43 protein-coding genes and 1 tRNA gene (2 of these 44 only partly in view) are annotated in these 57,671 nt (G+C 42.6%); 19 read left to right on the top strand and 25 right to left on the bottom strand.

The window, feature by feature from the left end; genetic code table 11:
- The 3 genes from P2W71_RS28090 to P2W71_RS28080 form a co-directional block, all read right to left on the bottom strand.
- Positions 1-1,315 carry the 5' end (the start) of an Ig-like domain-containing protein gene (locus P2W71_RS28090; RefSeq protein WP_276374884.1) on the bottom strand. 7,256 nt of this gene lie to the left of the window's left edge, so the window shows 1,315 of its 8,571 coding nt (coding positions 1-1,315); its start codon is at positions 1,313-1,315; its stop codon lies beyond the left edge, outside the window.
- A gap of 54 nt (positions 1,316-1,369) precedes the next feature.
- Positions 1,370-4,558: an RHS repeat domain-containing protein gene (locus P2W71_RS28085; protein ID WP_276374883.1), complete on the bottom strand. Its 3,189-nt coding sequence runs from the start codon at positions 4,556-4,558 to the stop codon at positions 1,370-1,372.
- An 898-nt stretch (positions 4,559-5,456) separates the two neighbouring features.
- Complete coding sequence (locus tag P2W71_RS28080) at positions 5,457-6,014, bottom strand: hypothetical protein (protein ID WP_276374882.1); 558 nt, start codon at positions 6,012-6,014, stop codon at positions 5,457-5,459.
- A gap of 650 nt (positions 6,015-6,664) precedes the next feature.
- Here P2W71_RS28080 and P2W71_RS28075 point away from each other — a divergent pair.
- The 12 genes from P2W71_RS28075 (at position 6,665) to P2W71_RS28020 (ending at position 24,188) form a co-directional block, all read left to right on the top strand.
- Positions 6,665-7,249 (top strand): hypothetical protein, encoded by a 585-nt coding sequence (locus tag P2W71_RS28075; RefSeq protein WP_276374881.1) that lies wholly within the window; start codon positions 6,665-6,667, stop codon positions 7,247-7,249.
- Between the two features lie 536 nt (positions 7,250-7,785).
- The gene (locus P2W71_RS28070) at positions 7,786-15,093 is read left to right on the top strand and encodes a gliding motility-associated C-terminal domain-containing protein (protein WP_276374880.1); all 7,308 of its coding nucleotides are present in this window, start codon (positions 7,786-7,788) and stop codon (positions 15,091-15,093) included.
- Positions 15,094-15,104: 11 nt separating this feature from the next.
- Entirely contained in the window at positions 15,105-16,049 is a 945-nt protein-coding gene (locus P2W71_RS28065) for a type IX secretion system membrane protein PorP/SprF (RefSeq protein ID WP_276374879.1), read from the top strand.
- Between the two features lie 325 nt (positions 16,050-16,374).
- Positions 16,375-19,266 (top strand): PVC-type heme-binding CxxCH protein, encoded by a 2,892-nt coding sequence (locus P2W71_RS28060; protein WP_276374878.1) that lies wholly within the window; start codon positions 16,375-16,377, stop codon positions 19,264-19,266.
- A 724-nt stretch (positions 19,267-19,990) separates the two neighbouring features.
- Entirely contained in the window at positions 19,991-21,328 is a 1,338-nt protein-coding gene (locus tag P2W71_RS28055) for a site-specific integrase (RefSeq protein ID WP_276374877.1), read from the top strand.
- Complete coding sequence (locus P2W71_RS28050; RefSeq protein WP_276374876.1) at positions 21,325-21,888, top strand: hypothetical protein; 564 nt, start codon at positions 21,325-21,327, stop codon at positions 21,886-21,888. The genes P2W71_RS28055 and P2W71_RS28050 overlap by 4 nt, the downstream gene beginning before the upstream one ends.
- 81 nt (positions 21,889-21,969) lie before the next feature.
- Positions 21,970-22,257, top strand: a complete 288-nt coding sequence (locus tag P2W71_RS28045; RefSeq protein ID WP_276374875.1) for a helix-turn-helix domain-containing protein — start codon at positions 21,970-21,972, stop codon at positions 22,255-22,257.
- Positions 22,258-22,277: 20 nt separating this feature from the next.
- The gene (locus P2W71_RS28040; protein ID WP_276374874.1) at positions 22,278-22,538 is read left to right on the top strand and encodes a hypothetical protein; all 261 of its coding nucleotides are present in this window, start codon (positions 22,278-22,280) and stop codon (positions 22,536-22,538) included.
- Positions 22,535-23,224 (top strand): hypothetical protein, encoded by a 690-nt coding sequence (locus P2W71_RS28035; protein ID WP_276374873.1) that lies wholly within the window; start codon positions 22,535-22,537, stop codon positions 23,222-23,224. Before P2W71_RS28040 ends, P2W71_RS28035 begins: the two co-directional genes overlap by 4 nt.
- Entirely contained in the window at positions 23,224-23,628 is a 405-nt protein-coding gene (locus P2W71_RS28030) for a hypothetical protein (RefSeq protein ID WP_276374872.1), read from the top strand. The genes P2W71_RS28035 and P2W71_RS28030 overlap by 1 nt, the downstream gene beginning before the upstream one ends.
- A gap of 16 nt (positions 23,629-23,644) precedes the next feature.
- Positions 23,645-23,983 carry a hypothetical protein gene (locus P2W71_RS28025; protein WP_276374871.1) on the top strand — a complete coding sequence of 113 codons (339 nt, stop codon included), beginning with the start codon at positions 23,645-23,647 and terminating at the stop codon, positions 23,981-23,983.
- On the top strand, positions 23,961-24,188 hold the full coding sequence (locus P2W71_RS28020; protein ID WP_276374870.1) for a hypothetical protein: 228 nt from the start codon (positions 23,961-23,963) through the stop codon (positions 24,186-24,188). The genes P2W71_RS28025 and P2W71_RS28020 overlap by 23 nt, the downstream gene beginning before the upstream one ends.
- 316 nt (positions 24,189-24,504) lie before the next feature.
- On the opposite strand, the gene P2W71_RS28015 is transcribed toward P2W71_RS28020, so the two are convergent.
- The 4 genes from P2W71_RS28015 to P2W71_RS28000 form a co-directional block, all read right to left on the bottom strand.
- Complete coding sequence (locus P2W71_RS28015) at positions 24,505-25,632, bottom strand: hypothetical protein (protein WP_276374869.1); 1,128 nt, start codon at positions 25,630-25,632, stop codon at positions 24,505-24,507.
- Between the two features lie 301 nt (positions 25,633-25,933).
- Positions 25,934-26,006 (bottom strand) — tRNA-Thr (locus tag P2W71_RS28010).
- 154 nt (positions 26,007-26,160) lie between these two features.
- Positions 26,161-28,014, bottom strand: a complete 1,854-nt coding sequence (locus tag P2W71_RS28005) for a DUF349 domain-containing protein (protein ID WP_276374868.1) — start codon at positions 28,012-28,014, stop codon at positions 26,161-26,163.
- A gap of 56 nt (positions 28,015-28,070) precedes the next feature.
- Positions 28,071-28,646: a YqgE/AlgH family protein gene (locus P2W71_RS28000; RefSeq protein ID WP_276374867.1), complete on the bottom strand. Its 576-nt coding sequence runs from the start codon at positions 28,644-28,646 to the stop codon at positions 28,071-28,073.
- Between the two features lie 126 nt (positions 28,647-28,772).
- Here P2W71_RS28000 and pdxH point away from each other — a divergent pair, with 126 nt between their 5' ends.
- Positions 28,773-29,414 carry a pyridoxamine 5'-phosphate oxidase gene (gene pdxH / locus P2W71_RS27995; RefSeq protein WP_276374866.1) on the top strand — a complete coding sequence of 214 codons (642 nt, stop codon included), beginning with the start codon at positions 28,773-28,775 and terminating at the stop codon, positions 29,412-29,414.
- Positions 29,415-30,343: 929 nt separating this feature from the next.
- Here the strand turns inward: pdxH and bshB1 are convergent.
- The 7 genes from bshB1 to P2W71_RS27960 form a co-directional block, all read right to left on the bottom strand.
- Positions 30,344-31,063: a bacillithiol biosynthesis deacetylase BshB1 gene (bshB1, locus tag P2W71_RS27990; protein ID WP_276374865.1), complete on the bottom strand. Its 720-nt coding sequence runs from the start codon at positions 31,061-31,063 to the stop codon at positions 30,344-30,346.
- Between the two features lie 163 nt (positions 31,064-31,226).
- Positions 31,227-32,195, bottom strand: coding sequence for a thioredoxin-disulfide reductase (gene trxB / locus P2W71_RS27985; protein WP_276374864.1), 969 nt, complete (start codon positions 32,193-32,195; stop codon positions 31,227-31,229).
- 92 nt (positions 32,196-32,287) lie between these two features.
- Positions 32,288-33,151, bottom strand: a complete 864-nt coding sequence (locus P2W71_RS27980) for an RNA polymerase sigma factor RpoD/SigA (protein WP_276374863.1) — start codon at positions 33,149-33,151, stop codon at positions 32,288-32,290.
- Positions 33,152-33,232: 81 nt separating this feature from the next.
- The gene (pnp, locus tag P2W71_RS27975; protein ID WP_276374862.1) at positions 33,233-35,380 is read right to left on the bottom strand and encodes a polyribonucleotide nucleotidyltransferase; all 2,148 of its coding nucleotides are present in this window, start codon (positions 35,378-35,380) and stop codon (positions 33,233-33,235) included.
- Positions 35,381-35,478: 98 nt separating this feature from the next.
- Positions 35,479-35,754, bottom strand: a complete 276-nt coding sequence (gene rpsO / locus P2W71_RS27970; RefSeq protein WP_276374861.1) for a 30S ribosomal protein S15 — start codon at positions 35,752-35,754, stop codon at positions 35,479-35,481.
- Positions 35,755-35,850: 96 nt separating this feature from the next.
- Complete coding sequence (locus P2W71_RS27965; protein WP_276374860.1) at positions 35,851-37,572, bottom strand: LptF/LptG family permease; 1,722 nt, start codon at positions 37,570-37,572, stop codon at positions 35,851-35,853.
- A gap of 158 nt (positions 37,573-37,730) precedes the next feature.
- Complete coding sequence (locus P2W71_RS27960) at positions 37,731-38,147, bottom strand: START-like domain-containing protein (protein WP_276374859.1); 417 nt, start codon at positions 38,145-38,147, stop codon at positions 37,731-37,733.
- 213 nt (positions 38,148-38,360) lie between these two features.
- On the opposite strand from P2W71_RS27960, the gene P2W71_RS27955 reads away from it, so the two are divergent.
- Both P2W71_RS27955 and P2W71_RS27950 read left to right on the top strand, forming a co-directional pair.
- Complete coding sequence (locus P2W71_RS27955) at positions 38,361-39,452, top strand: Gfo/Idh/MocA family oxidoreductase (RefSeq protein ID WP_276374858.1); 1,092 nt, start codon at positions 38,361-38,363, stop codon at positions 39,450-39,452.
- 36 nt (positions 39,453-39,488) lie between these two features.
- Complete coding sequence (locus tag P2W71_RS27950) at positions 39,489-39,866, top strand: VOC family protein (RefSeq protein WP_276374857.1); 378 nt, start codon at positions 39,489-39,491, stop codon at positions 39,864-39,866.
- Between the two features lie 84 nt (positions 39,867-39,950).
- On the opposite strand, the gene P2W71_RS27945 is transcribed toward P2W71_RS27950, so the two are convergent.
- The 3 genes from P2W71_RS27945 to P2W71_RS27935 form a co-directional block, all read right to left on the bottom strand.
- Complete coding sequence (locus P2W71_RS27945) at positions 39,951-40,370, bottom strand: response regulator (protein ID WP_276374856.1); 420 nt, start codon at positions 40,368-40,370, stop codon at positions 39,951-39,953.
- Positions 40,371-40,620: 250 nt separating this feature from the next.
- The gene (locus tag P2W71_RS27940) at positions 40,621-41,541 is read right to left on the bottom strand and encodes a hypothetical protein (RefSeq protein WP_276374855.1); all 921 of its coding nucleotides are present in this window, start codon (positions 41,539-41,541) and stop codon (positions 40,621-40,623) included.
- A 225-nt stretch (positions 41,542-41,766) separates the two neighbouring features.
- Positions 41,767-45,279: a two-component regulator propeller domain-containing protein gene (locus P2W71_RS27935; RefSeq protein WP_276374854.1), complete on the bottom strand. Its 3,513-nt coding sequence runs from the start codon at positions 45,277-45,279 to the stop codon at positions 41,767-41,769.
- A gap of 216 nt (positions 45,280-45,495) precedes the next feature.
- Here P2W71_RS27935 and P2W71_RS27930 point away from each other — a divergent pair, with 216 nt between their 5' ends.
- Positions 45,496-46,521: an NAD-dependent epimerase/dehydratase family protein gene (locus P2W71_RS27930; RefSeq protein ID WP_276374853.1), complete on the top strand. Its 1,026-nt coding sequence runs from the start codon at positions 45,496-45,498 to the stop codon at positions 46,519-46,521.
- Here P2W71_RS27930 and P2W71_RS27925 read toward each other — a convergent pair.
- Both P2W71_RS27925 and P2W71_RS27920 read right to left on the bottom strand, forming a co-directional pair.
- Positions 46,488-48,047, bottom strand: coding sequence for a beta-N-acetylhexosaminidase (locus P2W71_RS27925; protein WP_276374852.1), 1,560 nt, complete (start codon positions 48,045-48,047; stop codon positions 46,488-46,490). The genes P2W71_RS27930 and P2W71_RS27925 overlap by 34 nt on opposite strands.
- Before the next feature lie 147 nt (positions 48,048-48,194).
- Complete coding sequence (locus P2W71_RS27920; protein WP_276374851.1) at positions 48,195-49,055, bottom strand: arylamine N-acetyltransferase; 861 nt, start codon at positions 49,053-49,055, stop codon at positions 48,195-48,197.
- A gap of 142 nt (positions 49,056-49,197) precedes the next feature.
- On the opposite strand from P2W71_RS27920, the gene P2W71_RS27915 reads away from it, so the two are divergent.
- Positions 49,198-49,416, top strand: a complete 219-nt coding sequence (locus tag P2W71_RS27915; protein ID WP_276374850.1) for a hypothetical protein — start codon at positions 49,198-49,200, stop codon at positions 49,414-49,416.
- A gap of 17 nt (positions 49,417-49,433) precedes the next feature.
- On the top strand, positions 49,434-50,072 hold the full coding sequence (wrbA, locus tag P2W71_RS27910) for an NAD(P)H:quinone oxidoreductase (RefSeq protein ID WP_276374849.1): 639 nt from the start codon (positions 49,434-49,436) through the stop codon (positions 50,070-50,072).
- A 53-nt stretch (positions 50,073-50,125) separates the two neighbouring features.
- On the opposite strand, the gene P2W71_RS27905 is transcribed toward wrbA, so the two are convergent.
- The 3 genes from P2W71_RS27905 to P2W71_RS27895 form a co-directional block, all read right to left on the bottom strand.
- Positions 50,126-51,208, bottom strand: a complete 1,083-nt coding sequence (locus tag P2W71_RS27905) for a winged helix DNA-binding domain-containing protein (protein WP_276374848.1) — start codon at positions 51,206-51,208, stop codon at positions 50,126-50,128.
- 150 nt (positions 51,209-51,358) lie between these two features.
- Positions 51,359-54,064, bottom strand: coding sequence for an ABC transporter permease (locus P2W71_RS27900; protein WP_276374847.1), 2,706 nt, complete (start codon positions 54,062-54,064; stop codon positions 51,359-51,361).
- A 2-nt stretch (positions 54,065-54,066) separates the two neighbouring features.
- Positions 54,067-54,399 (bottom strand): PadR family transcriptional regulator, encoded by a 333-nt coding sequence (locus P2W71_RS27895; protein WP_276374846.1) that lies wholly within the window; start codon positions 54,397-54,399, stop codon positions 54,067-54,069.
- 156 nt (positions 54,400-54,555) lie between these two features.
- On the opposite strand from P2W71_RS27895, the gene P2W71_RS27890 reads away from it, so the two are divergent.
- Positions 54,556-55,452 (top strand): hypothetical protein, encoded by an 897-nt coding sequence (locus tag P2W71_RS27890; protein WP_276374845.1) that lies wholly within the window; start codon positions 54,556-54,558, stop codon positions 55,450-55,452.
- Positions 55,453-55,530: 78 nt separating this feature from the next.
- Here P2W71_RS27890 and P2W71_RS27885 read toward each other — a convergent pair whose 3' ends face one another.
- The 3 genes from P2W71_RS27885 to P2W71_RS27875 form a co-directional block, all read right to left on the bottom strand.
- Complete coding sequence (locus P2W71_RS27885) at positions 55,531-56,661, bottom strand: alpha/beta hydrolase (protein WP_276374844.1); 1,131 nt, start codon at positions 56,659-56,661, stop codon at positions 55,531-55,533.
- A 96-nt stretch (positions 56,662-56,757) separates the two neighbouring features.
- On the bottom strand, positions 56,758-57,516 hold the full coding sequence (locus P2W71_RS27880) for a sterol desaturase family protein (RefSeq protein WP_276374843.1): 759 nt from the start codon (positions 57,514-57,516) through the stop codon (positions 56,758-56,760).
- 62 nt (positions 57,517-57,578) lie between these two features.
- Positions 57,579-57,671, bottom strand: the 3' portion of a protein-coding gene (locus P2W71_RS27875) for a hypothetical protein (RefSeq protein WP_276374842.1). The gene runs 1,665 nt beyond the window's last position; the window shows 93 of its 1,758 coding nt (coding positions 1,666-1,758); its start codon lies off the right edge, out of view — the gene reads right to left on this strand; the stop codon is at positions 57,579-57,581.

Genomic DNA, 57,671 nt, shown 5'->3' with positions numbered 1-57,671 from the left:
CATATACGCCGTTCTTTTTCCACTGATAAATGTAGTTAGTCCCAGTGGATGCACTGATATTTTGGACGCCAAAATAGGAAATTTTAGCAGAACCGGTCGGGCTAATGGTTGCCGTTGGAAATGGGTAAACATTTAATCCTATTCCTGCGGTACTGGCCGATGCGGTATTGGTTGTGTAACAAATACCACTTAATCCGGACACTTCCAGTGTGACAACATCATCGGCAGGATTGAAAGTATTGGGGTCATTTTGAGCCGAACTTATCGGCAACGAGCAGGAACTCTGCGTGGATATTTGATTGCCATTCAATCGCCACGTATAGCCCGGCGCCAATAGCGAAGACGAAAAGGTTATATTTTCACCGGTGCAATAATTAAGTTTAGGCACTTGAATGGCCACTACGGGAGTCACACTGGAAGTGAGTGTAACGGTATAGGTACTGGTTTGAACAGGCGAATTGACGCACCAGTAATCCGACATCACTTTGCAATAGATTGTGCTCCCATTGCTTAGCGACGAAAACGTGTAATATGGTGAACTTGAGACGCTACCCACCGCATTGCCATTGAGATGCCATTGGTACGTCATGTTTCCAATTTCATTGCCAACCGTTACATAAAATGAGCCGCTCGGATTATAGGTACAAATTGTTCCCGGCCCATTGAGTTGAGCAGTGTAGGACGATTTCGCCTTCACCTCAAAATTTTTTGTTGAAGACGTCGCTGTTGAAGGAACGGCGCAATTAGCATTGCTATACATACTTACGTATGCCGAATGCCAGCCAATAGATAGGCCGTTGGTATTGTAGTTGTAGGAACTAAGATTCCCATTGTAAACAGGATTCCCATCTACATAGTAAGTATAACTTGGAGAAGTTCCTCCATTGGTAGGTGTTGCAGCGAGTATGACGCTACCGCTTTGATAACACGTTTCTGAAATATTCGCAAGTGTTACGGACGGCGTTACAGATGAGCCTATATTCAAAGTCAACTGTGGCGTTTGATCCGGCGACCCATTATACGGACACGCATAAGAGGCGCGGACGGTGGCCGTGACAGGGCTATTCCAAGTTACCTGGATGGAAGGATAGTTATTTGCACTTTGTTCATAATATGTAATTTGTGACGGCGTTGGGCTAATCGTCCAGGAACTGGTGGATGTAATTACAGGCCCAGAACACGTCGACCCGCCCTGGATATAGATATTAATGCTGCTCCCGGCACATAATTGTCCACCATAGCTAAGTGACTGCGCATACGATTTACATATGAATAATGCCTGCAGTACGAAAATTGTCAGCAACAATTTTTTCATAAGGGTTTAGGCTAGTTTAAAGGCTGGTTGGTTAATTGGTAAAGGGAAACGGGCTCAGTTCATTACTTTGTACAAGTAGTCATACGTTTTCACGATATGGTCGCTATTGTCCTTGATCGCCTTCAGACGTCCAAAGGAATCATAGTTATAATATGTGGTGCTGCCGTTCGCATCGGTCATGGAGGTGATGCCGAGCAAAGGATCGTACGTATAGGTTTTGAGTTGAGCTGATTTTGGATAGAAGCGAATTTCATCGTACTGCGCCGCAGGCAAATTGATAGTGTACAACCCGTTGGAAGGAACGATTACTTCAGTTTCTGAGTATTGCCAGACCGGGTTCACCCATTTGTAATAGGCAAGGATGTAGGTACCTGGATCGAGCAGCGATAGCGGTTTACTGTAGACAGCATTAGCACTACTTTTTTTACCGGTCTTACCGCCATAAGAGAAGCCCACCTGCACCTCTTCAAAGCCCTCATAGAAAACATTCTTTTGCAAAGCATTTGTAATTTCTGCTATCGGTAAACTGTTTCCATACCCCCATTTATAGGAAACCAGCACGTCGTTCGATTTGGAGACGGTCTGGATATTGCCGTAGTTGTCATATTCCTGAAGGGAAACGCGGGGCTTTTGATTTGTATTGAAGGTAACGCCGTTATTAGCCCCGTTGATTGCTATTGGTGTGTATACCAATACCCGATTTGCCGATTCCCACACATAGATTTGGTCCGCTACAACGTACTTGCTATTGCCTGGATGTTGTTTGAACGTAGTGACTTGTCCGGAAACAATTCTGCGGTTAGTATTATCAGGTTTCTGTAAATACGAATAAGTCTCTAAAGGGGAGGTAAGAATGTTTTTTGTGGTAAGCAAATAGACTCCCCTAGCAGCCCCTGTAGAAGACGAATTTGCTGACAGTTGAAAAGGATATGTGTTTACGGTAACCAATTGTTCCATACTATTGCTTGACATGGACTTGGCGGTGATCAACTGGAGTTTATCCAAATGATAAGTTTTCTCAATCGTAGTGATTGTAAATTTCCCTGGCTGACCGCGCTGAAATACAGAGTCAATTGTTTTAGACTCCAGCAATACGCCGCTATTCTGTGTGTAGCTAGCTGTTTTAAAAGTTTGCGGGTTTACCCATTCCCCGGAACCAGCCGCCTGACAGGATGGACCGAAACAAGTGTTGACTCCCCCCATGAACAGATAAGAGCCAATGCCTACAAGCTTGCTATCTTCCTTATAAGTGTCATATTCTATAGTGGATGACGAAAGCTTATTTCCAACGTTATCATAAACAGTTTTTCTAGTAAGCTTGCCGCGCCTCCAGGCATTCATGTTTGTATAATATTTGGTAGAAGCAGGTAAAATGTGATTGACATCAGCTCCACCAACCTCATAATTGTATATTATTTTGCCATTGTTAGCACCTGCTGGATTACCGAAATATTCCGTAACCATGGGGTAAACAACTGGAGAGGCTGATTCGATTACATAGGAAGCGTATGAGTGATAGGTACGAATTTGATAACTGAGAGAGAAATCATGAACCTCGCAGCCGGCACTATACAACTGTGTAGAAGAGTTATTAAAGAAATTCGACATGAAGAGGGCAGTTCCCGTACCAGCTACTCCGCTCCCATATTTGTATTGTTTTACAACAGGAATTCCAGAGGCGCTTTCTAAGCTGGTAATTTTCTTTACGCGAAGACCTCCCGCAAAAGTGACTATTGGTGTTCCATTGTCATCCTTGATGTATTTGTTCTGTTCATAGTCGAACTGGGTATAGCCACCGGTTGGAAAATCTATTCTTTGTAAGACACCTTCCTTAGAATATGTCGTGTCAACGCTCCGGTTATACGCCCCGCCGATGGTAACATTTTGTGGCGGCGAATTATATAACTGCTGATAATTAACCGTTTTCGGCATCATCAAATCAGAATTTTGTAGGGCGCCGTTATAATACCCCCAAAGGTCGCGGGCGTTTAAAAAATTAGACTCACTTGGCTTCCATGAAAATGAATTCGTGAGGTAGGTAAACTTATATTTTTGAACAGGCAATTTAACATTGTCCAAAAAATGGATCGCATCCAATTTAAGAGCAGCTTTTTCGGCATCGGCATTTGTAAAATAAGAATATATGAATTGAATTGTCTTTAACGGTATTGCTGAATCGTTGCTGTAGATTTCAATTCGGTCTAAGTAATTCAGGTTCTTTTCATCGGCCCGTGGTGACGATCCCAGAAAAAACTTTATTTTACCAGTTTCAAAGATAATTTCTTGAAACCCCTCCTGGTTTATATCATTTACATGATCTATTTTTTTCGGAATCAAGTGTTCAGGCCCGGGACACGCTGGTGCGTTTTGATTATCGCCCCCTGTTTGACGATCGCATTGATCATAAAATAAATAGGTATAAGAGATATCTTTTCTTCGGACTACGCCGACGTGCTGATATTTAAACGAAATACTGTCAGCAGCATTGGGTGCGACTATATCCATTAAATTCCATACCGTAGTTGCATTTACTGAAGAAGACGTGCCATTTGTCGAGCTACTCGATTCGGTCGATGTAGTTCCCTGATAGTTTGTGCCAAAGCGATACAAAACTCCATTTTCGTCCGTAATGTGATATTTATAATGACCTAGTCGCTTCACTACAATTGGCGCATAGGGAACTAAATATGCTCCACCATTTACGTCAGTGCCTCCAGGGTTCACATAAGTGCCTCCATTTGGTAAAAGAAATTTGCCGCTTTTTCCAGGAAATGAATAACCAAATACATCCGGCTCCGTGTCGTAGGTGCCGTCTGCTGCTGACCTTAAGTATTGGAGATCGCTACAAACATCAGGCGATGGATTCAAAGGAGCGTCCAGGTAAAAATCCTCGTCTGGTTTTCCGTTTACCTGTCTCGTAATCTGGCCTCCCGCGGAAAGAGACCATCCCATCCCGACCCAACTGGCTATATCTGTTGGCCGAAATCCTGAAGCATGATAAGTCAATACAATTGGTACACTCAGGCTACCACTTTTTGCCTCAAATATGGGTATTGAAATATCTGGAATACCGGTAAAATGGCTCACTTGATAATCTCCGAACTTCCCTAGACCCGCTGCATTTGGAGACGATAAGACTGGCTTAGGGATCATCTTGTTAATTTGTTCCGTCCCTTGGGCTCGGCATACAAAGGGTAACGCAACAGCTGCCGCTATTGCAATAGCAATAAGATTCCGCCTCATAGAAAATTTATATAATCGTTAGTATTTTTCTACTATGACATTATGCGATTACCTAACGATAGGGCTAGAGTAAGACACAAATACACACGCACACGAATAACTCACAATCCATTACACACAACCGGCGTATGATCAAACTTATAAAAAATCCTCATGGAAGAAAACGTTTGTCGGATTATTTTTTCAATTCGACGCCCGCTTATGTCACTTTAACGATAAAATAACGCAACGAAATTTTATGCATTCACCCCTGATAATTCAAAACAGACTTTTTTGTGGACAGGTTTTTCGTTGAGGAAGACCTAAGCCTTCCTATTGGTGAGGCGTTTCAGCTTCGTGCTAGCGAGCAAACATCCTGCGAAGCTTTCCCCTCAATCAAAGTAAGAGCGTTCGCCTCCAATATTCTTGCTGTTAATAGGTACCGATGCTGATATTGCTTGCTAAACATAGCATCCTGCCTCGGGACTTTTCGCCGCAAATGATAAACCTCCGATCAAGAGCGTAGTACAATATATCGGAACTTCAGCGAACCGAACGCTTGGTTTGATATACCCTAGTCGTTGGTGCAAGTCTGCGTATGCCGTAGGCGTTATAATCAACAATCACATGAAGATATGCTCTCTAGCCTCCCGCGAGGAAAAGCAGCTTTCCCGATTGTTGAGGCGTTCAGCTTTGTAGTCTTCGACCATCTCCGGGTTAGAAGGAGGAGCCTCCGAGTATCATCCATTTATTATTTTGTAAGCCACCGCTACTGCAATGCGTTCGTCTATGCTGCTTAATCTAACAATTCTAAATGTCTCACAGCATAACACGATGGCGTCGAGCAAAGCCCAGGCTCAACATATCGACTTCGGAAATCGATTCGTAACAAAATCCATGAAGGTGTTTTTGGAAAAGACTACGTCATCGTATTTCGAACGAGTTCAACAGGCTTGTCAAACCGAAGAAACTCTGGCCAGTCGGTGCCTTCCCGGTAGTCTAGCGGTGGGTGAATTGGATACGACTTCATATCCCAATCATCCGGGCGTTTGAAGAAGTAGTAAGATAAACGGTTGGCAGTCCATTCCGTCCAGGTGTGTTGATGAACGAAAGAAGGATCGTGATTGGCGCGTCTAACGCTGTTAAGACTCTCCCAGGCTATATAGCGGTAAAAGAAAATCTTTCCCCATTTCTTTGCCTGAAGCATGTGGCCAAACTCATGTCGAAGCAAGGCAATGTTGTTGGCATCCTTGGGGTGTACAAAAATCCCGATACCCGGTATAGCAATGGCTGCGCGATTTTTTAGCTCGCAGAGCGTGCTGGCAAAGCATGACACGCCGAAAAAATTTCCTATATACCGGCCAATCCCCAATAATGGAACGGCGGTCTGAATAATTGATTTAACTTTTAATTTTGTGATTGACTCCTTTGGGTAGGGCTTTAAAGAACTGATGCTGCGGAATTTTAAGCCTTTCACGTCTAAAATGAGTTTACAGGATGGTAGAATCTTTTTTAAGTTTTTCCGTCCCCTCACGGTCCATCAAATTATTTTTGTGTAAAAATTCCCCAATGTCGGTGATGCAATTTCCTACAGTTTTCATCACGTGAAACAATGTAAATGGGGAAACCGAAAAGCGCTGGCTCCAATATTTGATATCTGAAGGGCCTTTTATCAAAACGATATCTTGTGACGCGGTTGAAAGGATTTTTTGGCTGCTCATCGAATAAATGAGTACAAAAACTATTCCTGTAGCTACAAATGTATGGATCCGTCGCTACTATTAGGCCAGAGGGTCGGCCGTTTAGGTCGCCCCTGGGTTAACTCATCCTGAATTATTGGTCAGCTGACTAGGCTACAGAAAATTCCTTCAGGCAGTTTTATCTCAAAAAAAATCTTAAACGATTTTCCTTCTCGACACTTGGACTTTGACATAGGCTAGTCCTAGGTCATAAGCCTTCGTGTGTGCAGATAGTGTGGAGAAAGAGTGGAGCGATAGTGGAACCAAGCTATCGATTTTGAATATATTTTAAGAACGTTAAATTACTAACATTCAACGTCTTACAAGATAGAAAAAAGCATTGACACAACCTGTCAAAAGACCCCTCTACTTTCAAGGAAAAAAACGTATGGGAATCGTTAAAACTAATCCACTTTTAAAAGGGCTGAGCGGCAGGCATGAGAACATGATTCTCCGCACCTTTAACAACAAAACCTTCTTCTCTAGGTTGCCATCCAAGCCATTAAAACAAAGTGCACATCAGAAGTTAAACCGTAGCAAGTTTAAAATGGCAGCGGATTTCTCTAAAGAAATGATGAAAAATCCCGAGAGGAAAGAATACTACAGGAAGAAAGCCAAGAAGCTAAAATTACCAAACGCTTATACCGCGGCGATTGCTGATTACATGCGGATGATGGAGATGACGATTGAAGTCGCAAAAGAATCTGGAAGTGACATCGACTACATCATACGTATTCATGTAACAAAGAAACACTTCGATATCACTGCAGTCGAAATAATAATTCAAGACGCCGACAGAAATATAATAGAAAAAGGCGCTGCCTATATCGCAGTCCGAGGTCTCTGGATCTATAACCCAACGGACAAACTACTCGCAACACCTGGGTTGTACTGCGTGATAGCCACGGCGGCGGATGCCACAGGCAAGACGATAGAAAAGGAGATTTCATGGAGCCACCCGCTGCCCCATTAAGGCTGCTAAGATTGGCCGTCACTCAGTAAAAAAAGATGGTATAGGTAAATTTTGATGAGTGTTGCAGGTTAACGTAATGTTTTAAAAGTGTGCTGTTCCCAGGGTACTCTTCGAAGCCGCAGACCGTTCAATATGTAAGAGAAAGTGCAAAAGGCGCTAAATTTTTCTTCTAATCACCATATCGCCCGTAGAGAAATTGTGATTTGGCACGCCTAATGCGTTCTTTAATTAACCGGTATGCTGCACTTACGTAATTTATCATTGGTTTAAACATTTTTTTGTGTTCTACGAAAGCTGACGCGGTTTCCAACGACCAAGTCATGAGCAACAACTACATCGCTATAGGTAATAGCCTGCGTTGGCCTGTACAGATTAACACTTATACAATCACTGCCATTTCAGGGTATCCCCTGTCAGAGAAAAACGTAAATCAAAATAACAATCACAGCAGGCGACATTGGTTAGATTTTATATGAAAAGTAAAAACTCAAACGGATAGCATTGGGGACTTTTACGACTCAAAAAATTCCTTAATCATGGGACCTGCACCCTATCCGTTATTAAATCGAATCTGGTTATCCGTAATAGTTCTCATTGCTTTTTTTGCGCAAATAAAACCCGCAAGGGCTTCTGTGAATGTCGGCGATATCGCTGTTATCGGATGGAATTCGGATCCTGCGTCGTCAACCAAAACGTTCAGCGTTGTCTTTCTGGCAAATATTTTTTCCGGGGAAACACTATTTTTTACAGACAAGGGCATTTCGTCAGGAACCTGGCAAGCTGATTTGGCGACAGAAGGGATATTCTCACTCACGACTACCAGTTCCATCGCGGCCGGCACCGTTATTCAATTTTCAGTTACCTCTGGAATAACACCAATGGTTTCCAGCTCACCTTCGGTGGGTACATTAACTGTTACAAATGGTTGGATAAGTACAAGCACCGCATCACCCTTTGGTAATAACGGCGACCAGATCATCATCTATCAGGGAAGCGCTGCCTCGCCCACATTCATTTTCGGGTTTAACGCAGGTATCAACACCATAGGCTTAACAAATGGATGGAATACAGGGGGTAGTACTGGAAATAACTATAGTGAAATTCCCGCAGGCCTTACCAACGGCTCAAACGCAGTGTCGCACGGGGGCGCAAGTGCTTTGGATAACTATGTATACACTGGAACAAAATCGGGTTCAAAACTGAGTTTACTCACAGCGATCAGCACGGCTTCGAATTGGTCATCGGATGATACAACGCCATTTGATAATTCTCCAGGAGGAACATCATTTCCTGGTACCAATCCAATCTTTACTATTTCCAGCGGAAACAGTGCTCCGACAAACCTCGTATTGTCAGCCACCTCGGCCAATGAAAACGTTGCGGCTAACGCTACCGTTGGGACCTTCACCGCAACAGATCCGGATGTCGGTAACACATTCACGTACACCTTAGTAGCAGGAACTGGTGATACCGACAATGCATCCTTCAACATCAACGGATCAAGTTTGAGAATCACAAACAGTCCGGATTTTGAAACAAAGAGCAGCTACAGCGTGCGCGTCAGAACAACCGATCAAGGCAGCTTGACTTTTGAAAAAGCTTTCACCATTACAATCAACAATGTTAACGAAACACCTTCTGACATCGCACTTTCAGCAAGTTCAGTGAATGAAAATGTCGCGGCAAATTCCACCGTTGGAACATTAAGCTCAACAGATGTCGATGCAGCCAACACGTTTACGTATACTTTAGTCGCCGGAACAGGCGACACCGACAACGCTTCCTTCAACATCAGCGGGTCAAATTTAAGAATTACAAACAGTCCGGATTTTGAAACGAAGAGCAGTTTCAGTGTCAGGATAAGAACTTCCGATCAAGGCAACTTAACATACGAAGAAGCATTCACGATTACAATTAATGATGTTGCCGAAGGAGTGTTACTGAGTTCATCTCCGACATTAACGTTTACAAGCAACAATGCAAGTATTACAGGAGACGATATTGCCAGCGATGGTGAAGGTGGATCGCAGGCCATTTCAGATATTGACATTCAGGTTTATAACATTTCCAACACCGGTGGAACATTATTAAATGCGTTGTCGTGGCAAAATAATGGATTTCTAGGAAGCAACAACGGTAGCTATACCGGCTTGACAAACGAAAATAATAATGGTTCAAAAGGAATTGCCATTAAGTCGGCCAATGGAAGTGAATTTCGATTGAATCAATTTTCCTATTACAATTGGGGCGAATCGACTCCTTTTACCAATACAGTCAAAGGTTATAGGGACAATACTGAAGTGGCATCTATGTCCTTTCAAGGATTTGATGCGGAATATGACCCGTTAACTATTTCGTTGGATGCGACATTCGGCAACGTTGACGAGGTAAGGCTTTACATCAGCGCGGGCGGTTATATGGGAGATCAATCCGCAAGCAACCATAGCATCAATGCAATTCAGGTAACTTCGCCTGTTACAAATACAAATAATTCTCCAACAGATATTACGTTATCAGCTTCGGCAGTAAATGAAAACGTAGCAGCAAATTCCACCGTTGGAACATTGAGCTCTACAGATGCCGATGCAGCCAACACTTTTACGTATACTTTGGTCGCCGGAACTGGTGATACCGATAACGCTTCCTTCAACATCAGCGGATCAACTTTAAGAATTACAAACAGCCCGGATTTTGAAACGAAGAGCAGCTACAGCATAAGAATAAGAACTACGGATCAAGGCAGTTTAACATACGAAGAAGCTTTCACCATCACCATCAACAATGTTAACGAAACACCGTCTGACATTACGCTTTCCGCAAGTTCAGTGAATGAAAACATCGCAGCAAATTCCACTGTCGGAACATTAAGCTCTACGGATGCGGATGCAGCCAACACTTTTACTTATACTTTAGTGGCCGGAACTGGTGATACCGATAACGCTTCCTTCAACATCAGCGGATCAAATTTAAGAATTACAAACAGTCCGGATTTTGAAACGAAGAGCAGTTACAGCATAAGAATAAGAACTACGGATCAAGGCAGTTTAACGTACGAAGAAGCATTCACCATCACCATCAACAATGTTAATGAAACACCTGCTGACATTGCACTTTCAGCAAGTTCAGTGAATGAAAACGTAGCAGCAAATTCCACCGTTGGAACATTGAGTTCTACAGATGTCGATGCAGCCAACACGTTTACTTATACTTTGGTCTCTGGAACTGGTGATACCGATAACGCTTCCTTCAACATCAGCGGATCAAATTTAAGAATTACAAACAGTCCGGATTTTGAAACGAAGAGCAGTTACAGCATAAGAATAAGAACTACGGATCAAGGCAGTTTAACATACGAAGAAGCATTCACCATCACCATCAACAATGTTAATGAAACACCTGCTGACATTGCACTTTCAGCAAGCTCAGTGAATGAAAACGTAGCAGCAAATACCACTGTTGGAACATTAAGCTCTACAGATGTCGATGCAGCCAACACATTTACTTATACTTTGGTCTCTGGAACTGGTGATACCGACAACGCATCCTTCAACATCAGCGGATCAAATTTAAGAATTACAAACAGCCCGGATTTTGAAACGAAGAACAGTTACAGTGTAAGAATAAGAACTACCGATCAAGGCAGTTTAACATACGAAGAAGCATTCACCATCACCATCAGCAATGTTAATGAAACACCTTCTGACATTGCACTTTCAGCAAGCTCAGTGAATGAAAATGTTGCGGCAAATACCACTGTTGGAACATTGAGCTCTACAGATGTCGATGCAGCCAACACTTTTACTTATACTTTGGTCTCTGGAACTGGTGATACCGACAACGCATCCTTCAACATCAGCGGGTCAACTTTAAGAATTACAAACAGCCCTGATTTTGAAACGAAGAACAGTTACAGCATAAGAATACGAACTACCGATCAAGGCAGTTTAACATACGAAGAAGCATTCACCATCACCATCAGCAATGTTAATGAAACACCTTCTGACATTGCACTTTCAGCAAGCTCAGTGAATGAAAATGTTGCGGCAAATACCACTGTTGGAACATTGAGCTCTACAGATGTCGATGCAGCCAACACGTTTACTTATACTTTGGTCTCTGGAGCTGGTGATACCGACAACGCTTCCTTCAACATCAGCGGATCAAATTTAAGAGTTACAAACAGTCCGGATTTTGAAACGAAGAACAGTTACAGCATAAGAATACGAACTACCGATCAAGGCAGTTTAACATACGAAGAAGCATTCACCATCACCATCAGCAATGTTAATGAAACACCTTCTGACATTGCACTTTCAGCAAGCTCAGTGAATGAAAATGTTGCGGCAAATACCACTGTTGGAACATTAAGCTCTACAGATGTCGATGCAGCCAACACGTTTACTTATACTTTGGTCTCTGGAGCTGGTGATACCGACAACGCTTCCTTCAACATCAGCGGATCAAATTTAAGAATTACAAACAGCCCCGATTTTGAAACGAAGTCCAGCTACAGTGTAAGACTAAGAACTACCGATCAAGGCAGCTTAACATACGAAGAAGCATTTACCATCACCATCAACGACGTCGATGAATTTCCCACCGACATTGATCTTTCAAGTTCATCTATCAATGAAGGATCTCCTGCGAACTCGACAATAGGCCTCCTAACAACAACGCCAAATGTATCCAACACCTATTCATTGGTTGCTGGTACGGGCGATGCGGACAATGCTTCGTTTTCAATCAGTGGCAGCAGCCTTCGAATCACGAGCACGCCTGACTTCGAATCGAAAAATAGTTACACCGTTAGAATACGTACCACAGACCCCAACAGTCTTACCTACGAGGAGGCATTTATCATCACCATTAACAACGTTAACGAGTCACCATCAGACATAGCCTTGTCAGCGAATGCCGTAAACGAAAACGTCGCAGCAAATACAACCGTCGGAACGTTGAATTCAACAGATACAGATGCTGGTAACACTTTTACATTTACATTAGTGGCAGGCGCGGGAGATACAGACAACGCATCGTTCAACATCAGCGGTTCAAGTTTGAGAATCACTAACAGCCCTGACTTTGAAACGAAGAGCAGTTACAATGTAAGAATAAGAACTACCGATCAAGGCAGTTTAACATACGAAGAAGCGTTTACCATTACCATCACGGATATTAACGAAGCGCCTTCCGATATCGCTCTTTCAGCGAGTTCAGTGAACGAAAACGTTGCGGCAAATACAACCGTTGGAACACTAAGCTCTACAGATGTGGATGCGGCCAACACTTTTACTTATACTTTGGTCGCCGGGACCGGTGATACCGATAACGCATCCTTCAACATCAGCGGGTCAAATTTAAGAATTACAAGCAGTCCGGATTTTGAAGGGAAGAGCAATTACACCGTCCGCGTAAGAACTACCGATCAAGGCAGCCTAACATACGAAGAAGCATTCACCATCAACATCAGCAATGTAAACGAAGTGCCTTCCGATATTTCACTGTCAGCAAATGCCGTGAATGAAAATGTCGCAGCAAATACAACCATTGGAACGTTAGGCTCAACAGATGTGGATGCAGCCAACACTTTTACTTATACTTTAGTCTCTGGAACGGGTGATACCGACAACGGTTCCTTCAACATCAGCGGATCAAATTTAAGGATTACTAACAGTCCGGATTTTGAAACCAAGAGCAGCTACAGTATACGAATAAGAACTACCGATCAAGGCAGTTTAACATATGAAGAAGCATTCATCATCACCATCAACAATGTTAATGAAACACCTTCTGACCTGGTACTTTCAGCAAGTTCAGTGAATGAAAATGTCGTAGCAAATACAACCGTTGGAACGTTAAGCTCAACAGACGTGGATGCATCCAACACTTTTTCATATACTTTAATCGCCGGCACAGGCGACACCGATAACGCATTCTTCAACATCAGCGGTTCAAGTTTGCGAATTACGAGCATTCCCGATTTTGAGACGAAGAACAGTTATAGTGTTCGCGTCAGAACAACAGATCAAGGCAGTTTGACCTACGAAGAAGCGTTTACCGTCACGATCAACGATATCAACGAATCACCTACAAGCATTTCACTGTCAACACTCATGGTGGATGAGAATGTTGGGACAAGTACAGTAGTTGCAACGCTCAGCACCGCTGACGAAGATGCCGGCAACACATTTGTTTATTCTCTTGCAACGGGTAGCGGCGATACCGATAACAGCAGTTTTTCGATCACTGGCAACAGCCTTACAATGCTTGTAAACCCAGATGTCGAAACACAAAACTCGTATGTCCTACGGATCAAAAGTGTGGACCAGGATGATGCGGGTATTGAAAAATCATTTACAATTTTAATTAATGATCTCAATGAGGATCCCACCGATATTGAAATCTCAGCATCTTCGGTAGATGAAAACATCGCTATCAACACTGTTATATCAACAATAACCTCCAATGACCCCGATGCTGGCAGCACGTTCACATATTCACTGGTTTCTGGAATTGGCGACACAGACAATAGTTCTTTCCAAATACAAGGTGACGGATTGCATATCCTGGAAAGTCCAGATTTTGAAATAAAAAATACCTATACGATAAGGATTCAAACTGAGGACCAAGGCCACCAAGTTTTTCAGAAGTCATTCATGATTACGATCAATGACGTGATCGAACCAGTCTTGGCCTCGATCGCATCTTTGTCGGCCACGTCCATTGAACCGACTGCCGTTACACTTGGGGGAATTGTGAGCTTCGATGGATATGTTCCGGTAACAGAGCGTGGTGTGGTATACAATACGTCTGGCTCCCCCACCCTCACAGATTCAAAGATAACGATGGGATCAGGCGAGGGTGAGTTTTCGCAAACTGTGACAGGGTTGTCAGAAGTTACAACGTATTACGTCCGTGCCTATGCCATCAACGCAATGGGTACTGCTTATGGAAACGAAATTTCCTTTACTACCCCGGTAAGCAATAGGGCGCCAACTGACTTGATGCTTTCATCGTTGTCTTTCAATGAAAACATAGTAGAAAACGCTGTCATCGGAACACTGCATACAATTGATGCCGACCCCGAAAACACCTTCACTTATCGATTAATTTCCGGCGATGGCGACGATAACAATGACGAATTTTTGATCGATGAAAGTAGCCTGCACATCAAGAACAGCCCGGATTATGAAGCACAAAGCAGCTATGACATCCGGATACAAACAATGGATCAACATGGGGCTACCTTTGAGAAGTCCTTCCATGTCACGGTCGGCAATGTTAACGAAGCACCTTTTTCGTTAAGTGTATCAACGCTGTCGGTAGCGGAAAATATAGCAGCCGGAACAGTAGTAAGCACAATAGCATCTGCCGATCCCGATATGACTGGCGCCATGACGTATTCACTAGCTCCTGGTCAGGGCGACAACGATAATGCATCGTTCGCTATTGTCGACAACACACTCATCATGTCTAGTGTTCCGGATTTCGAGGCGCAGTCCATGTATAACATTCGTATTCGTGTTACTGATCAGGATGGCTTGACATACGAAAAATCATTTATGGTATTAGTCGAGGATTTCGACGAGACCATCCCGAACGCTTTGTTCCCGAATGGTACGGATCAAAATAAGACATGGGGTATCTCTCACTTCGGATTATCCGAAAAGGTTACCATTCAGGTTTTTGACAGCAATGGACAACTTCTTTTCTCTTCAGAGGATCCTCAACGTGAGTGGGATGGTAGGTACAACGGAATGGCTGTACCAGAGGGAACGTATTTCTATTCAATAACTCTTGGCAAGGGAATGAAGTACGAAGGGTCATTACTAGTTTTATATTGATAACAAGATTTATGAAAAAAATATTTAGCCTTCTTGTACTCGCAGTTATATTAACAGACGCACAAAGTCAAATCCATAGTCCGTGGACGCAATACAATCAAGTGCCGTATGTTCAGAATGCTGCATTAAGTGGAATTGAAAATTTTACGGATATCAAAATCGGTTACAAAAGGCAGTGGTCAAATTTTGAAGGTGCGCCGAAAACAATATTTGTCGGGGTAAACCATACGCATGCGCTGGGAAATAAAGATATCGAAAGTGCCAGGCCGATCAAGCTCGGCTTCAGCGGATATGTTGCCCATAACGACTATAATTTTATCAAAGATACGCAGCTGTCACTTTCCTATGCAGTGCATGTTCCGCTGTCGTCTGCCTATTACCTTGCTATGGGACTATCGACCAGCTACAACAAAATGAAAGCGGACGTTCAGGAGTTGATCATTCGGGATACGCAAGATCCTATTTATACAAGTTTTCTAAATGGTAACGGAGCCGTCAATTATTTTAATGTTGATGCAGGCGTTGTTCTTTATTCGGAGAAGTTCTATGCCGGCTATTCAACGCAACGGTTAATACGCACGCGATTTAACAGCGATGTACCGGGCGATGGGGAATTTAACCTCCGCCATGCATTGATGGTCGGTTACAATTATTCCCTGAACCATCAGTGGCAAATTCAACCGAGTGTCCTATACCGGCATGAAGCAGCGTTGGATGATATCTATAACCTTACTTTAAAGGTACGGTATGAAAAAAAAGTGTGGGCTGGTGTAGGCGTCAGGCCTAAGGCCTCCGTTTCTTTGCTCACCGGATACCGCATTAATGATACATTTGCTTTCAGCTACAGCTATGATCTTTCTACCGGTCGTACAAATACGATATCCCGCGGTAGCCACGAACTTATTTTAGGTATTTTGCCCTTCAATAAAGGTGGACAAAAAACTTTCTTCTGGTAAGCGTTACGTCGTCATATTACCTCATTGGACCGACATTGATAGCGGCCAGCTTGGCCAGCGAAGGATCTGCTGTGCTTTAGGGACGATCGGTTAAAATCACCCTATGAAATTACATGCTAACATCACGAATATCGTCTAACTAATATTTGATTTTCCAGGCACCGCGGCTATAGAACTATTCGGTATTGCAGGAAGTTGAAAAAATAAATTTAACAACTATACCTAGCGCAAGGGGCTCACTAAACGGCAGTTGTGATTTCTAAAAAACATTTCGGGAAGTTCAACTCGATCCTTAACTTGTCTGTGATCTTCGCCAATAAATCAGATGCACACTGGAATCGGTAAACTTTACTTTCGTCTGCTTTCTTTTCTTTTGATGGGTGGACTTTCGTTAAGCTCTTGCAAAGTTGATGAAATCACTAACACCAAACCCTTGTTGTATCTACCGGAAGATCTTGAAGCCTCTCTGTGGGCCGAATCACCGATGATTTATAACCCGACCAACATTGACATCGATAGCAAGGGAAGATTGTGGGTCACGGAAGCCGTTAATTACCGGAACTATAACAACGACTCTACAAAAAATCTTCATTATAGCAAAGGTGATCGTGTTGTTATACTAGAAGACAAAGACGGCGACGGCAAAGCTGAGCATTCCACCATTTTTGTGCAGGATAAAGATTTAGTATCCCCTTTAGGAATTGCTGTCATTGGCAACAAAGTGTACGTCTCGTGTTCTCCCAATATCATTGTATATACCGATGAGGACGGCGATGACCATCCGGATAAAAAGGAAATTTTTCTTAGTGGGTTTGGTGGGAAAGACCATGATCACTCTCTCCACGCAGTTGTTGGGGGCATGGATGGATGCCTGTATTTTCCTACGGGAAATGCCGGGCCTCATGTCGTTACTGACAAAAACGGATGGACACTACGGTCAGGCAGCATTTACACAGGTGGATCTCCCTACAACTCAAAAAATCAAGGCAACATGAAAAGCGATGATGGGAAAATTTGGGTAGGCGGACTGGCGTTGAAGATTGATCAGGAAGGGAAAGGATTAAAAGTCGTGGGACACAATTTCAGAAATGCTTATGAGCTAGCCCTTGATTCACGGGGCGATATGTGGCAGAACGATAACGATGACCAGGTTGTTGCCTGTCGAACGACCTGGCTTATGGAAGGCGGCAATACAGGTTTTTTTAGCACCGATGGAACACGGTATTGGCAGGCGGATCAGCGGCCGGGTCAGGACATATTCGCTGCACATTGGCATCAGGATGATCCAGGCGTTATACCGGCCGGCGACCGTTCAGGTGCAGGTGCGCCTACCGGCATCGTTATGAATGAAGATGATGCACTCGGCGAAAAATATCGCGGTATGCTACTGAGCGCTGACGCAGGACGCAATGTTATTTTCGCTTACCATCCTGAACAGCATCAGTCGGGTTACGACCTGGGCAAGCGCATTAATTTTATAACGTCCCTGCAACATGACAACGAAGATTATGTTTGGAATGATTCATTAGAGAATACACAAACGGATAAATGGTTCAGGCCAAGCGATGTTGCCATCGGAACTGACGGTGCCATTTATGTTGCCGACTGGTATGATCCAGTTGTCGGCGGTCATCAGATGGCTGACTCCGTGGGCTATGGAAGAATCTATCGCATTGCGCCTAAAGATAAAAAGTTGGTTCGTCCGAGTATCGACCTATCTACTACAAAAGGTCAGTGCCAGGCGCTGTTGAGTCCTGCCGTGCATGTAAGATTTGAAGCCAGTCAGCGGTTAAGCGCGAAAGGAGCGGCAGTCATTCCTGACATCAAAGAGATGCTGAATACCCAAAACCCATTTCATCGCGCGCGTATAGTCTGGCTGTTAGCCAGCCTGGGCGAAGCAGGGAAGACGGCAGTAGAAGAACTCTTAGACCACGCTGACGAAGCCATGCGAATTGTAGCATTCCGGGCCCTGCGCCATTATGCCGGTGATATTATTCCCTACGCACAAAAATTATTGGAAGATCCCTCCTCCTTTTTAAGGCGGGAAGTTATTGTCAGCCTCACCGATTATCCTTACGATATTAAGAAGCCAATGCTATCAAAGCTCTTGAAAGGTTTTAATGCCAAAGACCGTTGGTACCTGGAAGCATTGGGCACAGCGGTTGCCGGACATGAAGAGGATTTCATGGTCGAAGTAGGCAAGATATTCAACAGGGAAAATAATTCTCCAGAATCCTGGAATGACGAGATGGAAGCGCTTGTGTGGAGAATGCATCCGTCCAGTTATATCAATGATTTGAAGCTGCGCGCGCAATCAGATAAGTTATCTCCTGCGCAGCGCCAGCGCGCCATTACAGCCTTGGCATTCATCAACGACAAGCGTGCAGCGTCCGCGATGGTAGCACTAACAAAAGTTCCGATTGAAGCCGTCGCGGAACAAGCAACCTACTGGGTTGCCTTCAGGCAAAGCAACGAGTGGTTTCACCTTCTGGATTGGAAAACCGTAGACATTGATCCAGCACGCGAAAGAAAAATTGCAGAGATGAAAGTGAGGATGAGTAAAGTGCTTGACGACCGCCTGCCCTTCGATGAAAAAAAATGGAATGCAGTGGCAATGGCACGAGATCCTGTTGGAGGAAACATGATCCTTTCGCTGGTGGCAGCAGACAAGTTTCCAAAAGATCTTTATGACGAAGTCGGCGAAGATATGCTGACAAACGCTGATCAAACGGTAAGGGTACAGGCCACACAGTATTTTAAAACCGGTGCGAAACATTTGTATGCAATACCTGCCATCGCTGGTATTAAATCCGACGTGCAAAGAGGCAGTGTTGTTTTTCAGAACAAGTGCAGTTCATGCCACCGTGTGGGTGTCGACGGCAATACAATTGGTCCAGAACTGACACTGATCAAAACCAAATTTGATAAGCAAGCTTTGATGGATGCTATTGTCAATCCTTCTGCTGGTATTGTCTTTGGCTATGAAGCATGGTCCGTTCAAACAACAGACGGACAATCACATTTTGGTTTTTTGATTGCGGATGGAAAAGATGCGGTTATCATTAAAGATCTTTCCGGTGTTCGCCACACGATTCCGGTTCAAAATATTTCTTTCCGAAAAAAGTCAGCGAACAGCGTGATGCCAGACGCATCCTCACTTGGTTTGAGCGAACAAGACCTTGCTGATGTTGCTGAATTTTTGATGAAGTGGAGATGATAGTTAGCTTGAATGATAGCGAAATAAGATTTGAACGAGACCCTCAGATTTGATATACTTGGTGACCCGCGCACCAGCATGCGCTGCCAAAGATTTGTCAAAGTCTGTGGTCACATTATTAATTTATGTGTTAGCGACGCCTGGGGGAAAAGATGATATGGAAATAGTTTTTGACGAAGTGGTTCTGGCATAAGCATCTGATTTTGTATAACTGTCTATTCCGCCCCTTCTTTTAAAAACAGGGCTTAATATCGCTTGGTCTTGAACGCAGGCATAAAGTTCCTGCGCTAATGATGAAAGGCTTTCAGGCCTGAATATACCCCCGACCCATCAGGTCCGACCATAGCGGACCATCCGGTGTAAACTACATTAAGCTGTTGGTGGGGAGCATGATCACTGATGTCTTCAATAGACTTGTAGCATTAGAAAAAGCTCGGAAAATGAGTTCTTTGAACGTTAATGAACAAAAAAAAACCGCGTGTTTACGCGGTTTCAGAGCCCCCTGTCGGAATCGAACCAACGACCTACTGATTACAAGTTATTTTTAACATGTTTTCAGAGTTTAGCACAATTTGTCTATCTTTATGAAAAACAATGAATTGAGGCGTATTGACGCCTTTTTTATTTATCATTGACTTTCGGTTATTTTCATGGTTTGTTTCAAAATTGTTTCAAAGTAATCACCGACAGGACCAAAACGGCTGCATTACAGCCCCTATAAACGATGCAAAAGGTCAAGACTAGGTTAACAACCTCCGAACTCGTTCTATGGCAATGGAGCGCAAATGGTGAAGAAAAACACCCTATTAAAATTCGGATCACACACGAACGGAAATCACGATATTATCCAGTTGAGCACAACGGGCGAAATCTGTTTCTTTCTGACGAAGAATGGAAAGAAATTCAAGACAGGGAAAAAGTTGTCAAAAATGAGAAAAGAAAAATCCGCCAGACGGTAGACGCCATTGCCACGGCGGCACAAATAGCGATTTCAAACACGACAAAAAATAACCGCCCGTTTACCTGGGAAAAGTTTGAGAATGAATTTTTAGTCAACGATTCACATGACGGGTTGCTTTCCCTGTTCGCTGGCCACCTGGAAAGCCTCCGAGCTGAAAACCGCATCGGTACATACAAAACTTATAATAATGCCTATCAGGCTTTCACAGCATTCAGAAAGCACAAAGAATTAAGCCCGTTCGACCTTACCACGGATTTATTGAAGGCGTTTGAAGCCTTTCTTTTAAAACGCAACTGCGGCAAAACAACTATTGGTATATATGCGAGAACCTTGAAAGTAATTTACAACATAGCCGCTGATAAGAACCCTACCCTTCTTGAAAAGTATCCTTTTGCTCGAAAGCAAACCGACAGGAACCGGTACAAGATAAAAACGGGATCAGGTCACAAGGGTGAAGCATTGACGGTGAAACAACTTCAAAAATTTGTTTCAATCAGCATAGACCCCGCCGTTCCTGAATATGAAGCAAAATTGCTTTGGCTGTTCTCCTTCTATTGCCACGGAATGAACATGAAAGACATTTGCCTTCTGAAGTACAAAGACATTCAGGGAGAAGCTATTCGTTATGTCAGGGCAAAAACAAAGGATACCGAAGCCATCGAGTCAATAATGGAAATTCCGCTGACAAACCGGATTCGGGAAATCGTATCAGAAATCGGTAACCCGGACAAGCGACCAAATAGTTATGTCTTTACAATCATTCCCAACGGGCTGGCTAGCACTGTTAAGAGACGCACATCGAAAGACAAAACCCCCGAAGAACGTATTGACGAGATCGTTCGCCAAAAAATCAAAATGGTGAATGAACGACTGAAAAGCATTTGCGAGGGCGACGAACGTGAAGGAATCAAGCTTACCACATATTGGGCCCGGCATACATTCGCTTCATTACTGAAGGAATCCGGCGAATCAGTTGAAACGATTCGCGAACTATTGGGTCATTCAGATATACGAACGACTGAAAGCTATTTAAAGCGCCTTGACAAGGACAAAAAGCGCGAAGTCAATGAACGCATTGAATCAATTCTGAAGGCGTCATGAATCCCTTGTTCGATTACCGGCCAACGTTTACCGGCAAGGAAGTACTTTTTGTCAGCCAGGAACAATTTTTAGAATTAGAAAAATCATTTGATTCATGGACTGACCAAGAACCCGAATTAGAACAATTGGCAAAGCTGGAAGGTCTTGAATACGAAGGGCTTTATAACCGGCGACTCTACGATTGGATGATTGGTGAATTTTCATTTTTATGGCGCGGAACAATGCGTTTGTTTCAAACACCACCCCCACTTATCATCGCTGCCACGTTTCAAAATCATTGTTCATTTCTTTCAGTTTTTCCGATTGATGCTGGCCAACTGGCCGCGCTGGAAAGGATTCTTGATAAACAATTTCCTGGCGGGAAAACAAAGAAGAAACGACATCCCAAAAATTCAGTTAGCTATAAAAAGCAACTAATTGCCGAAGCTAAAAAGGGTCTTAATCTTACCCCGGAAATGAGCAAAAATTTCAGAGCTGAAAAGATTCACGATTGGATTTTCAAAAATTACAACGTCGAAATTGACGTTCAAAATATTAAAAGACTTTGTGGTTGGAAGTAAAATAAAGTAGGTCAGATAACTTATTTGACTAACCCCCCATCTACCAATTGTTGTTTTTTAGTGCCATAGTTCAACGACTTTATGGCACAAATTATCCCGAACCCCTTCACAGAAATTAGCCAACGGCTTGAAGCAATCGAATTGCTTCTTATAGAAATCAGGCATGGAAACAGGCCTGTTCAACCTTCAGAATCCAAATATTTGAAGGCTAAAGAAGCATCGAAGTACCTTCGTTTAAGTCTTCAATCCCTATATCGGCTCACATCAACGGAGCAAATTCCGTTCACCAAAAAACACAAGGCGTTGCTGTTCAAGACCGAAGATCTTGATCGTTGGCTTGCCAGCGGAAAAACAATTTCTAATTCGTAAAATCTTAAACCTCTTTTCAAATGCCCGATCAAAATGACAATCAACACAGACCGCCGTACGACTTCAGGCGGTTCGTAACGGAAACGCTAGACGAAAAACGCGTTCATCCCAACAGCAAGACAGCGCTAGAATTATTCAAAAATTGTGGGGTTGAAGCCCCCACGGATTTGAAGTCCAAAGTCAACCTTTATGAAGAGCTGAACACGCTCGGATTATCAAACACAAGCCCCCTGTTTGCCTACTTATTTGAAACCTACGGACAAAATCTACCGCTCCGATGAAAAAACTTGCTATAGAAACACGCAAGGATTGCGAGCCAAATTTAAGGGCTATACAGGTAATCCCACGACTTCTTCAAAGCGTCATTGATTCAATGCAAGCCTTTGATCATGACAACGGGTTGACAAGCTTCGAATTCAAAGCAACGGTTCGACCGCTCGAATATATTTTAAAAATGCAACAGCTTGTTCCCAACAGGGAAAGGCAACGCGGTCAGGATTGGAAGGCATCCCGGATATCGGACACGAAGCTTTTACAAATTCAAACCAAGGAAAGACTTTACGAACTCCATAAAGGTAAAATTGCTGGCCTTCATGTCACACTGGAAAAGTTCAAGGAAAATGTCGAGGTGCCTATTGAGTCGGCTAGATCTTTGATCAATGCCGTTGCCGATCTTGATAACGAACTGTTGAAGTTGCCAAAGGATCAGTACTTCAGCCAATTCATTTCAATCGATGGGAACGGACGTGTTATTGTTGCCCCTGACGCCGAAGAAAAAATTGGAAATCACTTCACGCTTTACGCCGGGACAGCACAAGAAACGTTTTACAACGATGTGTCTACCCTACTTAGCAAACTTTCGGAGACCGAAAACAAGTTCAATGTGCGCGGGCTGATATCAAAGGCAATTGATCAAAATGGAGAGGGATATTTTTTCAGGTGTGAAAACTTAAAATCAATTAAGTGATGGAAGAAAATGAAATCGTCGATCAAGACGGGAACGAAATACCTAATCCTGATCTGCTTCAGGCGCACGGCCTGACACATGCGGAAATGGCCGAACTTCATAATCGGCAAAAGAAAAGCCTGCCCATTCCGATGATGCGTGGCAACAATACCGACAACATCAAGGATGAATTTTTTCAAGGGTATAGTAATTACGAATTGCCAGTTCATGAACGAGGGCTTTACCACGTATTGGTTGATCAACGGTATTTTCATCCCAAAACAGGGATCAAAGAATCAATTATAGTTCGACACAAGCTAACGGTTGAATTTTTCGAATTCCAGAAAGAGCACCATGCCTTCGACGGTTGTGTTACTCACATCCTACACTTTCCAGAATCGGCTGAAGGTCAAAGGCTTGTTTGAAAAACAATCAATTTCTATGCGGGGAGGAAGACGAGAACGAGCGGGAAGAAAAAAGGGGATACCGAATAAGCTTACACAAGACATTCGGTCAGCCATAGGCTTGATTTTAAAACGAGAAATACCGGCCCTTGCCAGAAACCTGAAGAAGCTTGCAGTCAATTCACCGGGTCAACATGCTTCTATCGTCACGGGCTTAATTGAATTTTCCATTCCAAGGCTTCAGCGCGTGGAACAAAAAGACATTTCAAGCTTTCAAGAACTTGCATTGTTAACACCTGAAGCCCGGCGGGAAAAGATGAGAGAAATCGCGCGCGAAATAATCAATCAAAAAAATGGCAAAGAAGAAAAATCCTGAATTGGAATTAGAGTTTTTACAGCTACTTGAACTAATGGAAAGCGGCGTTGACAATGTGTTCTTGTATAACCCGGAACAACCTAACAGGGTTTGGCATCAATCGAACCCTTCAATCATTTACGATAGGGCCAGACTGGAAGAAGTAATTGATTTGATGGATTGGGAAATGGTTTTCTTTTTGCCGGACAACGGTAGGGATACATAAAAAAACCGGGCGCCTTCCTAAGTACCCGGTTCAATGGTCGTCGACAAACTTTAAAACGCAACTCATGAAAATGCAACCCTCATGAAATTGAACGCCGTGCTAAATATAAATGATTCTTGAATGATCTCAACACCCAGAGACCAACGCGCCATAGGGTCATTGCCGGATCAACTTTCATAAATTCTGTGATTGGATCAGGTCAAAGCCCCACGCACAAGGGGCGGGAAATCTGTTTTTCATTGGGGCTTTTTCTCTTTCTTTCCTTAAGCTTCTTCTAAGACTTGTTGCTTTCCTTTCTCTCTCTTTTGAAACCTATTCACGCCCTATACCTTCTTTCAAAATATAAGTTTGTAATTCTAGTCACTTCGTCGTTTAACTCGTTGTCCAAAATAATTAGCTCCTTGATATCAAACACGGCGTTATTCTGCTGCTCAATATCTGCTCCAATTACGCATCGCTCTACGTCGCCGGTGAACTCTTTGCATTGGCATTTATTCACCCCCGCTGGAATACTGTTCACTTGCAACTGAAGTCGCGCAGTGCCATCACTCACGATTAATACACAAGCCAAACAAAAGAATTGTTGAAATAAGTTATATTTTCTAAAATCATCTGTTTCGACGGTAATTGATTCATTATCGCTGAGCTGGGCGTTGCAGCCGATACCCCCCGATTCAGATATATATACACTAAAAGCGAGTTTGTTTTTCAACGCAAGTTGAAAGATAAATTTCTTGCCATCGGATTTTTGATGGTCAATTTTAATTTCAGCAAACCACCCAAATCCCTGTCTAACCTTAGCCTCAAAATCACCTTTCATGCAGCCATCGCCCTTGAACGAAGTAGACGCACCTTCTTGTCCCATAGAACAATCGTACCTGGAAAAAAAACAGGAATCACTTGGGAACAACAGGATTTCCTGCACTAATGGCCGTAGCGCGATCAAAACGATTTCTACTATAGTATTAAGTACCAGAATTAATGCAGGTGCTTTGAATTGCTCCAGTTTATCCAATGATGCTTTCAAAGCCTCGCCTGTTGCATTCTCGAAGTGAACACCGCCTTGTTTGTTGGCAGCATATTTGATCAATTCTAAGACGGTAAACGTTGTTCCATCTATTTCAAGGATATTTAAGCCTAGGAATTTGTCGAGTTTAAGTTCTTGTAGTCCCAAAGACATTCTGAGAACCATGTTACCCAGTTCTGTGGGCGTATAGTGTATGGAGGAATTTAAGGGAAGCTTGGTTGTAAAAGTGTTATCAACTTTGAATCTTATGGCTATTCTAGGCCCCCTGTTCACAGTATGAACCAAGGCATCTTGGTCAATCAAAAGCTGTCTTAATATTGCAGCGCTTTTTAGAGCCTGATAGTAATCATTTGTATATCGATATTTTTTTAACTCGTTAATTCTCCTCGCAAATAAGTTTTCGGGTATGACGTTCATAATGGCAAGTTTTTGGATCGGAGTAGTAGCAATTGAATAACAGAAGTGTCGATTTGTAAATCATTTTGGTAGTCAACCTACCTTTTGTTGATCGCTCCCAACACTGTGAACCGGTTAAACTAAAAGGCCTTGATGTAGAAAGGTCTGGCCGGGCGGAGCACTTAAGCCAGCTTCTTTCAGTGGCTGTAACAGCAGCCAGAATTGTTCACTTCTGACTGTAAATCCTAAAATGTTTCAATCTTGTTTCAAAAATTAGGCACTTAGAAAAAGCATGCTCATTCTAAGTGCCTGATATTCAATGAGCCCCCTGCCGGAATCGAACCAGCGACCTACTGATTACAAGTCAGTTGCTCTACCAGCTGAGCTAAGGAGGCTTGTGTGTTTCTCAACCCCACTGATTCCGTATGTTGGCGGAATGGGAGCTAAGGGATGCGTTATAAAAAGCCAATTGTTTAACGCGGTGCAAAAATAAATTAAGTATGCTCTGGAGCAAATAATTCCACGAAATAACTTGGAAAACCTTTGAACTTAGACGGTTTTTAGGAGCCTTAACTGATCTTTTAATTGTTTTAGGTGCTCACGGGCAGTTGCTATTTTCTCATTGAACTCTTCCCTCACCTTTTCGGCATTCTGAGAACGGGAGAAGAACTCCAGATTGTTTTGCCACAGGCCTATATCACTTTCGATCTTACTGATCTTTTTACGAATTACCTGCTCCTTCTGATAAATCTTTCGGTCAGCCATCGGGTCGTTCCGCAAGTCACTCAGCTGATTCTCTAACGAGATTTTACCTTTTTCATTTTCCGTAAGGCCAGGGATGCTGTTGATAAACCGCTCTACGGCTTCGTGGTAGCGCGTTCTGATGGCATTTATATCCTTGCGCGGAACAAAGCCGATCGCGTTGAATTTATCCTGCAGCTCACGCAGCGTTTCATGGCTTGCTGTCCGTGCCACCGTATGACTTTCCAGAATGGTGCAGATTTCTTCCTTGAGCTTCAGATTCTCGACCTGCTCATCTTCCATCTTGCCTTGTTGGATTCTTTTCTGTTCGAAGAAATAGTCGCAGGCATCTTTAAATTCCTTGAAAACTTTCTCTCTGAATTTCTCCGGTACCGGTCCGATGTCCTTCCATTTCAACTGAAGACTTTTTAATTCGTTGGAAGTTTTTTCCCACTCGTTACTTTCTCTTAATTCATGGGCCCGTTTGATGAGTTCGTTTTTCAATTGCAGGTTATGCTCACGTTCCTCGTCCAGTTTTTTGAAGAAAGCGTTTTTGTTGTTGAAGAATGTTTTAAAGGCCGACCAAAATTTCTTATTCACTTCTTTGGCTTTCGCCCTGGGCAAGCCTCCGATTACCTCCCATTGTTTTTGAATGTCAAGGATTTCTTTTGTCTTTTGATTCCATTCTTTGATCCTGTCCGACTGAAAAGAAATGAATTCCTGAACGCTTTCGCTCAATGCCGCTTTGCTTCCAAGATTGACATGGAGTTCTTGTTGGAGGTTTTGCAGGTAGGCGTCCCGTCGTGCGTATACCGCATCCGATGCAGCCTTAAAGCGCTGCCAGACGGCTTCTTTATCATCTTTGGGCACAGGGCCGAGGTGCTTAAACTCGTGGTGCAATTCATTCAATTCACGAATAGCATCTTTAATGATTTCAACGTCAGCCAGTTTCTCAGCACGCGCGCAGAGTTCAAGCTTCGCTTCCAGGTTTCTTTTCCTGTCAAGTTCTTTAAGCTCGAAGTAAATGCTCTGATTGTCGTAGAAACGGTCCAATAGCGCATGATAATTCGCCCACAATGTTTTTGCTTGTGGCCCGGCTACGGGACCGATAGATTTCCATTGACGTTGAAGTTCCTTGAACTGCTCAAACTGATCGGTTGTGTCCTGCGAGTCGGAAAGTACCCGCAGCTTTTCTAATATCTCTTGCTTCTTGGCAAGATTTTCTACTTTACGTTCTTCCTGTTGTTTAAAATACTGCGCTTTACGATCGCGTATCAGCTTGAGGTTAGCGTCAAATACATTATCATGTTCATCTCCCTTGTATTCAAAATCTTCTTCCACTCCGCCCGATGCCACAAACTTTGTTAAGGCTTCAGCACGTTCTTTCTCGCGAAGTTCATCATACAAAGGTTTAATTTCACGAATGATTGTATCAACCTTTTTAAAGTTATCCTCTTTTGCAAGCTGCTTTACCAATTCAGCGAATTGTTGTTTCGAGTAGTGGCTATAATCGACATGCTCCTCTTCATGATGGTCATGATGCTCATCGGTTGTTTCATCCCGATCCGATAAGTCAGCCTCGGAATGTAATGTGGTGACATGGTTTTCGGCCACTCCGGCTTCGTGCGCATGTGCCTTCTCTTCTAATTTTTCTCTTTCCATTTCCATGTTCAGTGTCCCAATTACTTTGCGGATAACGTAAATTTACTTAAAAATGCTTAATTCAGCCTTGGATCAACAGGGTAGTTTGAATATACCGAAAATCTACCACCCATACTTCCCAGAGCCTTTTTCCAAATCATAGCGGGATCTGTGTCAAAAAGTAATTCGTCTGTCACAAAATCACAGACAATCCACGAATCTTCTTCCAGTTCCTTGTCTAATTGTCCCTGACCCCAACCGCTATATCCCAAATAGAAACGGATATCCGATGGTTTCAATCTTCCCGTGTCCAGTTCAACCATTAAACTTTCAAATGCTCCACCCCAGTAAATCTCCTCCTGTATTTTAACAGCATTTTCAACCGGTGTGTTTCGGTGTAAAAAATGTAAAGTATCCTGTTGTACCGGTCCGCCGACAAATACAATCTCTTCCATGTTCTTTATATCCTCAATTACATCATTCACTTTAAGTATCGAGGGTTTGTTAATGACAAATCCAAATGACCCATCATCGTTATGTTCACACAACAACACAACGGTGCGTTCAAAATTCGGATCAGGAAGAAATGGTTCTGATATCAGCAACCTGCCTTTTTCCGGTTTCAGTTTATTTTTATACTTAAAGAATTCCATGGACACAGGTGTAAAATATCAAAATTTTCTTGAAACGCATTGAAGTTTCGATATTTGAATAAAATACTTCCCCATCACCTGTGCAAGCTTATTTCTTTGTTAATCTTATCGTAAAATTGCATCCGTATGCACGACCTATCAAAACTACGTAGAGAATATTCTAAAGAATCGTTGGATGTTTCGACCATATTGTCAGATCCTATTGAACAGTTTGGAAGATGGTTCCATGAAGCGATTGAAGCTGAAGTATTGGAACCAAATGCCATGAACTTATCAACCATAAATGAGGATAACAGGCCGTCATCCCGAATTGTTTTGTTGAAAGGAGTTGAAGAAAAAAAGTTTGTTTTCTATACGAACTATCAAAGCACGAAAGGAAAAGAATTGACAAGAAATCCGGCTTGTGCTTTAACATTTTTCTGGCCTGAGCTTGAAAGGCAAGTACGTATCGAAGGCACAGCTGAACGGGTTGATGATGAACGGTCTGAGAAATACTTTCAAAGCAGGCCCCGGAGTTCGCAAATCGGAGCATGGACGTCGCCACAAAGTACCATCATCGAAGCGCGTTCGATCCTGGAGGAACGTGCGCTGCAAATTGAAAAGAGATTTGAAGGAATGGCGCTGTTACCAAAACCAAAGCAATGGGGAGGTTTTCAAGTTGATCCGTTAGTAATAGAGTTCTGGCAAGGTCGGCCGAGCAGGCTACACGACAGAATCCAGTTTGCTAAAGTTGATGGTGTTTGGAAAGTGTATAGGCTGGCGCCGTGAGTGTGTGATAAGTGTTAAGAAGCGCACGTTTGAATTCGGTGTTCCCTTTTCGATATTCATTATCAATTTCGATATCCGCAGTAGGGCTAACGTTGCATCAGGTTAATTAATGTTTTGATTGTATTCAGATCATTCAACAGGAAGAATTGAATATCGAATATCGAGCAAGGAATATCGAATGTCGAATGATGTCAACAGAGTTTGATCGGTGATTGAATGAACACCATTACTATTTACTCGCTTTCATTCCCACGAATGTGCTACCACTGATTACCAGATTACCGAATACCTGAATACCTATTACCTACTGCAGGATTGAATATCGAATATCGAGCAAAGGAATATCGAATATCGAATGAATGTCAACAGATCGATCGGTGACTGAATGAACACCATTACTATTTACTCGCTTCCTCCCACGAATGTGCTACCACTGATTACCAGATTACCGAATACCTGAATACCTATTACCTACTGCAGAATTGAATATCGAATATCGAGCAAAGGAATATCGAATATCGAAGGATGTCAATAGATCGATCGGCGACTGAATGAACACCATTACTATTTACTCGCTTCCTCCCACGAATGTGCTACCACTGATTACCAGATTACCGAATACCTGAATACCTATTACCTACTGCAGAATTGAATATCGAATATCGAGCAAGGAATATCGAATATCGAATGATGTCAACAGAGTTTGATCGGTGACTAAATGAACACCATTACTATTTACTCGCTTCCATTCCCACGAATGTGCTACCACTGATTACCAGATTACCGAATACCTGAATACCTATTACCTACTGCAGGATTGAATATCGAATATCGAGCAAAGGAATATCGAATATCGAATGAATGTCAACAGATCGATCGGTGACTGATTACCCGATTACCGAATACCCATTCACCAATTAAATATCGAACTACACAAGATCAAACAGCGACTTAACACCGGGATATCGTCGGGTAGTGAACCCTTCACCGTACTGTGTGCCAATGGCGTAACCCCAGTCGATAGCCCGTGCCTCCACCATTTTCATAAAACCGGGACTTGAAATGTAGGTTTGTACTTCGTCGCTTTCCGGGTCATAGAATTGGGACTTAAAAGCTTTGAGCGCCTCCACTTTTTTGGACCAATAATCCGATATGTCGACAATGAAATCAGGCTCGATATATAAACTTTGAATGTAGTGATAAACGACAGCCGGCCGCCATGGCTCTTGTTTTTTACCCTGGTCATCAAATGTTTCAATCCGTAGCAGTCCCGAAAGGAACGAAGCGTCATACCCTAGGGAAGCGCCTTTACCGTGATCAATGTGGCGATCAAAGATAGCATTCGCCAATACAATGTCTGGTCGATATTTCCGAATAACTTTTACGACCTCTAGCTGGTGCGTTGGGTCATTCTGAAAAAATCCATCTTTCAATCCGAGATTTTCGCGAACCGATATACCGAGTATTTTTGCAGATGCTTCAGCTTCCTTTGCCCTGATCTCCACGGTGCCGCGGGTTCCTAATTCACCTTTGGTTAAATCAACGATACCTACTTTGTGACCTAAATCTACATGGCGGGCAATGGTGCCTGCACAACTGATTTCCGCATCATCCGGATGTGCTGCGAGAACAAGAATGTCTAGTTTCACTACTTAAAGTTTGAAGTTTAAAGTTTCTGAATTTATAGTTCGAAGCCTCGATGTTGGGAATTTTGCGGATTGGTTTACGTGAAAAAAATTACACCCCGGCGCTGATTGTACCATCTACTTACGACTTACCGCCAAACCGATCACTGCCTACCTGATTACCTGATCACTGATTACCTATCGTCACCCCCACTTCCTCCATCTCTTTCGAAACCAGGAATTTCTCTGCATCTAACGCACCCATACATCCGGTGCCGGCAGCAGTAATGGCTTGACGATAAACCTTGTCGGCTGCGTCTCCTACGGCGAACACGCCCTCAACGTTGGTTTTTGTGGTTCCGGGGACTACTTTGATGTATCCGGTTTCGTCCATGTCAATATACTTCTTAAAAATACCGGTATTGGGTTGATGTCCTATTGCCAGGAAGAAACCTTGAACGGATATAATACTTTTCTCTCCGGTCTTATTATTTAGCAGGCGTACACCAGTTACACCGTTGTCATCACCAAGTATTTCATCAGTTTCGGTGTTCCAATGAATCTGAATATTGGGCGTTTTAAGCACACGTTGCTGCATGATTTTCGACGCGCGCATTTCGTCTCTCCGCACAATCAAATGCACCTTCGTACACAAATTCGCGAGGTAAGTAGCTTCTTCAGCGGCGGAGTCACCGGCACCTACAACAGCCACATCTTTTCCCCTGTAAAAGAAACCATCACAAACAGCACAGGCAGAAACACCCTTGTTGTTGAATTTTTCTTCCGATGGGATTCCTAAATATTTAGCGGTTGCACCTGTAGCGATAATCACAGTGCCGGCCGTGATTTCATCTTTTTCATCTACTGTAACTTTGAGCGGATAGCCTGAAAAGTCGACCGATGTTATCATTCCATAATTGACCTTCGTGCCAAAGCGTTCGGCTTGCTTTTGAAGATCGATCATCATTTCAGGACCATTGATACCATTCGGGTAACCTGGAAAATTCTCAACGTCATTGGTAATTGTCAGCTGGCCGCCTGGTTGTGCCCCTGTATAAAGCACTGGCTTCAGGCCGGCACGTGCCGCATAGATTGCGGCTGTATAACCAGCAGGACCTGATCCAATGATGAGAACTTTTACGTCTGCGTGTGTCATGAGTTGTGTTGCTTTTTAAACAAAATAAAAGGTCTCGGAATTTCGAGACCCTTAATATCTTATACCATTTAATTCAATTCTTTTTTATTTCATTACCCGAGATAAGGTTTCAATGCTTTACTTCTTGAAGTATGGCGTAACCTTCTGATTGCCTTTTCTTTAATTTGACGAACACGTTCGCGAGTTAAATTGAATTTCTCGCCAATTTCTTCGAGCGTCATTGAATGTTCGCCATTCAATCCAAAGTAAAGTGTAATAACATCAGCTTCCCGTTGAGTAAGTGTAGAAAGAGCTCGTTGCACTTCTCTGCGAAGCGAATCATTCATCAGCCCTGAATCCGGAGTTTCTTCGCTGTCATTTTCCAACACATCCAGCAAGCTGTTCTCTTCGCCCTGAACGAAAGGCGCATCCATAGAAACGTGCCGTCCGGAAATCTTCATGGTATCTACAACTTCGGCGGTAGTTACATCTAAGACTTCAGCCAATTCTTCGGGAGATGGCTCGCGTTCGAACTTCTGTTCAAGTTCAGAGAAGGTCTTGGAAATTTTATTTAATGATCCAACCCTGTTCAAAGGCAAACGAACTATGCGTGATTGTTCCGCCAATGCCTGAAGGATAGATTGACGAATCCACCACACAGCGTAGGAAATGAATTTAAACCCACGTGTTTCATCAAAACGTTGAGCAGCTTTAATAAGACCTAAATTACCTTCGTTGATCAGATCGCCCAATGAAAGACCTTGATTTTGATATTGCTTAGCAACAGAAACCACGAAGCGAAGATTGGCTTTAGTAAGTTTTTCCAAAGCTATCTGATCACCTTCCTTAATACGTTTTGCCAATTCAACTTCTTCATCCGGTGTGAGAAGGTCAACCTTGCCAATTTCCTGTAGGTATTTGTCCAGGGATTGGCTCTCGCGGTTGGTAATTTGTTTACTGATCTTAAGCTGTCTCATTCTCTAAAAAAATATATACGTTCGTTTACTGTAACAATATAGTGCCTAAATATAGTTCTGTCAATTATAGCTCAATAACGATTATTCTGCTGGAGTTGTTTCCTTTTTAGGAGGTCTTGGCAGAAGCACTTTTCTGGATAGACGATATTTACCGGTCTTTTTATCTACCTCAATCAGTTTTACCTTAACCTCTTCGCCTACTTCCAATACCCCTTCCATGCTTTCCAGGCGATCCCATTTAATTTCAGAGATGTGTAATAGACCGTCTTTGCCTGGCATAAATTCAACGAACGCGCCGAAAGGCATTATTGATTTCACTTTACCCTCGTATACTTCGCCAACTTCAGGGATAGCAACGATTCCTTTAATACGTTTGACGGCAGCTTCCATCACACTCTTGTTGCTGGCAAACACATTTACAACGCCTTTGTTGCCAACTTCCTCAATGACTACCGTTGCCCCCGTGGTGTTTTGGATGTCTTGAACAACCTTACCGCCTGGGCCGATTACCGCGCCAATCATTTCTTTCTCGATCACGATTGTTTCAGCTCGTGGTGTTTGAGGTTTCAGGTCGGGACGCGGCGCTGATAAGGTTTTCTTCATTTCGTTCAGAATATGAAGTCTGCCTTCTTTAGCCTGTAACAAAGCTTCTTTCAGGATGTCATACGTAAGGCCTTCAACCTTCAAATCCATTTGACATGCCGTGATACCTTTTTCTGTACCCGTAACTTTGAAATCCATATCACCTAAGTGATCTTCATCTCCTAAAATATCTGACAGGATCGCGTACTTACCGCTGGTACTATCTGAAATCATCCCCATAGCGATACCAGACACTGGACCTTTCACAGGTACACCGGCGTCCATAAGCGCGAGCGAACCTGCGCAAACAGTTGCCATTGAAGAGGAACCGTTGGATTCAAGAATGTCGGACACCACACGGATGGTATATGGATTTTTTTCGTCGGGGGGAAGCACTTGTTTCAATGCTCTGAATGCCAGATTACCGTGGCCCACTTCGCGTCTTCCGGGACCGCGGTTTGGTTTTACTTCGCCGGTAGAGAATCCTGGGAAATTATAGTGAAGAATAAATTTGCTTGAACCTTCAATCATAGCCCCGTCAATCATCTGTTCATCCAGCTTGGTGCCCAGGGTGACCGTTGTTAACGATTGTGTTTCACCGCGTGTAAAAATTGCCGAACCGTGAGGTGAAGGTAAATAATCAACTTCACTCCATATCTCCCTGATTTCACGGGTTTTACGGCCATCCAGGCGTACGTTTTCATTAAGGACTAAATCGCGTGAAGCCTTCTTTTGAATCTCGTGATAATAGTGTTTAGCAAGATCCTTGTTAACTGTTGTATCTTCTGGCAAAGCCTCTAGGTATTCATCAATAACTTTTGAGAATGCCTCTGATCTTCCTTTTTTGCTAGTATTAAGTTGACGGGCTACAGCATATGCTTTGTCATACATCAGGTTCCAAAGTTCCTGACGCAGGGCTTCATCTTTTTCCTCGTGGTTATACGTTCTCTTCACAGACTTGCCAGTAGCTTCAGTAAGCTCGATCTGCAGCTGGCATTGAACCTTGATCGCTTCGTGCGCCTGCTTCAACGCTTCAAGCATATCATCTTCACTGACTTCTTTCATTTCACCTTCGACCATCAAAATATTTTCGATCGATGCAGCGACGATGAGATCAATGTCAGCGCGCTTCTTTTGTTCCATGGTAGGGTTGATCACAAACTGACCATCCACACGTGCCACCCGTACTTCCGAGATGGGTCCCTGGAATGGAATGTCGGATACTGACAAAGCAGCAGAGGCAGCAAATGCAGCGAGTGAATCCGGTAAAGCATTTTCGTCACCGGATATTAAATAGATCATCACTTGTGTATCGGCATGATAATCATTAGGGAATAGCGGTCTCAGCGCGCGGTCGATTAACCGGCTGATCAAGATCTCATAATCGGAAAGCTTACTTTCGCGTTTTAAAAATCCACCTGGCACTTTCCCTGTGGATGCAAATTTTTCCTGGTAATCAACTGAGAGAGGTAAGAAATCAGTTCCTGGTTTTGCTTCCTGGGCGGATACCACAGTAGCTAACAACATGGTGTTGCCCATGCGTAAAACGACAGACCCATCGGCAAGGCGGGCAAGTTTACCAGTTTCAATAGTTATTTCGCGACCATCGGGCAGCTTACAAGTTTTAGATATTACAGTAGGTTTCATAATGCGTGAATTTAAGGTAGCTCGTGTAGCGTTCACCTTATGTTGAAATGCAAAAAGGGAACCTTTGTTCGGGTTCCCTTTTGGGAATGTTGTATAATTTACTTTCTAAGATCCAGATCGGCCAGGACTGCCCGGTATCTTGAAATCTCAGTGTTCTGCAGGTAATTCAGCAGTTTTTTGCGCTTACCTACCAGTTTCATAAGACCTTGTTGGGTAGAGAAATCTTTCTTGTTGAGCTTTAAATGCTCTGTGAGGTGATTAATCCGGTGCGTGAAAAGGGCAATCTGAGCTTCTGCAGATCCTGTTTCTTCCTTTTTCTTTCCAAATCCGTGCTTAGCGAATAGACCTTGTTTGATTTCGGTAGTCAAGTACATCTCAAAAATTTTGTTTTTTCTTTTATTTCAGGGGGCAAAGGTAAGCCAGAAACGTCGTAATTTCCAAGGGTTTGTAGAATTTCATTTTCTGAATACTCATGCCATTTTCGCCCGGGGATGCCTTTTTTCGGCGAACCATTGCTTAACTTTATCCATCACCACCGAATAGAAGTCTGCTTCAAATAACCGGGCATCAATTCGCGCCTGTCGCAGGAAAAAAAGACCAATAATGAGAAGGATTACGTCGGCCGCCCACACTCCTACCGCTACACTTACGGTATTCTGTTTGGCCAGTTTTTCACCCTGCATGGTTATGACATAATAAACGATAAAGAAAAAGATAGACACTAAAAAGGGTACACCCAAGCCACCTTTTTTTATGATCGCTCCCAGTGGCGCTCCAATGAGGAACATGGCAATGCAAGCAAAAGAATTTGCCAGAATTTTATGCCACTGGATTTCAAAGATGGCAAGCTCTTTTTGGAAATTATCGATCGAAAGATTTGCATTCATTATCTGGCTTTTGATCTGGCGAACAGAGTTTGCAGCGCCCTGCACCATATCAAGCGAAACTCCTGAGCGTAAAATGCTATCGGCTTTTGCTTTTGCTTTGACGCGGTTAATTGAATCGGCAGACTGCTTGTCGCGAATTGTGCTGGTGTATTTTTGAAGAATTTTTGGCGTTTGCTGTTTGCTGCTTGCCTTGGGTCGAGCGACGTTTGTTTTCGGTTTGAACTTTTCATTGAGCCTCGCCGTGATCGAATCACGTTCCGGGTTCGTCGAGGAACTTCTCACTTTTACTGTATCATTCTTAATTCTGTCAAGGTAGGGGACCCTGGCAAGTGAATCCCGCTTTACCTTTTGGCGATAGACTTCCGGGGGCATGATGATGGAGTCCCCCTTATTATAATACGCGAAATAAGTCGGCTTGTACAGGTAATGGTTTACTTTTTGGTTCAGCACCTGCGCTTCAACTGAGTCTATATCACTATCGAGTTCGGTCAAATTTCGCATAATCCTGTTACCCTGAAACCACTTTTTATCAGTAGTCTGCAGCTGAAAAGACGACAAGTCAAATACAATCTGCATCTTCGAAAATCTCGTCTTAGACAAGGATTCTCCATTAGACTTTTTTCCACCCAGGTCTTTTGCTTCACCAGCCCCCTCCCGATAATCGTATCCACTGAAAAGTTCGAACTTTAAGTACCGCTCATTGAGAATGGTGTACATTCTCCCGGAATCGGCGACGATAACATTTTTATTCCCATCATTTTCGCGGTGGTCATAAACAATGACGCCCTTTAATGCGGCTTCGTCATCGGTAAATTTTCGATCAACTTTGATACTGATGTCATCGATGCCATTGTAAAACGAACCCTCGCGTAAATCAAGTGCTGGTTTTTTTTGCTTGATATCATATAACAGGCTGTACGCTTCCAGAGCAGCTTTAGGAACCAGGTTATTGTTGGCGTAAAATGCAATACCCGTTAAAAGTATGACAAAGAAAAATATAGGTCTGAGTGTTCTAACGAGTGAGATACCCGCGCTTTTAATCGCAGTCAGTTCAAAATGTTCACCAAGGTTTCCGAAAGCAATGAGTGACGACAACAATACCGCTAACGGCATGGCCGTTGGAACGGTGAAAATGGCGAAGTAGAAAAATAATTCTCCCAGCACCAATGTATCAAGGCCCTTGCCAATAATATCGTCAAAATACTTCAGCATGTTTATATTCAACAATATAAACACCACGACCAGGAAGGTGATTAAGAAAGGACCGATGAATGCGTCGAGAACAAGTTTGTCGATTTTCTTCATGCTCGGATTATTGTCGTATTGACGGGCGAAGTGTTGAAGTTCGTCTTAAAGTGTTTAAATATTAAGCTACGCGAAAAATATGTTCTCGCTTTCAGCTCAAAGCTCGTAACTTATTGTCAAAAATAAAGCCAATAGGTGAAAGAAATACGGGCAAGCGATCAGCCACCGACGATTTTACGGAGTTGTTCTATCAGACTATCCCATAGCGAATGAAGTTCGCGCTGGTCATCGAAGTCAGAATAATCAAAAATCTTTAAATAAGTAGATTGGGTTAGCTCATTGGTGTCTAAGCGCAATTCAAAATAAGATGGGTCTTGTTCGTCTTCTTTATTTTCTGGCACGAACTCAAATCTTGCGAAATGGTTGGTACGGAAGGCCGCGAGTTTTGCCCGGTGTTCTTCATTATCCCAAAAAAAAGTGAATGATTTATCACTATTATTTATCGTAACATCGTCGGCAAACCATTCGGAGAGTCCACTGGCTGTCTGGATGTAAGGGTACAACATCTTAATAGATGCATGAAACTCATAATCCGCAGTAAACAATTTCTTTTTCGATGTACTCACAGTTGCCATATCCTCGCTTGATGGGTATAAGATAGATTATTTTATTAAAAGCTGCAAGCTTCCTGCCCATGCCTTATGCCGTTACGAATGTTTATAATTTTACAGGGTCCCCCTCCTATTAGCGTTCCGCCGGCCATTCAAATATTATTTGTTAAATGACCCCGAACAATTAAATTGAAAAACCATCACGTTAAACTGTGAAAACAAAACCCAATTATAACCATGATTAACAGGAGAAAATTTCTTCAACAAACAGCCGCCGGTGTTGCCGGGTTAACGGTTAGCCAGTATGCGTTTTCAAACATTCATGTTCCTCAGAAAAAAGAAAAACTCGGTGTCGCGCTGGTAGGACTTGGATATTATAGCACTGATCTGCTCGCCCCTGCTTTACAATTGACGCAAAAGTGTTCGCTGGCGGGAATTGTTACTGGTACTCCTGCAAAGGCTGAAAAATGGAAGCAACAACATAATATTCCTGATAAAAATATTTACAACTATCAGAACTTCGATTCGATTGCCAATAATCCTGATATCGATGTGATCTACATTGTGTTGCCGCCCTCCATGCATGCGGAGTATAGTATCCGCGCCGCGAAAGCGGGAAAGCATGTGTGGTGCGAGAAGCCTATGGCTATGACTGAAGCAGAGTGCAAAAGTATGATCGATGCTGCCAAGAAAAATAAAGTAACGCTGGCGATCGGGTATCGTCTGCACCATGAGCCAAATACGCAACGCATCATACAGATTCGGAAAGACCTCGTTTATGGAAAGGTATTGAGCACAAGCGCTGCTGCAGGATATCGTGACAATCGAACAGATCATTGGAAGCAAAAGAAGAGTTTAGGTGGTGGCGCCATGTATGATATGGGTGTGTACTCATTGAATGCCGCGCGTTATGCGACGGGGTTAGAGCCTATTGCCGTTTCTGCAAAAGGTTCTACAACACGGCCTGAAATATATAAGGAAGTAGAAGAGACCATGAACTTCGACCTTGAATTTCCGGGAGGTGTTACGGCTAAATGTGAAACCACTTTCGGCCGCGGCGTCAACACACTCGAAACCAAATTCGCTAACGGTTGGTATAAGCTCGAACCATTTCAACAATATAGCGGTCAGCGTGGGATTACCAGCGACGGCAAAGTACTTGACGCCGTCATTCCCAATCAACAGGCTAAGCAAATGGACGACGATGCAACTTCGATTCTCAATGGAACACCGCTCCTTGTCCCGGGAGAAGAAGGTATGAAAGATATTAAAGTAGTCGAAGCCATTTATAAATCAGCAGCATCACAAGGTGCACGTGTGAAAGTTTAAGCAGCATCAACGTGCCATAATTGTTAATGTTACAATATGAATGTTTCGCAAATCCATAGTACTGTTCCGGTAATTAGCACCGATGATATCGAAAAATCACTTGCCTATTATCAACATGTACTTGGGTTTGCGTTTGACTTTCAATATGGTGATCCGCCTGTATATGCGGGCGTACATTCGGGAAATGCGGAAATATATTTTACGCATAGCCCAGCGTTAGTAAAATTTCTTAGGGATCAGTCGTTTCATCCGGACATCTTTATTTGGATAAATGATGCAGACTACCTTTTTAAGTTACACGTGCAAAATGGTGCGGAAGTAATTGAACCCCTCTCCAATCGTCCTTGGGGCGCACGGCAATATGTGGTTAGGGATATCAATGGATACCATTTGAAGTTTGCCCAACCCATTTAAAAATTAATCACTTGACGCGGCTATCGTCTTGCAAATGCTATCGGCGGATTTTAATGAGGTGCGTCACGCGACGAGTTTCAACGATTAAAGAGACTTTCCCTTTTTCAACTCCATGCTTGTTATTCGTTGAACATCTTTATCCGTCAACGGTTTAACAAGAAAGTCAAGCACATTTTTATTGGCATAGGATCTTTCTTTATCACGCTCATCTATAGATGAGGAGAGAATACAAATTTTGATTCGTTCCTTTAAATCAAATCTCAGATTGTCGAACATTTCCAAAAACTCCCATCCACTCATGATGGGCATGTTAATATCCAACAACAACAGGCCTGTCGTATCAGGAAGATTTGCAAAATCTGTCTGAATATAATTCAGTGCGACTTCCGGATTTACAAAAGCTTTCACATCCGATTGACCAAATGTCATTTCGATCGTCAACTTGCAGATCAAGTTATTCATCGGGTCGTCATCGATCAATATGAATTGAAAAGGAGGCTTCATTTATATAAATATAAATAAATTCCTTTCCACAAAACATTTGGGTCGATGTAAAAGTGTAGCGGAACCTCTGTTTCTTAATAAAACTTTTTATGACACAGAAGTCGCTCCTGCCCATTTTAGAACCCCAAGGCAATTATCAACATCTGCGTTAAGCGTGTAAAAACTGCAGACTGCTGCAAAAGGGTCAGGTGATTATTGTAAGCCCAAAGTAGTAACAACGCTTTTTGGGCTACTCTTCGCATTTTTTTCATCATGCTGTAAATGAATCGACAATCATAAAGGGTACTTTACAGTCGACGGCCGCAAAGGAAGCCCCGTTCGGCCCACTATCTGTAAAAGCCCAACTCCATATCCATACAAGGTACGTGTCGCCACCTTTCATCTTAAAATGACTCTGACCCATTGAAGTATTTTGAAAATATAAGTCATCATTGCCTCCGCTAATCTCAAGAGAGGAAGGTTGACGCGATTGGCTCCACAATATTTCATGATCATCTTTTACCAACGTACCTCGTGATGCGTTGTATATGGAAATTCCCAGCCCACCACGCGACGCTGCATAACCACCCCCTTCACCCACAAAGTTGGACCACGCATAGGATACAGGTCCATGCGTACTAAAACTCGCTGAGACATCTTCCTGTGGTGACAGAAAAACTCCCACGCCTGAGGCGCCATACCCATTGCCATGGGGGAAAGCCTTGAACGATCCCGAAGCCTTATTGGCACTTGAAAACGAGACAAAGCTATTGGTCCAATCGTTATCATAAGGAGGAATAATGATTTCCAAACCTGGCTCTATTGAAAATAAAAGTTTATTGCGACGATGACTTCCGGATTTCAACTCAGCCATGTGTGAAAATTTCTGAAGATGAAAACTTTTTAGTTGTTCAAAAGCCCGATTCGTTTCTGGCTCTTTTTTGAAATTCAGAACACCATTTTGTATAACTGGCTTTGACAATTTGAAATCTTCGTACTCGTACTCCAAGAAAGAAATCATCTTTTGCTCCATGAATGCCGTTGCGGCGTTCATGGCTTGCGCTTCGGGTAAATCACCTCTAACCTTCACGTCGATCTGAGCATCTATCGTGATAATGTCTTCTTTTAGTGGACTAACACCATCGAGGAGGTTTGATTCGTTTTTCCACTGTCCAAATGCGATTGTTTCCATAGCCTTCAATTTATTCCTCCCTTTATGTAAACAATTGAAATAGTAACCCACAGTTGCGTCACTTTTTGCAGGGAGTGTGTCTTAGGATGAAGAATTTCTTAGAAGTTGTGCCGAAAGACGGGATGGAAACTTTAAACTTTGGTTTAATCATTTACGCGTTGGGTATTTGTCCGCTGCGCTTACAACATTCAAAACGTACTGGTGAATTACAAGCAACACAAGAGATTATCCGTTAAACGTAACTGTAAAGATGGTATGGCTGCCTAGTTTTGACTCAAGCGAAATTGTTCCACCCAACTTTTCTACCGTTTCCTTAACAATGTAAAGGCCGAGCCCGGAACCCGTTGATTGTAATGTGGCCCGGTAGAACATATCGAATACTTTTAGCTGATTTTCGGGGGAGATACCTATGCCGTTGTCTTTGATTTGGATCTTATCGGTGTCATTCGTTTTTTCGTATGCAATTTCCACGAAGGAGTTTTCCGCCTTTCCGTTTTTATACTTCAGTGCATTCGAGATCAAATTACTCAAGATAATTTTCAACCGTAGATAGTCGGACGTTACATAGTCGTTGGGTTGATACTTTTTAATGATCTTTACCTTATCGGCGTGGAAAGGATATTTTAGCTCGTCCAGCACTTCTTCTACCATTTCATCAAAGATTATCTCTTGTTTGATTATGGCGTGCCCCACGTTTCGTGAAAACTGCGTTAAGCTGTTGATTACACCCTCCAGTTTGAGTACACTTTTTTGCATGTGCTCCAGATGATAGGTAAGCTCCTCATTTTTATTTTCCAACCGGGTCAGTTGAATAAGCCCTAAAATAGATTTTAGTGGAGCACTCAAATCATGGGATGCACTATAAACGAATCGATCTAGCTCCTGATTCGCTTTTAGCAACTTTACTGTACGCTCGTGAACCCTTTCGTCAAGCTGATTATTAATTGTTAACAATTCCTCATGTGCCGCCTTAAGTTCATTGTTAATGGATTCAACCTTTTGCTTTTGATCAACCAAATCTTCCAGCGTAGAAGTTAACTCCTCATTGGTCGTGGCAATTTCATCTTGTTTTTCCTGAAGTTCTTTGATCAGTCCGCGAAGTTGAGATGTTCGTTCACTCACCCGGGCTTCCAGTTCAACATTTTTTTTCCTCAACTGATGTACGCGGGCTTGTATGACAAAGACGACTGAAAAAATAAATGAGCCAACCAAAAGAACTCTGAACCACCAGGTCTTCCAGAACGGAGGGGTTATGGTAATCTTGAGAATTTTTCCATCTTCTGGCCATGAGCCGTCATTGCTGGAGGCTTTTACATGAAAAAAATATTCACCTGGATCAAGATTGGTATAGGTGGCAGTGTATTGTTTGTCGACAAAGTTCCAATTATTTTCAAGCCCTTCCAGTTTGTATGCATATTGCATTTTATCCAGCGTCATGTAATTCAGTGCAACAAATTCCAAGGTGAATACAGAATAGTCATACGGAAGTGTAATCTCAGATAACTGCATAATATGTTTTGGAAGAACGGAATTTTCGTCTCCAATCTCCACTGGTCTATTAAAGACACGAAGTCCCGTTATAAATACCGGTGGTATAATATTGTTGTTACGGATGCTATCAGGAACGAATGCATTGAATCCCTGAGTTCCGCCAAATAGCAAAGCGCCGTGCCGGGTCTTGTAGGCGCCATAGCGTGAAAATTCACCACTTTGCAAACCATCACGTTTGTCGTAGTTAACAAATGTTTCCGCTTCGGGATTGAACTTCGAAATTCCCTTTGTTGTGCCGATCCAAAGAAATCCTTTATTGTCTTCAATAATTGATTTGATCTGGTCAGTAGGCAGACCGTGTTGTACGCTGTATGTCTGAAATGTGTTTTTTGATTTTAAATATTTGCTGAGACCAGACGACGTTGCAATCCAAATATTCTTTTTGCTGTCTTCAAAAATATCGTTTATCAGTTTCGATTGCAGACCGAGAGTGTCATGTGTATTTAACGCGAAACGCTGAAAAATACCTCGTTCGATGTCGCCAGCTTTCATCAGATTCACACCGCTATCCTGGGTGCCGATCCAAATATTTCCTTCGCTATCTTCAATGATTACCGGAACAATGTTACTGCTGATACTACTGGGATTCGACGGTTCGTTGAGGTAAGTCCTTGTTGTATTTGTTGCCAAATTAAACACGGTGATACCTCCGCCATACGTGGATGCCCAAATGTTTCCATGCGAATCTTTAACCAGGTTAAAAATATTTCTCAGGTTCAGATTGTCGGGTTGGATTCGACGAAAGCTTTTGGTATTAACGTCCATAATATTAATGCCGCCTTGCCAGGTACCAACCCACAATTCATCATTTACTTCACAAATCGAAAGAACGGCATTAGATTGAATGCTCTTAGGATTGGAAGGATCGTATTGGTAAACTTCAAATCTGCTGTGAATAGGATCAAAGAAGTTTAAGCCTCCCCCATCGGTAGCAATCCACCAATTGTCATTTCGGTCCTCATAAAATCCCCTGACAATATCATTGCTGATGCTTGCACCCGAAACGGATGATTTATAGTAGTGAGTGAATCGGGAAAGATTTTTGTCAACTACATCAATGCCATTCAGGGAGCTTCCAAGCCATAGTCTCCCTTGTTTGTCTTCATAGATGCTCCAGTAAGAATTGCTGAAAATACTATACGGGTCTAACGGATTGGGTAGATAACAAAAGAAAACGTCGTGTTTCCGGCTGTATAAATTGAGCCCGCCATTTTCATTACACGACCATACATTGTTTTGACTATCTACAAAAAGCATCCGCACATCGTTATTTCCCAGGCTAAAAGATTCTTTAGGATCGTGCCTGTAATGTTCGAATCTCGGCTGCGGTCCGTCGTCTACTAATCGATCGACTCCCCAAAAATTTGTGCCCACCCATACCTGTTGGTTTTTATCAATAACAATAGAGGCAATGAAATTCGCAGCAATGCTATTCGTGTTTTTAGGATCGTGTTGATAGTGGGTTACTTCATTAGTTTTAGTATTTAATTTTTTTACCCCGTCATCCAGCGTTCCGATCCACAGAATTCCATCTTTCGCGGGGCAAATGGCTGTTAGATGCGTCGTTCCTAACGGATTGCCTATTGCTTTTGAAAAGAAAGGAACAATCGTATTTTTTTTCTCGTCATAAAAAGAAAGTCCCGTCCGTTGGCTTGCTATCCAAAGTATACCTTGGTCGTCTTCGACAATTTCTTTTATTCTATTGGTGTTAGGATCAAGGGCATCGACGAATTCATTTTCAGTTTCAAAACGGATAAAATTATTTCTGTCTGCATCGTAGCGGCTTAACCCATCGTGGGTTCCCACCCAAAGATTTCCATGTTTATCTTGAAATAGTTTTTCAACCCTGCTGTCGTGAATACTCGTGGAATCTTTTGATGTAACAAAAAGATCGTAATCATTGCCTTTGAAACGGTGCAGACCGCCTAATGTACCAATCCAAAAAAAACCGGAACGGTCCTGCAAAATAGTAAAGACCTGGTTGTTGCTTAATTCACGATCGATGTGTTGAAATTTAAACGCAGGTTTCTGAATCTTTTTCTCCTGTGCAATAAGCAATTCACTGTTAAAGACAAGTACTGCGAGAAGTAGGATTTGGTAAACGGCGGATGTTTTAATTCGAATGATGTTCAGTGCACGAAAGGCATCTACACAGGCAGATGTTTTGAACTGACAAGGGACTTTCATTTGAATAACATGTATTTTTAACGGATAGTAACCTGCTGTTTAACGGCGAAAAATGGCGTTTCAAGAAATACCATAACTGTATGATAAACAAGCTGAGGTTTAACCTTCTTGCATGATAAGGAAAAACCAGGATTTGTGAACTTGCATGTTAGAAAATTGGCAAAGTCGTCAAAACACATCCCGGGGTTTTTGATTTATTACAGCAAATGACTCACTATGAAGGTTTTAATAACAGGAGCAAATGGTTTGTTGGGTGCTAATCTTATACGAAAGCTCATTAAAGCCAATATGGAAGTGAAGGCATTCGTACGGCCTTCCGCTGATCTAAGGTCATTAAAGGATGTGCCTTGCCAGCTTTTCCGGGGTGATATACAGGTATACGAAGATCTTTATCAGGCCCTATCTGATTGCGATGCAGTTGTTCACGCCGCATCAACGACGAGTGTACTACCGAGGGATTTTGCATACTATAAAAACATCAATTTCAATTCCACCAAAAATATTGTGCAAGCCGTATTGCGTCAAAATAACAAGCGGCTCGTTCATGTGAGCACAGCAAATGTGTTTGGTCCCGGAAGCAAGGAGAATCCGGGATCTGAATCGTCACCTTTCACACTGGGACATTATAAGTCCGGATACATCAATAGCAAGTATATAGCCCAAGAATATGTGCTGAAAAAGGTAAATGAATATAATCTGAACGCTGTGGTGGTGAATCCGACATTTATTATTGGCGCTTATGATAGTAAACCAAGTTCGGGGAAGATGATTTTGCATGGACTAAAACATGGTATGCAGTGGTACCCGTCGGGCGGAAAAAATTTTGTGCACGTACGTGATGTTGCGCAAGGAATCATACGTGCTTTGGAAATTGGCCGGAATGGGCAGTGTTATTTATTGGCCGGTGAAAATCTAACCTATCGCGAATTCTTCTCTCAGTTGAATCAGGTTTCAGGCAGAAAGCCAATTCAAATAAGGATACCAAAAGGCCTTATTCGTTTCTCCGCAAAAATTGCTGATGCGTGGAGTAGCTTGATAAAACAACCCCTTGCTTTTAATAAAAGCAATGCGCAGCTCCTTTGTCTGGATAATTACTATACAGGCAAAAAAGCGGCGCAAGAATTCGGTCTTCAAACGACCCCTGTCAAGAGCGGCATTGAAGAAGCGTTAAGTTGGTTTAGGAAGGAGAACTATATTTCCGAGGACAACTATTCAACCCACGGAACAAGTTTTGATTTATAGAAATTTATTTCTTTCGCAGTGAGTCGAGGACCATGCTTTCCCAAGCGAACTTTATATTCATCCCAGTTTCTTGCTGCCGCCGGTGACCAACCAATTTCGGCGTGACCGAGTAGGCGTGGAAAAACCATGAACTCGATATCTTCCATAGTCACGAGGGTTTCCGTCCAAAGCGGTGACTCTACTCCCAATATGTTGTCTTGCGTTATTCCTTTAGCGATCGTCGCGGGATCCCACATGTATGCGCTATCCACTTCAATGTAGGCAGCCCAATGCAATCCGAGTTTGGTTGTAGAATCATAACTCATGTCGAGGTAAGTTCTTTTCGCCGGAGACATTATCATTTTTGCACCTTGTTGAACAGCAACTTTTGCATGCTCGGCATTTGACCAATATTGAACGATTGTTCCCGGTTGTAATGTGCCTTGCGAAATTTCCTCCCACCCGATTGGCTTTTTTCCATGGGCCACGACGATCTCCTGAGACTTGTTAACAAACTTTATGAAATCTTCTTTTTTTGTCGCATGGCTTTCATCACCGCCGATATGAATATAAGGGCCAGGTGTAATTGCCGCCAATTCACGGATAACGTCATCTACAAATTTATAGGTAATCTCTTTATCCACACAGAGGGTGCTAAAGCCTACTTCTGTTCCGGAATATAAATCAGGAGCCTTACCGTTGCAATTCAATTCGGGATAAGACGCCAGTGCTGCATTGGTGTGACCAGGATAATCAATTTCTGGAATAATTGTGATGTAACGTTCCGCTGCGTATTTCACGATGTCTTTAAATTGTTCCTGCGTATAATAACCACCTTTACCCCCGCCTACCTGAGTACTACCTCCGTGCGTTGCCAAGTTTGGCCAGGACTTGATTTCAATTCTCCAACCTTGATCGTCTGACAAGTGTAGATGCAATGCATTTAATTTATAACCGGCAATGAGATCAATATAACGTTTAACATCGTCAACGCTAAAGAAGTGACGTGCCACATCGAGCATGCTGCTTCGAAGAGCATATTGTGGATAATCGCGTATTGTGCCGGTAGAAATTTCCCACGGTCCTTTTTGCACGCTTGTCAATTCTATACTGTCCGGTAAAAGTTGTCGGACAGTTTGGATGCCTCTGAATGCACCTGCGGGTTTTGCTGCCGCTATTGTGAGCAGATCATCTGTGATGGTTAATTCATACCCCTCCTCTCCCAACGTCGCATCAGTACCTGTTGTGGTGAGGTAAATATTGCCTGATTTGGGTGAGCCTGTGGTTGAAGAAACTTTAAGATCAAACCCGGTAGCAGGTCTAAGTTTCCCAGCGAGGTATTCTCCGATTTTCAATAACTCTGCGGATTCACCTTCAACATATATGGAAGTTTCTTTTGAGAGCTCAAATACCTTTGCCGTAGCTTGTATTGAAACAGGAATAGGTATAAGATCCTCTTTCGCCAGGTCTGTTGGAGCGTGTGATTTTTTACATGCACCAAATACGACTGTTGTACACAATAAAAAAAGTAAATGTTTAAGGTTCATATAGGCATTTTATAGGAGCCCGAATGTATGCAAATTAGGAGCACCGTGATATAAAAAATGTGCAAGTTTTTTTAAAGGGGAAGTGTGTGCGTGTTTATAAGTCACCCAACAGTAGATTGCAACAGAGGTGAAGTGTAAAAAGAAGTACTACGAAATGATTCGGCTAAAAAGGGCTTCACTATTTTCAACATGTGGTATTATAATACCGAACGTAGTTTCTAAGACATGTCGGAGATCGGCAACATTATTAAAGCGTTTTCGCTCATGTGTTCCATCCAAATAATGCGTAACAAAATCATTGTTACGAAGCGCATGACGACCTTTATCAAATGGCAATGCCGCAATGAGACCAGTTACGAAGTGCGAGGTTGGATGATTAGACAAATACCAACTGGCGACTTCATAATCCGGTAAAAAATTTTCTTGCAGGCTAAAAGAATAAATGCGTTTCCAAATACCTTGCACTTTGGCTTCAAGCAAGGTTTCATTGCCCGTTTGCGTAAATTTAAAACGTTCATGAGGTGTTTGCTGCTCGATATCAAATTTATGCCACAGCGGTGCCGTTAATGTAAGCCCACCAAATCCCACGTCGGCTATAAAGTGCTGACCATTTATATCGACGAAAAGTAACATGTGTCCGCGGGCCGTTATAGTTCCCTCCGGCTGATTCCAAAGCACCCGTGCGGCCAAACCTTTAATACTAAATCCTAACGATTTTAATACATGCATTAAAAGCAAATTATGTTCAAAACAATAACCGCCCCTACGATTTAGAATAAGTTTTTGATAAAGTGAATCTATGTCCAGCACAACAGGAATGCGCAGGAAAGGATTTAGATTTTCAAACGGGATGGTTTGAGCATGGTGTAAGTGGATAGCGCGAAGCGTTTCTATCGTCGCCTCACGGGTTCCAGTATATTTAATACGATCAAAATATTTTTGAATATCAAATTTTTCTTTACTATCCGACAAATTTTCTCTTGCCGGAACACTTACCGTTTGGGACATCTTAATTCAATTTTTTTCTTAACACCGTTCGTTATTAACACGTTCCGATTTTCAAAATATAACTTGTTTGCAGGTAAACGCAAAAAGACGTTTTGAGTTTTCATCAAATGTCTTCTCAGGTACCACGGTAAAATGGATACTTATGGAAAAGGTAGTATTGACTCAAACACTGCACCGGCAATTTTCGTGTACCGGACTACCCAAAAATGTAGTAACATCGTCACACTCCCCGCCGTGCAACCAATTGGTAGAAGACGTCTGTATTTTCTTTATGCGGATTAGCAACACCAATGCACAATACAAGGCGGCTACCAAGTTTGGTGGAAATCCGGCACGAATTTTTGACCTACTTCAGCATTAAACATAAACCAAAATAACATGTCGAACGTCAAGCTTGCAATAATCTACTACAGCTCTACTGGTACAAATTATCAATTGGCCAAGTGGGCATCTGAAAGTGCGACAGAAGAGGGAGCAGATGTGAAAATTTTAAGAGTCCAGGAACTTGCTCCGCCATCGGCGATTGAAACCAATCCCCTTTGGAAAAAACACATTGAAACTACTAAGCAAGTTCCAATTGCAACTTTAGATGACCTCGAATGGGCTCACGCCATTATATTTAGTACGCCAACACGTTATGGGAATGTTGCGGCCCAAATGAAGCAATTTATGGATTCAACGGGGCCGCTATGGTCGGAGGGCAAACTTACAAACAAAGTTGTAAGTGCGATGTCTAGTGCAATTAACCCCCACGGTGGACAAGAAGCGACAATCCTTGCTTTATATACAACCATGTACCATTGGGGAGCAATTGTTGTCGCACCGGGCTATACCAATCCTGTTTTATATGCAGCAGGAGGAAATCCATACGGTACTAGCGTATCAGTTGATCCAAAAACGGGCAAAATGAATGAAGATGTAAAGGCTGCTGTTTTTCATCAGACTAAGCGCACGATTGAAATCGCTTCCTGGGTCAGACAGGGCAGCGTACAATTGGTAGAGGGAGCAATTAAGTAGTGTTTGAGTGTTTAGGTGTTTAAGTGTTTAGGTGTGCGTCTTGTAACCAGAAGTTATTTAGACGGCCTTTGGATAGATTGTTCCGCTTTTTTATTGAGAAATTTAGCGTAGTGATTTGCTACGGACGATATTTTTTTTGCAACCGCCGGGCTGGGTGTGCGAAAATAGTTTAAGTCTACAATCACTTTGTCTCCCTTAACTGTTCGTTTCCAGGCGCCAATTATTTGTCCTTTCCACAGAATGTTAAAATTGAAAATTCCGTTGCCGACCTTGTCCGAAAATTCCGGGTCAATGACCAAGCTTCGATCTTTGTATGCTACCGTGTATTCATCCCACGCAGGCAGCAAATGCGCTCCGGAAACATTGGCAGGCTTTATTGCTGAAGACGCGTACAAATACAACTGTCCGCCTACTGTTTCCTGGTCAAACTGCGATTTTACCGATTCAACTGCAGCGCGCGCGTCTACAGCGCTTAAACCTGACCACCATGTAAAGTCTTTCAGTGTAGCGGGCCCACGGCTCAAGAAATAACGTTGCGCGAGCGCCGTCAAAGCTTCATCCTTTTTCAATTGCACCGCCTTCGGCGCACGCGTCTCCAGTAATGCATACGTAAATTGTTTACCCCGTCGTGCACCATTGCATACGAGCTGATCCAGTTCCGCCCGAATGATGATAAACGTAAGCCGAAGATCGTTGGTAGGGATTTTATTTTTCTCCAACAACGCGCCAATCTCCTTCTTTGTGAGATGATCACCACCCTCTAATGCTTTGGTAATAATTCTATTACTACGGTTCAATAATTTTTTATCCAATTCAAGATCACGAAAATATTTTGCGCCAAAAGCCGTTATCCGCGGTTCCGTTAGGGTAATCATCCAGCGAATGTCTTCAGGCAATACAAAATGCCAGGTAGGACGTAACACATGTGTTCGAAGTATGTCGCCGTTATCAATCATTTCATCTAAGGCAATATCCGATACACCCTTCAATCTGCAACCCAACGCCCACTTTGCGCCCGCATAATCTTGCGCCTGAACGGCACCCATCCATCGAACAAGTGCGACAGCATCATCTTGGGTAGGTGCTGTTAATCGTTGATTGCTTAAGCGCAAGCGCAGGATGTCTTGACTCTTCATGAGTTAAGTGTTCATTAAGTGTGAGGCTTCCACATTTTGGTGGACGTGCATCAAAGCTAATATGATCAAACGTAATCTCTTCAGATTATTAAAAAAATACAAGTATCAAAGAATTACGTCATCCAACAATGCTTTGTAACTCTTTTTAACTTACTCACTTCTCAAGGAGTTGACAGGGTTAGAACGGGCAGCCTTAATTGATTGATACCCCATGGTGAGCCAGGCAATCAGAAAAGCAAATCCTCCTGCCATCATGTACATACCGATTCCAATTTCAACTTTATACGTGTAATTTTTAAGCCACCAGTCCACGGCAAGCCATGCCATCGGCACAGCCAACACAAATGCTATGAGAATCAGCTTGCCAAATTCTTTCGACAATAAAATTACAATGCTTGTTACTGATGCACCTAATACCTTGCGGATGCCAATTTCTTTCGTGCGCTGTTCAGCAGTAAAAGCGGTTAAACCAAATAATCCAAGACATGCAATAAATATAGCCAGGCCTGCGAAGGTACCGAACGTTCTGCCCAGGCGTTGTTCTGAAGCATACATCTTTCCGAAATCTTCATCCAGAAAAGAAAATTGAAATGGTTGTCCCGGGGCAAGTGCCTTCCAGCTTTTTTCTGCCGCGAGAATAACATCCTGCGCATTTTTCGCCTGAAAACTAAAAATTACATTGCCGGGACTAGAATCCAAAAACAATCCTAGCGCTCTGATATCTTGTCGCATAGATTCGAAATGAAAATCCTCCACGACACCGATGATTCTCCATGAGCGGGTTTGAGTAGGGTCAGGTGTGCCGCCACCAGACAAATTCGTGAAGGTTGTGATTTCCATGCCAATAGGATCCGGCTCAAGGTTAAATCGTTTAACGGCCGCCTGGTTAATAATAACCGCCGACGAATCGGATGGTATGTCTTTTGAAAAATTACGACCTTGTACGATCTTCATTCCTAACGTTTCAATATAATCATGGTCAACATCCCAGTTTTGCAAGCTCACCATATTGTCCTGTGTGGGCTCCCCCCCTTTTTTCCAAAATGAGTTGTCATTCCGCCAGGTACCTTCTACCGGAAGAAAACCTGTGATCGACCCATTCGTTATGAAACTGTTTTTCAATACTTCTTCTTTGAAAGATTGCAGTTTATCCCCAAGGGCATAGGCGTCATTTACCACCAGAATCTGATCCTTTTTAAATCCTATTTTTTTGTTTTGGATGTAATTTAACTGACGGTTAACGGTAAGGGTACCAACAACCAGAAAAATGGAAATAACAAACTGAAATACTACCAATGCACTGCGGATAAAACCACTTTTCATACCTAAAGAAAGTTGCCCCTTCAATACATTAATTGGTTTGAAAGCCGAAAGAAAAAACGAAGGATATAATCCGGCAATCATGCCAATTATTAAGGCAAAGATTAACAAGAGCACATAAAAGAATGGATTGTTGAACGGCAGAGCGAGTTGTTTTAATGAAAGATCATTAAATACTGGAATAAACAGGTAAGCCAATCCCACGGCCAGGATGAATGCCACCATACTCAGCATGATGGATTCCAATAAAAACTGACGTATCAAGTGCAGTCTCAGGGAGCCTAAAACTTTTCTTACGCCTACCTCCTTTGCACGATTCGCTGAGCGCGCGGTTGATAAGTTCATGAAATTAATACAAGCAATGCCGAGTATAAAGAGTGCGATGGCGGCAAACAAGTATACATAAGTGATATCTCCGTTGGCCCGCATTTCACCGCTCCACGCACCATGAAGATGGATGTCCAGCAATGGCATCAGCGTAAATTCAATTTTATTTCCGCTTTGAATAAATTTTTCCATTGTAAAATCTCCGCCCAACGCTGCTGCTGCTTGAGGTCCAATGTATTTGTATACAAAATCAGGGAACTTGGATTCCAATACTTTCGGGTCCGCGCCTTCCTTGAGCAACAGGTAGGTATTGAAATTATTGCTCAAAAAGGTTGTAGACTTTGCTTCCTCTAGTGTACTTAACGAGATCAGAACGTCATAGCGAAAGTGACTGTTATCTGGCATGTCGCTGAATACCGCCGTCACCGTGCAATTAAGATCATTATCTAGGATGAGACTTTGCCCTAATGCGTTACCACCCGGAAAATATTTATTGGCCAATGAGTTACTGATCGCAATCGTATTTGGTTCTTTCAACGCACTGCCTGGGTCACCTGCAACTACTGGAACAGTGAAGATCTTAAAGAAAGTACTGTCAACCCAAACGCAATTTTCTTCTTTAAAACTTTCTGCAGCACCATTTACCTTTAACAAATGTGATCCGCGCTGACGAAAACGTACCGCTGATTCTATCTCAGGATAGTCTTGCAAGAATGTTCCCGCCAGTGGCGCCGGGGCAACGGCTAACTTCCAATGATTCCCGTTGAGTTTAATTTCACTGTTTACTCTGTAAATCCGGTTAGCTTGAACATGGTGCTTATCGTAGCTGATCTCATTGATCACGAACAATACAATGACCAGGCACGACGCAACACTAATGGCCAACCCAGCGATGTTAATAAAGGAATAAAACCGATGCTTGTTTAGCGATCGAAATGCAATCGTAAAATAATTTCTGATCATGAGTTTGGCAGTTTGATTTTTTAATTTAAGAATTTGAGTTTGCGTGTGGCGCAACCCGTTGTTATGCCCGAAGGATCGCAGTATCTTATGATAGGCATCAATAAAACGACCTCCTTTTTGAAGTTCGGTTTCCACGCCATCGCAAATATGATCTGTTAACTCTTCGTCAATACCTTCGACTACAATGCCGCGATAGGCCAGGTCTTTTTTAATGTAGTCAATATGATCGCTGGTAAGGTGCGCCATGTTTAACCCATTTGCAATTGCAGTACATTCGACATCGTTTTAATAAAATCAACGAATTCGTTTACGCGTTCTTTAGCCAGACTGCGCCCCTCCGGCGTCAATGAATAGTATTTCCTCACCCGTTTTCCCATCATCACTGTCTCTGTTTTTAATATCCCCTCGCTTTCCAGTTTATGAAGTGACGGATATAACGCACCCTCCGTGAGCAAAATTCTGTCTTCAGACAATTCCTTGACACGTTGCGTAATTTCATATCCATACATTTTTCCATGGTCTTTCAAAACCTTCAGGAGAATGGTCTGAAGCGTACCTTTTAACAATTCAGATGAATGCATAATTGATTAATACATAAGATAATTATGTATTAGACGCCGGATAAAAATAAAGGTTACATCCGAGGGGAAAAAATTAAAAACCTTAACTTGAAACCTCGTGATTTATGATGTCTTTGCTTATCGCTAACGTTTTTGATGTTGAAACTTAAAATATCCATGCACACGGTTTACTATTTCTATCTGGTCATCATCGTTTTCCTGCTTGTTCAATGTTCAGAAAAGGCCGAAGTCCATATTAGCTATCCCAAAGAGCAACCGGATTCTATTGCCTTATTTTTTTTGCCGAACATCGTAAGTCGCCCTGATTCGTTAGATTTTAACTCAGCCTTTTCCAATGATGGAAAACTGTTTTATTTTGCTCGATCGCAGGGTGGAAAATACGATATTTATCAGACGGCATTCGAGGGAAACACCTGGCAGACCCCTGTTCTTGCACCGTTTTCGACCACTGAATATTCAGAAGCGGATCCTTTTATCGTACCAGATGGATCTATTTATTTTATATCCGACAAACCCAAGGACGCTTTGGATACCATTGGTGATTTTGATATCTGGGTAATACATCCGGAAAAAAATGGAACATGGTCTACACCGCAAAATATTCAGGAAGTGAATTCAGACAGCACTGAATACTATGTATCTCTTTCTTCTAATGGCAATTTATATTTTGCCTCGAACCGACCCGGTGGTTATGGGTCTCACGACATCTATGTAAGTCGATTTGTAAACGATAAATACTCAACTCCAGTAAATCTGGGGCCAGCGGTTAACACAACAGAAATGGAACATGATCCTTTCATTTCAAGAGATGAGCGATTTATTATCTTCACTTCTGTAAATCGCCCCGATGGTTTTGGGCAAGGTGACTTATATTATGCAACCCGAAAGGCAGTCGATGCACCCTGGAGTTCGTCAACAAACTTAGGTGAAAGATTTAATACACCCACATATGAGTACTGTTCATACCTGACACCAGACAATGAATTTTTTTTCTATAGTTCCGACTATGACGTGAAGTGGATTTCTGCTGAAAAACTTCCAATTAAAAATTAAATAGCGAGGTCTTTTTCGGAACGTTTTCAATTGTCAAACCTGAAATTGCAACTTAAATATTTAGCGCTAGTTGATCAGTTATTTCAATGTTTGTATTGCGTTAAGACTATCAAGCGAGATCACTTTTCCATCAGAGGGATTAACACACGGCAAGTTAGTCAGCGCCTTTCCCTCAAGGATGAAGGAATTTACATCCGCTGCTACGGCTTTATGAGCTGCCCAATGCATATTGTGCCCCAGGTCATTGTATGGAGGTTCGGTTCCCGCGAAAATTGATTTTCCATAGACTTTGTAAATGACATTCGGTGCCTGCAATTTGGCTGCAGCTTGAAATGCAGATTTTACTTGTTCCTGATCTTTTGCCGTTGTCACCTCGTCGTGCGTTGCCCATAAAATTAAGGTTGGAATTTTAAGCTTTTGCAATGCGGCACGGTAATCAATTTCTCCTAACGCTCGCATAGCACCTATCCAGGTTCCCAATGGTACGGCAATAGTTTCATTAAATACGTCATTTAAAAACTCTTTGGTGGCTGCGGTTTCAACAACCCAATTCTCTTTTAAAAAAGTCGTTATCTTATCACCCACTTCCATTGGCAAAATAGAATAGGCATTGTCTGGCCAGAGAAAGTTACGCTTCGTTTCAAGCGTACATCGCCAATCCTGTTCAAGCATATCGTGCAACAGAAATTCCTGTATAGCAACGCATTCTTTTCCATTTACAAACGCTCCAATTAAAACGATACTGGAAATTCGATCAGGATGGGTTAGTGCCAGGTTTTGAGCGACAATACTTCCCATGGAATGTCCAACAACATGTGCTTTCTGAATTTTCAGTTTGTCCAATAGGTCAATGATATCTTTAGCAAAGTCATCGGGCGTAAAACATTTTTCCGGGGCTGCTTTACAACGATCTTCATCAGGCATGGAAGAATTACCATGGCCTCGTAAGTCGGGGGCTATAACGCGAACATCTTTATTGATTTGAGTAAGGTCTTCCATTACGGACTTAAAAGATCTGCTGGTATCGCTGTAGCCGTGCAGAAAAATCAAAGGCGTACCATCCGGATTTCCAGCCTCGACATAACTCAGGCAGATACCCGTTTTCAGATCTAATGATTTTTTTTCTGATATGAAGGCGTCCGTGTTGTTTTGTGCGAAGCCAGACTCGGACGTAAACAGAATAATTAGTAATGGGATTACAGTTTTCATATTGTTATTATTTATAACGAGAATCAGATCGGGGTGCAGTCGTCGTGTCAGCAAAGTAACCTGACGACTACCCTATCAATCCGAGCTCCAAAAGATTTACTTTATTTTCGGCGTAGAAATATCCCTGGCCCGCAGCATCTCGATCATGCGTTCAGATGCACCGTTGTAAAAGCCTGTCTCGTGTTCGAAATCTTTTGGATTTCGAAAGGTTCCAAAGATGATATCAAACAACGGAAGATCAGAATAATTGAATTTATGAATGCCCCGGGCGTGGTGTAACGTATGGCTTTCCGGACGCTGCACAATATACCCCAGCCATTGTGGCGTTTTTATATTGGCATGTTGAAAGATGCTGAAGAAATTTGTAACCAACAGCATGATTGTAATGGCTTGTGGACTGAGTCCAGCGATAAGACTAAAACAAACGCTGCTCAAAACAGTCCATCCAATCATGTCCAGGGGACTGAAAAAGAATGCGCCGTAAGTATCCAATCGTTCAGCGCTATGATGCATCTGATGAAAAGTTTTCCAAAGAAATTCGCTCCGATGCATGCCTAAGTGCCAGACGAACACCCCGAATTCATACAAGAGTACAGCAACGATGCCGCCCCATAAAGTACCCAGTCCTGTAAGATCAAACAGCCTGTATGGCTCCAGATATGGATTGATGAACATCGGCAGATACGAAGAGACATAAAAGAAAATCGCAAACGCAAGCAGCCCTTTCAGCTTCCAATATTTAATTTCCGGTAATTGTCTCCCTGGGAAAAGAGCTTCCCAAAGCATTAAAATTCCATACATGGAAATGATGATGATAGAAATCGGGTCCAATAAAATGTCTAATGGTGTTGGCATATTTGTTTATGTTATGCCCCATTAGGCGTAAGTTTTAGACTTACGTTGTGAGTGAAGTAAACTTACGAAGGTAAATTATCGCTGGTAAGCCATCTTATTGGTTTTTCAGGAACGTAACTGCAAAGAATTCCTGTTTTGACAGAGGCATTCAAATG

The sequence above is a fragment of the Chryseolinea sp. H1M3-3 genome (genome assembly GCF_029360725.1).
Lineage (GTDB): Bacteria > Bacteroidota > Bacteroidia > Cytophagales > Cyclobacteriaceae > Chryseolinea.
The sequence above is the reverse complement of the archived record's forward strand: the minus strand, read 5'-3'. Positions and strand labels throughout refer to the sequence as shown.

What these genes read in the sequence shown, in the direction of transcription:
- P2W71_RS28065 (WP_276374879.1), top strand. Translation starts at nt 15,105, where the DNA reads ATGAAAAAAATATTTAGCCTTCTTGTACTCGCAGTTATATTAACAGAC.
- P2W71_RS28035 (WP_276374873.1), top strand. Translation starts at nt 22,535, where the DNA reads ATGAAAAAACTTGCTATAGAAACACGCAAGGATTGCGAGCCAAATTTA.
- P2W71_RS27935 (WP_276374854.1), bottom strand. Translation starts at nt 45,279, where the DNA reads ATGAAAGTCCCTTGTCAGTTCAAAACATCTGCCTGTGTAGATGCCTTT.
- P2W71_RS28005 (WP_276374868.1), bottom strand. Translation starts at nt 28,014, where the DNA reads ATGGAAAGAGAAAAATTAGAAGAGAAGGCACATGCGCACGAAGCCGGA.
- pdxH (WP_276374866.1), top strand. Translation starts at nt 28,773, where the DNA reads ATGCACGACCTATCAAAACTACGTAGAGAATATTCTAAAGAATCGTTG.
- P2W71_RS28000 (WP_276374867.1), bottom strand. Translation starts at nt 28,646, where the DNA reads ATGGAATTCTTTAAGTATAAAAATAAACTGAAACCGGAAAAAGGCAGG.
- P2W71_RS28070 (WP_276374880.1), top strand. Translation starts at nt 7,786, where the DNA reads ATGGGACCTGCACCCTATCCGTTATTAAATCGAATCTGGTTATCCGTA.
- rpsO (WP_276374861.1), bottom strand. Translation starts at nt 35,754, where the DNA reads ATGTACTTGACTACCGAAATCAAACAAGGTCTATTCGCTAAGCACGGA.
- P2W71_RS27900 (WP_276374847.1), bottom strand. Translation starts at nt 54,064, where the DNA reads ATGGCGCACCTTACCAGCGATCATATTGACTACATTAAAAAAGACCTG.
- P2W71_RS28060 (WP_276374878.1), top strand. Translation starts at nt 16,375, where the DNA reads ATGCACACTGGAATCGGTAAACTTTACTTTCGTCTGCTTTCTTTTCTT.
- P2W71_RS28075 (WP_276374881.1), top strand. Translation starts at nt 6,665, where the DNA reads ATGGGAATCGTTAAAACTAATCCACTTTTAAAAGGGCTGAGCGGCAGG.
- P2W71_RS27940 (WP_276374855.1), bottom strand. Translation starts at nt 41,541, where the DNA reads ATGGAAACAATCGCATTTGGACAGTGGAAAAACGAATCAAACCTCCTC.
- P2W71_RS28020 (WP_276374870.1), top strand. Translation starts at nt 23,961, where the DNA reads ATGGCAAAGAAGAAAAATCCTGAATTGGAATTAGAGTTTTTACAGCTA.
- P2W71_RS27930 (WP_276374853.1), top strand. Translation starts at nt 45,496, where the DNA reads ATGAAGGTTTTAATAACAGGAGCAAATGGTTTGTTGGGTGCTAATCTT.
- P2W71_RS27915 (WP_276374850.1), top strand. Translation starts at nt 49,198, where the DNA reads ATGGAAAAGGTAGTATTGACTCAAACACTGCACCGGCAATTTTCGTGT.
- P2W71_RS27980 (WP_276374863.1), bottom strand. Translation starts at nt 33,151, where the DNA reads ATGAGACAGCTTAAGATCAGTAAACAAATTACCAACCGCGAGAGCCAA.
- P2W71_RS28030 (WP_276374872.1), top strand. Translation starts at nt 23,224, where the DNA reads ATGGAAGAAAATGAAATCGTCGATCAAGACGGGAACGAAATACCTAAT.
- P2W71_RS27920 (WP_276374851.1), bottom strand. Translation starts at nt 49,055, where the DNA reads ATGTCCCAAACGGTAAGTGTTCCGGCAAGAGAAAATTTGTCGGATAGT.
- P2W71_RS27965 (WP_276374860.1), bottom strand. Translation starts at nt 37,572, where the DNA reads ATGAAGAAAATCGACAAACTTGTTCTCGACGCATTCATCGGTCCTTTC.
- pnp (WP_276374862.1), bottom strand. Translation starts at nt 35,380, where the DNA reads ATGAAACCTACTGTAATATCTAAAACTTGTAAGCTGCCCGATGGTCGC.
- P2W71_RS28015 (WP_276374869.1), bottom strand. Translation starts at nt 25,632, where the DNA reads ATGAACGTCATACCCGAAAACTTATTTGCGAGGAGAATTAACGAGTTA.
- P2W71_RS28085 (WP_276374883.1), bottom strand. Translation starts at nt 4,558, where the DNA reads ATGAGGCGGAATCTTATTGCTATTGCAATAGCGGCAGCTGTTGCGTTA.
- P2W71_RS27955 (WP_276374858.1), top strand. Translation starts at nt 38,361, where the DNA reads ATGATTAACAGGAGAAAATTTCTTCAACAAACAGCCGCCGGTGTTGCC.
- P2W71_RS28040 (WP_276374874.1), top strand. Translation starts at nt 22,278, where the DNA reads ATGCCCGATCAAAATGACAATCAACACAGACCGCCGTACGACTTCAGG.
- P2W71_RS28055 (WP_276374877.1), top strand. Translation starts at nt 19,991, where the DNA reads ATGCAAAAGGTCAAGACTAGGTTAACAACCTCCGAACTCGTTCTATGG.
- P2W71_RS27895 (WP_276374846.1), bottom strand. Translation starts at nt 54,399, where the DNA reads ATGCATTCATCTGAATTGTTAAAAGGTACGCTTCAGACCATTCTCCTG.
- P2W71_RS27905 (WP_276374848.1), bottom strand. Translation starts at nt 51,208, where the DNA reads ATGAAGAGTCAAGACATCCTGCGCTTGCGCTTAAGCAATCAACGATTA.
- P2W71_RS27960 (WP_276374859.1), bottom strand. Translation starts at nt 38,147, where the DNA reads ATGGCAACTGTGAGTACATCGAAAAAGAAATTGTTTACTGCGGATTAT.
- P2W71_RS27945 (WP_276374856.1), bottom strand. Translation starts at nt 40,370, where the DNA reads ATGAAGCCTCCTTTTCAATTCATATTGATCGATGACGACCCGATGAAT.
- wrbA (WP_276374849.1), top strand. Translation starts at nt 49,434, where the DNA reads ATGTCGAACGTCAAGCTTGCAATAATCTACTACAGCTCTACTGGTACA.
- P2W71_RS27950 (WP_276374857.1), top strand. Translation starts at nt 39,489, where the DNA reads ATGAATGTTTCGCAAATCCATAGTACTGTTCCGGTAATTAGCACCGAT.
- P2W71_RS27885 (WP_276374844.1), bottom strand. Translation starts at nt 56,661, where the DNA reads ATGAAAACTGTAATCCCATTACTAATTATTCTGTTTACGTCCGAGTCT.
- P2W71_RS27925 (WP_276374852.1), bottom strand. Translation starts at nt 48,047, where the DNA reads ATGAACCTTAAACATTTACTTTTTTTATTGTGTACAACAGTCGTATTT.
- P2W71_RS28045 (WP_276374875.1), top strand. Translation starts at nt 21,970, where the DNA reads ATGGCACAAATTATCCCGAACCCCTTCACAGAAATTAGCCAACGGCTT.
- trxB (WP_276374864.1), bottom strand. Translation starts at nt 32,195, where the DNA reads ATGACACACGCAGACGTAAAAGTTCTCATCATTGGATCAGGTCCTGCT.
- P2W71_RS28050 (WP_276374876.1), top strand. Translation starts at nt 21,325, where the DNA reads ATGAATCCCTTGTTCGATTACCGGCCAACGTTTACCGGCAAGGAAGTA.
- P2W71_RS28025 (WP_276374871.1), top strand. Translation starts at nt 23,645, where the DNA reads ATGCGGGGAGGAAGACGAGAACGAGCGGGAAGAAAAAAGGGGATACCG.
- P2W71_RS27890 (WP_276374845.1), top strand. Translation starts at nt 54,556, where the DNA reads ATGCACACGGTTTACTATTTCTATCTGGTCATCATCGTTTTCCTGCTT.
- P2W71_RS27880 (WP_276374843.1), bottom strand. Translation starts at nt 57,516, where the DNA reads ATGCCAACACCATTAGACATTTTATTGGACCCGATTTCTATCATCATC.